This is a genomic window from Anditalea andensis, assembly GCF_000714815.1.
Taxonomy (GTDB): Bacteria; Bacteroidota; Bacteroidia; order Cytophagales; family Cyclobacteriaceae; genus Anditalea; species Anditalea andensis.
Genome location: NZ_JMIH01000034.1, coordinates 115,344 through 173,014, shown reverse-complemented (window position 1 = coordinate 173,014; position 57,671 = coordinate 115,344). Strand labels below are relative to the sequence as shown.

36 protein-coding genes, 1 pseudogene and 1 riboswitch (2 of these 38 cut by a window edge) are annotated in these 57,671 nt (G+C 38.5%); of the genes and pseudogenes, 21 read left to right on the top strand and 16 right to left on the bottom strand.

Going from position 1 to position 57,671, the window contains the following annotated elements; all coding sequences use genetic code 11:
- A protein-coding gene (treS, locus tag EL17_RS20880) for a maltose alpha-D-glucosyltransferase (protein ID WP_035079007.1) crosses the window boundary here: on the bottom strand, positions 1-1,172 show its start. Its footprint begins 2,143 nt before the window's first position; the window shows 1,172 of its 3,315 coding nt (coding positions 1-1,172); the start codon lies at positions 1,170-1,172; its stop codon lies beyond the left edge, outside the window.
- A 27-nt stretch (positions 1,173-1,199) separates the two neighbouring features.
- Positions 1,200-3,170: an alpha-1,4-glucan--maltose-1-phosphate maltosyltransferase gene (locus EL17_RS20875; RefSeq protein WP_035079135.1), complete on the bottom strand. Its 1,971-nt coding sequence runs from the start codon at positions 3,168-3,170 to the stop codon at positions 1,200-1,202.
- A 301-nt stretch (positions 3,171-3,471) separates the two neighbouring features.
- On the opposite strand from EL17_RS20875, the gene treZ reads away from it, so the two are divergent.
- The 7 genes from treZ (at position 3,472) to EL17_RS20835 (ending at position 14,790) form a co-directional block, all read left to right on the top strand.
- Positions 3,472-5,298: a malto-oligosyltrehalose trehalohydrolase gene (gene treZ / locus EL17_RS20870; protein ID WP_035079004.1), complete on the top strand. Its 1,827-nt coding sequence runs from the start codon at positions 3,472-3,474 to the stop codon at positions 5,296-5,298.
- Between the two features lie 16 nt (positions 5,299-5,314).
- Positions 5,315-7,741 carry a DUF3536 domain-containing protein gene (locus tag EL17_RS20865; RefSeq protein ID WP_035079001.1) on the top strand — a complete coding sequence of 809 codons (2,427 nt, stop codon included), beginning with the start codon at positions 5,315-5,317 and terminating at the stop codon, positions 7,739-7,741.
- 1 nt (position 7,742) lies between these two features.
- The gene (treY, locus tag EL17_RS20860; protein ID WP_035078998.1) at positions 7,743-10,400 is read left to right on the top strand and encodes a malto-oligosyltrehalose synthase; all 2,658 of its coding nucleotides are present in this window, start codon (positions 7,743-7,745) and stop codon (positions 10,398-10,400) included.
- A gap of 3 nt (positions 10,401-10,403) precedes the next feature.
- Complete coding sequence (gene malQ / locus EL17_RS20855; RefSeq protein ID WP_084166298.1) at positions 10,404-11,996, top strand: 4-alpha-glucanotransferase; 1,593 nt, start codon at positions 10,404-10,406, stop codon at positions 11,994-11,996.
- Between the two features lie 72 nt (positions 11,997-12,068).
- Positions 12,069-13,040 carry an aldo/keto reductase gene (locus tag EL17_RS20850; protein ID WP_035078995.1) on the top strand — a complete coding sequence of 324 codons (972 nt, stop codon included), beginning with the start codon at positions 12,069-12,071 and terminating at the stop codon, positions 13,038-13,040.
- A gap of 591 nt (positions 13,041-13,631) precedes the next feature.
- Positions 13,632-14,237, top strand: coding sequence for a hypothetical protein (locus tag EL17_RS20840; protein WP_051720273.1), 606 nt, complete (start codon positions 13,632-13,634; stop codon positions 14,235-14,237).
- Positions 14,238-14,259: 22 nt separating this feature from the next.
- Positions 14,260-14,790: a PRC-barrel domain-containing protein gene (locus EL17_RS20835; protein ID WP_035078991.1), complete on the top strand. Its 531-nt coding sequence runs from the start codon at positions 14,260-14,262 to the stop codon at positions 14,788-14,790.
- Positions 14,791-14,881: 91 nt separating this feature from the next.
- Here the strand turns inward: EL17_RS20835 and EL17_RS20830 are convergent, their stop codons facing one another.
- Entirely contained in the window at positions 14,882-15,628 is a 747-nt protein-coding gene (locus EL17_RS20830; protein WP_035078988.1) for an SDR family NAD(P)-dependent oxidoreductase, read from the bottom strand.
- Between the two features lie 173 nt (positions 15,629-15,801).
- Positions 15,802-18,225 carry an outer membrane beta-barrel family protein gene (locus EL17_RS20825; RefSeq protein ID WP_035078986.1) on the bottom strand — a complete coding sequence of 808 codons (2,424 nt, stop codon included), beginning with the start codon at positions 18,223-18,225 and terminating at the stop codon, positions 15,802-15,804.
- Positions 18,226-18,734: 509 nt separating this feature from the next.
- On the opposite strand from EL17_RS20825, the gene EL17_RS20820 reads away from it, so the two are divergent.
- From EL17_RS20820 to trhA, 3 genes are all read left to right on the top strand, one after another.
- Positions 18,735-20,873 (top strand): glycoside hydrolase family 97 protein, encoded by a 2,139-nt coding sequence (locus EL17_RS20820; protein ID WP_035079126.1) that lies wholly within the window; start codon positions 18,735-18,737, stop codon positions 20,871-20,873.
- A gap of 351 nt (positions 20,874-21,224) precedes the next feature.
- Positions 21,225-22,784 carry a protein adenylyltransferase SelO gene (locus EL17_RS20810; RefSeq protein WP_051720272.1) on the top strand — a complete coding sequence of 520 codons (1,560 nt, stop codon included), beginning with the start codon at positions 21,225-21,227 and terminating at the stop codon, positions 22,782-22,784.
- A gap of 290 nt (positions 22,785-23,074) precedes the next feature.
- Positions 23,075-23,719: a PAQR family membrane homeostasis protein TrhA gene (gene trhA / locus EL17_RS20805; protein WP_035078980.1), complete on the top strand. Its 645-nt coding sequence runs from the start codon at positions 23,075-23,077 to the stop codon at positions 23,717-23,719.
- Here the strand turns inward: trhA and EL17_RS20800 are convergent.
- From EL17_RS20800 to EL17_RS20780, 5 genes are all read right to left on the bottom strand, one after another.
- Positions 23,716-24,840, bottom strand: coding sequence for an AI-2E family transporter (locus EL17_RS20800; RefSeq protein WP_035078976.1), 1,125 nt, complete (start codon positions 24,838-24,840; stop codon positions 23,716-23,718). The two genes, trhA and EL17_RS20800, sit on opposite strands and share 4 nt — an antisense overlap.
- A gap of 482 nt (positions 24,841-25,322) precedes the next feature.
- Complete coding sequence (locus EL17_RS20795; protein ID WP_035078974.1) at positions 25,323-26,762, bottom strand: efflux transporter outer membrane subunit; 1,440 nt, start codon at positions 26,760-26,762, stop codon at positions 25,323-25,325.
- A 6-nt stretch (positions 26,763-26,768) separates the two neighbouring features.
- On the bottom strand, positions 26,769-29,909 hold the full coding sequence (locus tag EL17_RS20790; protein WP_035078971.1) for an efflux RND transporter permease subunit: 3,141 nt from the start codon (positions 29,907-29,909) through the stop codon (positions 26,769-26,771).
- Between the two features lie 6 nt (positions 29,910-29,915).
- Complete coding sequence (locus EL17_RS20785; RefSeq protein WP_316932680.1) at positions 29,916-31,124, bottom strand: efflux RND transporter periplasmic adaptor subunit; 1,209 nt, start codon at positions 31,122-31,124, stop codon at positions 29,916-29,918.
- Between the two features lie 101 nt (positions 31,125-31,225).
- A complete protein-coding gene (locus EL17_RS20780) occupies positions 31,226-31,567 on the bottom strand; it encodes a hypothetical protein (RefSeq protein WP_164675197.1) in 342 nt (113 codons plus the stop codon).
- A gap of 370 nt (positions 31,568-31,937) precedes the next feature.
- Between EL17_RS20780 and EL17_RS20775 the strand changes: the two genes are divergently transcribed.
- Positions 31,938-33,290 (top strand): hypothetical protein, encoded by a 1,353-nt coding sequence (locus EL17_RS20775; protein WP_051720270.1) that lies wholly within the window; start codon positions 31,938-31,940, stop codon positions 33,288-33,290.
- A gap of 158 nt (positions 33,291-33,448) precedes the next feature.
- On the opposite strand, the gene EL17_RS20770 is transcribed toward EL17_RS20775, so the two are convergent.
- The 6 genes and pseudogenes from EL17_RS20770 to EL17_RS20750 all read right to left on the bottom strand — a co-directional run bounded on the left by EL17_RS20770 (position 33,449) and on the right by EL17_RS20750 (position 37,893).
- Entirely contained in the window at positions 33,449-34,282 is an 834-nt protein-coding gene (locus EL17_RS20770) for a penicillin-binding transpeptidase domain-containing protein (protein ID WP_035079114.1), read from the bottom strand.
- A gap of 271 nt (positions 34,283-34,553) precedes the next feature.
- Positions 34,554-34,934, bottom strand: a complete 381-nt coding sequence (locus tag EL17_RS20765) for an acyl-CoA thioesterase (protein WP_035078964.1) — start codon at positions 34,932-34,934, stop codon at positions 34,554-34,556.
- A 471-nt stretch (positions 34,935-35,405) separates the two neighbouring features.
- Positions 35,406-35,627, bottom strand: a pseudogene (locus tag EL17_RS24435) (hypothetical protein); the annotation flags it as partial.
- A 20-nt stretch (positions 35,628-35,647) separates the two neighbouring features.
- Positions 35,648-35,995 (bottom strand): hypothetical protein, encoded by a 348-nt coding sequence (locus EL17_RS24225; protein ID WP_035078961.1) that lies wholly within the window; start codon positions 35,993-35,995, stop codon positions 35,648-35,650.
- A gap of 196 nt (positions 35,996-36,191) precedes the next feature.
- A riboswitch (cobalamin riboswitch) is annotated at positions 36,192-36,374 on the bottom strand.
- 200 nt (positions 36,375-36,574) lie between these two features.
- Positions 36,575-37,582 carry a PAS domain S-box protein gene (locus EL17_RS20755; protein WP_035078958.1) on the bottom strand — a complete coding sequence of 336 codons (1,008 nt, stop codon included), beginning with the start codon at positions 37,580-37,582 and terminating at the stop codon, positions 36,575-36,577.
- Between the two features lie 2 nt (positions 37,583-37,584).
- A complete protein-coding gene (locus EL17_RS20750) occupies positions 37,585-37,893 on the bottom strand; it encodes a hypothetical protein (protein ID WP_205623595.1) in 309 nt (102 codons plus the stop codon).
- A gap of 533 nt (positions 37,894-38,426) precedes the next feature.
- Between EL17_RS20750 and EL17_RS20745 the strand changes: the two genes are divergently transcribed.
- The 9 genes from EL17_RS20745 to EL17_RS20705 all read left to right on the top strand — a co-directional run bounded on the left by EL17_RS20745 (position 38,427) and on the right by EL17_RS20705 (position 52,014).
- A complete protein-coding gene (locus EL17_RS20745) occupies positions 38,427-38,984 on the top strand; it encodes an RNA polymerase sigma-70 factor (protein ID WP_035079111.1) in 558 nt (185 codons plus the stop codon).
- A gap of 118 nt (positions 38,985-39,102) precedes the next feature.
- Positions 39,103-40,065, top strand: a complete 963-nt coding sequence (locus tag EL17_RS20740) for a FecR family protein (protein ID WP_035078953.1) — start codon at positions 39,103-39,105, stop codon at positions 40,063-40,065.
- A gap of 64 nt (positions 40,066-40,129) precedes the next feature.
- Complete coding sequence (locus EL17_RS20735; protein ID WP_084166296.1) at positions 40,130-43,378, top strand: SusC/RagA family TonB-linked outer membrane protein; 3,249 nt, start codon at positions 40,130-40,132, stop codon at positions 43,376-43,378.
- 22 nt (positions 43,379-43,400) lie between these two features.
- Positions 43,401-45,011 carry a RagB/SusD family nutrient uptake outer membrane protein gene (locus EL17_RS22880; protein ID WP_084166295.1) on the top strand — a complete coding sequence of 537 codons (1,611 nt, stop codon included), beginning with the start codon at positions 43,401-43,403 and terminating at the stop codon, positions 45,009-45,011.
- Positions 45,012-45,226: 215 nt separating this feature from the next.
- Complete coding sequence (locus tag EL17_RS20725) at positions 45,227-46,015, top strand: SDR family NAD(P)-dependent oxidoreductase (RefSeq protein WP_035078950.1); 789 nt, start codon at positions 45,227-45,229, stop codon at positions 46,013-46,015.
- 623 nt (positions 46,016-46,638) lie between these two features.
- Positions 46,639-46,941 (top strand): nucleotidyltransferase domain-containing protein, encoded by a 303-nt coding sequence (locus EL17_RS20720; protein WP_035078948.1) that lies wholly within the window; start codon positions 46,639-46,641, stop codon positions 46,939-46,941.
- Between the two features lie 367 nt (positions 46,942-47,308).
- A complete protein-coding gene (locus EL17_RS20715) occupies positions 47,309-49,729 on the top strand; it encodes a TonB-dependent receptor (RefSeq protein WP_084166294.1) in 2,421 nt (806 codons plus the stop codon).
- Positions 49,730-49,740: 11 nt separating this feature from the next.
- A complete protein-coding gene (locus tag EL17_RS20710; RefSeq protein WP_035078942.1) occupies positions 49,741-51,060 on the top strand; it encodes a hypothetical protein in 1,320 nt (439 codons plus the stop codon).
- Between the two features lie 153 nt (positions 51,061-51,213).
- Entirely contained in the window at positions 51,214-52,014 is an 801-nt protein-coding gene (locus EL17_RS20705) for a phytanoyl-CoA dioxygenase family protein (RefSeq protein WP_035078939.1), read from the top strand.
- A gap of 24 nt (positions 52,015-52,038) precedes the next feature.
- On the opposite strand, the gene EL17_RS20700 is transcribed toward EL17_RS20705, so the two are convergent.
- Positions 52,039-56,112, bottom strand: a complete 4,074-nt coding sequence (locus tag EL17_RS20700) for a hybrid sensor histidine kinase/response regulator transcription factor (RefSeq protein ID WP_051720259.1) — start codon at positions 56,110-56,112, stop codon at positions 52,039-52,041.
- Positions 56,113-56,370: 258 nt separating this feature from the next.
- On the opposite strand from EL17_RS20700, the gene EL17_RS20695 reads away from it, so the two are divergent.
- On the top strand, positions 56,371-57,671 hold the start of the coding sequence (locus EL17_RS20695) for a SusC/RagA family TonB-linked outer membrane protein (protein WP_035078936.1). The gene runs 1,759 nt beyond the window's last position; the window shows 1,301 of its 3,060 coding nt (coding positions 1-1,301); it begins with the start codon at positions 56,371-56,373; the stop codon falls past the right edge of the window.

The window sequence follows — 57,671 nt, the reverse complement described above, 5'->3', positions numbered from 1 at the left end:
AAATTATCTCCCATTCCTATTTCATCTCCATAATAAATTACAGGAGTACCAGGAAGAGAAAATAAAAGGAAATTCATCAACTCAATCTTACTCCTGCTATTTTCCAAAAGCGGGGCCAGCCTATGTCGGATACCGACGTTTATCTTAGCCTGTGTATCCTTCGTGTACATCTTGTACATATAATCCCTTTCTTCATCAGTAACCATTTCAAGGGTGAGTTCATCATGGTTTCTGAGGAATATAGCCCATTGGCATGTATCGGGGATCTCAGGAGTCTGGTCAATTATATCCGTAATCGGATAGCGATCTTCCATTTTTACTGCCATAAACATTCGCGGCATGATGGGGAAGTGGTAATTCATATGACAGGCATCACCATCACCAAAATAGGCAGCAGAATCTTCAGGCCACATATTAGCCTCTGCCAGCAGAAGTTTGTTTTCAAACTTTTGATCCACTTTAGCCCTAAGCTCTTTTAGGAATTTATGTGTTTCCGGGAGGTTTTCACAGTTGGTGCCTTCCCTTTCAAAAAGATAGGGGACAGCATCGAGGCGGAAACCATCTACACCCATCTTCAGCCAGTATTCCATAATCTTGAAAACTTCTTTCTGTACTTGGGGATTATCGAAGTTAAGGTCTGGTTGATGGGAGAAAAACCTGTGCCAATAGTATTGCTTGGCTACAGGATCCCAGGTCCAATTGGATGTTTCCGTATCTGTAAAGATGATCCTTACATCTTTATATTTATTGGGATCATCACTCCATACATAATAGTCCCGGTAAGCTGATCCCGGTTTTGCATTACGGGCTCTTTGGAACCATGGGTGCTGATCAGATGTATGGTTAATGACCAGTTCAGTGATTACCTTTAGACCCCTTCTGTGAGCTTCTTTTACAAATTGTTTGAAAATAGGAATATCACCATAGGTAGGATTAATGGTATAATAGTCGGCTATGTCATATCCATCATCACGTAGAGGAGAAGGGTAAAAAGGCAAAAGCCATATAGCGGTAATACCTAAATCTTCCAGATAATCCAGCTTTTCTAAAAGCCCTTTAAAATCACCGACACCATCCCCGTTACTATCAAAAAAAGCTTTAATGTGCAATTCATAAATGATGGCATCTTTGTACCAATGTATATTTTCGTCGATCTCTGATTTTTCAGTCATATAAAATACTTTATTTAAGGTCTATTATTAAAATGTATTCGATTCAATACGGAAAATATGGGCCGGCATATGGTGTGGGTTCAACTGCACGTAATTCCATTCCTTATTCCAGGTATACTGTTCTCCAGTAAGCAAATCATGTGCTGTATAAGGCTGGTCCTGCTGAATACCCAGATAATTAAGTGGTACTTTGATCCATCCGGACTGTGTGTGGTTAGGGTCTAAATTCACCACAATCAAAAGTTTGTTGGATTTTTCCTGATCTATTTTGCAGTAGCTTATGATTTGTGAATTATCACCTTCTGTAAATTCGATATGCCAGGTGCTTTGTAGCGCTTCATTGGCCTGTCGGATTTGGTTGATTTTGGTGATGAGGTCTTTTGTTTTGGTTTTTTTGGACCAGTCCCAGGTTTTTATTTCATATTTTTCCGAATCTATATATTCCTCTTTTCCTGGATATGCTTTGTTCAGCCCAAATTCAAATACCGGTCCATATAAACCATAATTGGATGATAGCGTAGCAGCCATGATCAGCCTGATCAAAAATGATGGCTCACCCTTTTCTTCTAAAGATATAGGTAGAATGTCCGGGGTATTTGGCCAAAAGTTTGGCCTGAAATAATCCCTTCTCTCTGTTTTGGTCAGTTCAGTTACATATTCTTGGAGTTCCTCTTTACTGTTTCTCCAAGTATAATAGGTATAGGATTGGTTAAAACCTACTTTGGCTAGTTGTTCCATGATCCTTGGTCTGGTAAAAGCTTCAGCCAAAAAGATAATATCGGGGTTTTTGGAATGTACCTCTCTGATCATCCACTCCCAAAATTTAAATGGTTTAGTATGGGGATTGTCCACCCTGAAAATCCGGACGCCTTTACTGATCCAAAAGTCAACAATACTTTTAAGCTCCTTCCAAAGGTTCTCCCAGTCCTTCGTTTCAAAATTTACTGGAAGGACATCCTGATATTTTTTGGGTGGGTTCTCAGCATATTGGACGGTGCCATCTGGGCGCCAGGTAAACCAATCGGGATGTTCGGTTACATATGGGTGATCAGGAGCACATTGTATCGCAAAATCGAGTGCTATCTGTATATCTAGCTGCTTTGCCTTATTCACCAGACTTTCAAAATCTTCCATGGTACCCAATTCTGGATGGATAGCCTTATGGCCCCCATGTCTGCTCCCTATGGCCCAAGGCGACCCTGGATCTCCTTCATTTGCTGTTGTGGCATTATTAAGCCCTTTTCTATTTTTTTCACCGATCGGATGAATGGGTGGTAGATAGACCACATCAAAACCCATTTGTGCTACCTCCTCTAATACCCGTTCACAATCTCTGAAAGTGCCGTGTTTACCTTCCTCTGAAGAAGTGGATCTAGGGAAAAACTCATACCAGGCACTGAATAAGGCCTGCTTTGGCTCTACTTTAACAGTAAGAGTTCTAGAATACCTGCCTACTTTTTCTTTATCGTTTAAGGAAGCCATAAGCTCTGAAATGGTATCACTTAAGGCGTAAGAAACAGTTTTAGCTTCATTGCTGTTGGCTTGGATCATGTCTATCCCTACCTGAAGCTTCTTTATTTCGGCAGCAGATGCGTTGGCTTTGGCTTTTTCCAGATAGTCCAATCCTATTAATAATTCGGTATTAATATCCTGGTTATCCTCAAATTTTTTCCTTAAACCATATTGCCAGGTGGAAAAATGGTCTACCCAGGCTTCTATAGTATATTCATAATTACCTATATTATCTGCTCTGAAAGTAGCCTCCCAATGGTCATTGCCTATAAATTGCATGGGTGTTTCTTTCCATTTTCCCTGTCCCTTGGCTTGGGCTTTTCTATATAATAGGGAAGCTTTTACTTTGTCATGTCCATCTACAAAAATATCTGCCTGGACCAATATGTTCTCATTTATAATTCGCTTTATCGGATATTTTCCCCCGTCTATCTGAGGGGTTACATTTTCTATAGAAACTCGTTTTCTTCCTTCTAGTTCTTTCATATTATATAGGTTCATTATTGAAAAATATATCTTATATATCGTATAATGATTATGCCACAAATACCATGACGGGATTAATATATTATTAGGTCTGCATCTTATGGGTATTTTGGACCAAACAATTTAGCGAATAAATCATGTTTTCTCTTCACACTAAATAAGATAATTATTCCATTTTTTAATATAACCAATTTTTTTGGCATCATTCTGAATATAAATCTACAAATGTTAAATTCATGTTTTTGTATTTAATATAAATTAAAGTAAAAGGCATTTTGTTATTAATTTCGCGATTTTTCTTATGGATAAAAATATAACCAAACCAGTTGGCGCGCTTAAGGGCGCAGATAATAATTATCATTTCACTTTATGGTCGCCTCATGCAGATAATGTTCAAGTGATTATTAAAGGGGAAGAGGCTGCCAGAACAATGGAAAGGGATGCTTATGGGTATTGGCATTCGAATGATGGTAATGGGGTAACTGCAGGCTCAAAGTATAAATTTCTATTGAATGGGGAACATAAGCTACCTGATCCTGCATCCATGAGCCAGCCGGATGGTGTACATGAGTGGTCGGAAGTGGTAGACCATGATTTTGACTGGACAGATGAAAACTGGCAGCCTGCCCCACTTTCAGACCTTATAATATATGAACTGCATGTGGGCACTTTTACCGAAAAAGGAACATTTGAAGCCATAATCGACAGGATAGACCATCTTCAGGCTTTAGGTATCAATGCCATAGAGATCATGCCAATCGCCCAGTTTCCAGGATCTAGGAATTGGGGATATGACGGTGTATATCCCTTTGCGGCACAAAACAGTTACGGAGGAGTATCAAAACTCAAAATGCTCGTGGACAAATTTCACCAAGCGGGCATAGCGGTGATCCTGGACGTGGTGTACAACCATATGGGGCCTGAAGGAAATTATCTATCCCTATTTGGTCCATATTTTACCGAAAAATACAATACCCCTTGGGGTGCTGCTCTTAATTTTGATGACAGCTACAGTGACCATATCAGGAATTTCTTTCTTCAGAATGCCTTGATGTGGCTGAAAGAATTTCATATAGACGGACTTAGATTGGATGCCGTGCATGCGATCATGGATAATGGACCTGTACATTTATTGAAAGAACTTAGTTTAAAGGTAGATGGGCTAGAAAAAGAGACCGGGAAACCTTATATACTAATAGCAGAAAGTGATATGAACGATGTAAAGGTCATATCCGACTATTCAAAAGGAGGATACGGATTGGAAGCACAGTGGACTGATGATTTTCACCATGCCGTTCATACACTGATTACAGGGGAGTTGGATGGGTATTATTCAGACTATGGCCAAATAGCTCATCTCGCAAAATCATTTAAACAGGGATTTATATATGATGGCATATATTCAAATTTCAGAAATAAACTGGTAGGTACAGACCCTTCAAATAATGCTTCCCACCAATTTGTAGTCTGTATTCAAAATCATGATCAGGTAGGAAATAGAATGACAGGTGATAGGCTACCCTCCATCGTATCTTATGAAAAATTAAAATTAGCGGCAGGCACCATGTTAATATCTCCTTTCGTGCCCATGCTGTTTATGGGAGAAGAATATGGGGAAGATCAGCCTTTCCAATACTTTGTACACCATGGAGATCCAGCACTGGTTAAGGCCGTGCAGGAAGGTAGGAGCAAAGAATTTGACTCATTTAAGTGGCAGGGAGAAGTGCCGGATCCACAGTCTGAAAATACTTTTCGTAATTCTAAGTTAAACTGGGATTTTAAATCCCAGCAGGAAAAAGATACGCTATTCAAATTTTATAAGTATTTAATCCATCTTAGAAAAGAAGGTGCATTTGATCTTTTCAAATCACAAGAAATAATAACTGAGGTAATGGAGGATAAAAAGTTGCTAAAGATAGCAGCTACTGATAGCTCCCGTCATATCCTGGTATTATTGAATTTTAGTGATAGTATTCAGAATGTGACTATATCAGGTGAGCATCGGGTATGGCATAAATTGTTTGCCTCATCTGATCAGCAGTGGCAGGGCCCTGCTGAACTGCCTGAATCGGTAACGTCGGGAAATAAACTGCCCTTATCCCCAAATTCTATATCTGTCTATTATTAATCAGGTTTTATCCGATATGAGTAATAAGTATATATGCCTACATGGTCACTTCTACCAACCGCCGAGAGAAAATCCTTGGTTGAATATAGTGGAAATCCAAGATTCGGCCTATCCTTACCATGATTGGAACCATCGGATCAATGCTGAATGCTATGCACGAAACGGTGCCTCCAGGATCATGAACGGTGAAGGAAAAATAGTAGAAATCGTAAACAACTATTCCCGTATCAGCTTTAATATGGGGCCCACACTACTGGCATGGCTTCAAAATGAAGCTTCGGATACCTATAAGGATATTCTGGCTGCAGATAGAGAAAGTCAGGAGCGCTTTTCCGGTCATGGGTCAGCGCTCGCTCAGGCGTATAACCACATGATCATGCCTCTGGCCAATGCCAGGGACAAAGAGACTCAGGTCATTTGGGGGATTCAGGACTTTAAAGCTCGGTTTGGGCGTATGCCAGAGGGCATGTGGTGCGGTGAAACTGCTATGGATATAGAAACACTGGAAGTAATGGCCAAGTACGGCATTAAATTCACTATACTGTCTCCATTTCAGGCCAGAAAGTCAAGAAAAATAGGTGAAAAAGAATGGCAGGATGCTACCGATGCTAAAATAGATCCAAAAAAGGCTTATCTATGTAATCTTCCATCAGGGAATGTTATTTCAGTTTTTTTCTATGATGGCCCTGCGTCCCAAGGGGTAGCTTTTGAAGGGCTGCTGGATAACGGTGAAAAATTTGCCTCAAGGCTCGCCGATCTATTTACGGATGAAGATGAAGTTCAACTGGCCAATATTGCTACCGACGGCGAAAGTTATGGGCATCACCATCGGTATGGTGAGATGGCACTTTCCTATTGTTTGGAATCCCTGGAAACCAGGGGGGATATACAGCTTACCATTTATGGTGAATTTCTAGAAAATCACCCCCCCTTATATGAAGTCCAAATAATAGAAGCTTCTTCCTGGAGCTGTGCCCATGGGGTGGAGAGATGGAGGAGTAACTGTGGCTGCAATACAGGTGGACGTCCAGATTGGCACCAAAAATGGCGTGGCCCCCTTAGAGAAGCGTTTGATTGGGTGAGGGATCGGCTCATTGTGTTGTATGAAAAGGAGATGAGTGAATTTACCAGCGAACCGTGGGCCCTCCGTAATGCCTACATTGATATAGTATTGGATAGGTCAAAAGAGAACATTCATAATTTTTTTAAACAGCATATCAGGATCAAGAAGGATCTTTATGAAAATGATAAAATCAAAATTCTCAGACTGTTGGAAATGCAGTATCACTGTATGCTGATGTATACGAGCTGTGGATGGTTTTTCGATGAAGTAAGTGGCATAGAATCTATGCAGGACATTTTTTATGCTTCCCGTGCTTTGCAGCTTGCAGAAAAGATATCAGGGTCTGATTTGGAAAATGAATTTAGAAGCAGATTGGAAAAGGTGCCCAGTAATATCCAAGAAATCGGCAATGCGGCTATAGCATATGACAGATATGTAAAACCCATGCGGGTAAATATGGTGAGAGTAGGTGCCCACTATGCCATAGCCTCTTTGTTTAAGGAATTTCCGGAAGAATATTACCTGTTTAATTTTCAGGCGAGTACCAAGTCCAAAAATTATTACGAAGCCGGTAAGCATAAATTAATGATAGGCCATACTGTCTTCCAATCCGATATCACCCTTCAAAAAGTGGACATTTCCTACGCCGTTCTTCATCTAGGTGAACACCACCTTTATGGAGGTGTAAGAGAATATATGGGGGAAGATGCCCTAGAAGAACTTCATGCAAAAATAGTGGACAGCTTTTATCGAAGTGATATATATGAAATATTCAATATGATGGACCATTACTTTGGTACTCATAAATATTCTTTTTGGCACTTGTTCAAGGATGAACAACGGGCCATTATGGAAATGGTAATGGACACTACCCTTAAAAACACAGAAGGGCTAATCAATAAAATGTATGAGGACAATTTTCACTTACTGCAAGTCTTTAAGGAGATTAACATGAAGTTTCCACAGCAGATCAAATTGCCGGTGGATCTAGCCATTAATACTAAACTATCCAATCTGCTCAAGGCAGAAAACACAGATATTTCTGAAATGTCTTATGTATTGGAAGCTGCCAATAGAGTAGGAGTAGCGCTGGACCTGGTTTCTTTAAACTATCTTACCGATGAGCGGTTGGGTACTATGCTGAAGAGTCTTCGAGAAAATGTAAGAGATAATGGACTCAGAAAGTCGGTCATGCTATTACTTCAACTTATAGCCACTTGTAATATTACACCGGAGTATTGGGAAGCCCAAAACATTGCCTTTGACATTAAAACAGAATATTACGACTATTTCCTTTCGGAGGCTTCACAAGAAGAAGAAGCCCAGGACTGGATAAGAGATTTTGACCACATTTTAAAACAACTAAATATAACTATCTGATATGCAAACTCCCGTGTCAACCTATAGATTACAATTATCGCCTGAATATACTTTTAAGGACTTTAAGCATATTATTGATTATCTGCACAGATTTCAAATCAGCACGATCTATTCTGCACCGTTTTTTACTTCTATGGAAGGAAGTACTCATGGTTATGATGTGGTAGATCCTATGACCATTAATCCAGCCATTGGAGATTTAGTGCAATTCAGAGCTATTGGTAAAGAACTAAAAGAAAAAAATATAGGCTGGCTTCAGGATATAGTACCCAATCATATGGCCAATAGCCCCGTGAATCCCTGGCTTTTCAGCATATATGAACATGGTCCGTCATCCCCCTATTATAGATTCTTTGATATTGACTGGACCCATAAAGAGTGGGACGGTAAGGTAATGACTCCCTTCCTGGGCAACCCTCTGGAAAAAGTTCTTGAAGCTAATGAACTACAAGTAGTCATAAAAGAAGATGGGCTGTGGTTTCAGTACTACGACAATTATTACCCTTTGAGTGTTCCTTCTTATGCTTATATTTTAGCTATGGAAACCAGTGGAACTGAATGGAAAGAAAAGTTGAAGAATGATGATCCACGTAAATGGCCAGAACAGAAAAGTGCTTTCTTTAAAGAACTGCATGATCAGTCAGAAGCTAAAAAACGACTATTGCAAACTTTGGAATCCATCAATTCATCTCAGCAATTATTGATGGAGATTTTGGAATTACAATATTATAAGCCGGTCTACTGGAAGGAATCAGAAAGAAAGATAAATTTCAGAAGATTTTTTACTATCAATGATCTTATATGTCTTAGGATTGAGGACAAAGAAGTTTTTGATACCTACCATGTATTTATCCACCAACTTATAAAGGAAGGATTGATTACAGGATTGAGAATAGATCATATTGATGGGCTATATGACCCAAAGGGATATCTGGATAACCTTCATCAACTTATAGGCCAGGATTTTTATATTGTAATAGAAAAAATACTGGAAGCAGATGAAAAACTGCCTAAAGATTGGAAAACACAGGGGACCAGTGGTTATGATTTTTTAGCTTTTATCAATAATCTATATACTGACAGCAATAATAAAAGGATCTTTCAGCAGGAATATGAAAAGTTTAAACCAGAGTATGCAGATTATCCGGCTTTGGTATATGAAAAAAAACAGTATATCCTAAATGAAAACATGGGGGGTGAATTGAACAATCTTTGGTCCATGTTGGATAGTTTCGGTTTATTGCCTGCCGATATGAATAGAGAAAGCGGTTTTAATGCTTTCAGTACATATCTTTCCTCGTTTCCCATTTACAGGGTTTACCCGGATTCATTCCCTTTGACCGATAGTCAGAAGGAAGTCGTGCATGAAGCATTCGAATCGGCGGTAAGGGAGGAGCCATATAGAAAAAATGATTTAAAGTATTTCAGATCACTATTTTTAGGTGAGGCCGATGGAAATAAATCGCACATGATGGCCTTTCTCAAAAGGTGCCAGCAATTTACCGGACCACTGGCAGCTAAGGGAGTAGAGGATACTACTTTCTATCTCTATAATAAACTTATATCCCATAATGAGGTGGGGGATTCCCCTGAAGTATTTGGTATAGGCATAGAGGAATTTCATACTTTGATGGAACAAAGGTTAAAGGAATCACCGCTTACCATGAATGATACTTCCACCCATGATACCAAAAGGGGAGAGGATGCCAGAATGAGACTCAATGTCTTAAGTGAAATGCCGGACGAATGGTTTTCTAAAGTAAGTGAATGGCAGAAGATCAATCAAACGGTCAGGAAAAAATCCAATGTTCCGGATCAAAATGAAGAATATTTCATTTATCAGGCGCTGATCGGGGCCATGCCATTTGGCAGTAAGTTAGACAATGATTTTATACCGAGGACTAATGCATTTCTTCAAAAAGCTTTGAGAGAGGCTAAGGAACATACCAACTGGTCCGATCCTAATGCTGAGTTTGAAAAAGATGTGGCCCAGTTCGTGGAAGATATTTTGGAGCATAAAGCATTCAGAGATTCCTTTGATCCATTCTGTCACAAAACAGCATTTTTTGGTGTGGTGAATTCTCTGGGACAAAGTCTAATTAAAATGACAGTCCCAGGTATTCCAGATATCTATCAGGGTACAGAATTATGGGATTTAAGTTATGTAGATCCGGATAATAGAAGGGCAGTAGATTATGAATTAAGGAATCAATATCTCAAAGAGTTTGAAGACTACAGTCAAAATGCCGAGTCAGATTATCTCACAAACCTTATGTCAGACTATAGTAGTGGAAAAATAAAAATGTTTACTTTATTTCAAACTCTTAAAGCAAGAAATCAACACCCCCGATTTTTTACTGAGGCAGCATATGTTCCGCTTACCCTTTCTCCAGATTTTGCCAATAAAGTGATTAGTTTCGTCAGGCATTTTGAAGGTACGTGGTATTTGGTGGCTGCTCCTCTCAATGTAACCAGTTTATCTACTGTCGATCATTTTGCTTTGGGCGAATTTTGGGGCCAAGGTTATTTAAATTTACCGGACCATGCCCCGACGGAATGGGTCAATTTGTTTACAGGAGAAGAATTAGGATCCAATGGGCAATTAAAATTGAGCTCATTATTCAAGGGCTTTCCTGTGGCTTTGTTAAAATCAAAATAGGATATGAAGAATATAAAAAGAAGCAGTGCAGTTTTGCTCCATATAACCTCTTTACCCAGTGAATATGGTATAGGGGATATGGGGGATGCTGCCTATAAGTTTGTCGATTTTCTTCACCAAAGCGGTCATAGGTATTGGCAGTTATTGCCCTTAAATCCAACAGATGCAGCCTTTAATCATTCACCTTATAGCAGCTATTCCGCATTTGCAGGAAATCCGCTATTGATAAGTCCCTCACTTTTGGTAAAAGATGGTTATTTGTCTCAACATGATTTAAATTCCCATAATTTAGATTTTGAAGAAAATGAAGTGGATTATGAAAAAGTAAGCAGCTTTAAGTATGGTTTGTTTGAAATAGCATACACTTCGTTTAAAAAATCAGATAAAAAGGTTAGGAAAGCATTTAATAAGTTCCGTGAAGAAAACAGTACATGGCTGGAAGACTATGCTTTATACTTGACATTTAAGCGGCATTTGGGAGATAACTGGACCGAATGGCCAGAAGAGCTTAGGGACCGGGAACCAAAAGCGCTGGCTGCTAAGAAAAAACTATTAAAGGTTGAAATAGAGAAAGAGGAATTTGTACAGTTTTTATTTTACGCACAGTGGGAAAAACTGGTAGCATATACGCATGACCAAGCAATAGGTTTTATAGGGGACATTCCCTTTTATATCAATCATGATAGTGCCGACTGTTGGGCTAATTCAGCATATTTTAAACTTGATGGTAAAAGAAATCCTTCAAAAGTATCGGGAGTTCCCCCGGATTATTTCAGTGAAACAGGACAACTATGGGGAACGCCTGTATATGATTGGAAATCACTTCAAAAAAATGGATTTGACTGGTGGATTAAGAGATTGGGTCAGAATTTAAAATTATTCGATATCGTAAGGCTTGATCATTTTAGGGCATTTGCCAATTATTGGGAAGTACCTTATGGTGAGGAAACTGCTATCAACGGCAAATGGGCTAATTCTCCCGGGAAAGCCTTCTTTAAAATAGTGGAGAAAAATTTTCCGGATATGCCATTTATTGCCGAAGACCTGGGAGAAATAGATGAACCTGTTTATAAACTCATCAAGGATTTTGATTTCCCTATTATGAAGGTATTACAGTTTGCATTTGGTGAGCAAATGGGGGAGAATCCATATATTCTTCATAACCATGTGATAAACAGTGTCGCCTTTACCGGAACTCATGACAATAACACTACAGTAGGATGGTTCCAGGCTGCTGATAAAGCAGAAAAAAACCGCATCCAAGAATATGTTGGGAGGGGGGTAAATAAGAAAAATATACATGAAATCATGCATAGGATGGTACTGAGCTCTGTAGCACAACTTGCTGTGGTTCCTATGCAGGATATATTGGGATTGGATGAAAGTGCTATTATGAACAGGCCAGGCACCAGTGAGGGGAATTGGATGTGGCGATTAAAAAATGACCAGCTTCCCGTTCACCAAATAGCATTACTTAAGAAACTGAACATTTGCTATGGTAGATATGAACAGGAAAAAGATCGGAAGAGCATTAAAAAAGCCATCGGTTCGGATTCGAAGAAAAAGATAGCTGATGCAGGTGAGGTGAGATCATAATTCTATGTATCTTTCTTCGGAGCTTTAGGGAATCTATCTTGTAAATTTATATTATTAAATGAATAGACACAAATGAAATATAGAAGATTTGGCCAAACGGAATGGCAGGTAAGTGAAATTGGTTATGGAATGTGGGGTATGGCTGGCTGGACAGATTCAGATGATAAAGAATCAGATCATTCACTGGATTTAGCGGTAGAAGAAGGCTGTAATTTTTTTGATACGGCATGGGGATACGGCGCAGGGAAAAGCGAAAAGATACTGGGCAGGTTAGTCAAAAGGCATACTGATAAAAAATTGTATATGGCTACCAAAATACCACCAAAAAATATGACCTGGCCTTCTAGAAGAGGTTTTGACTTGTCAGATTGTTTTCCTACAGATCATATAATGGAATATACTGAAAAGAGTTTAAAAAACCTGGGTGTAGAAACTATAGATCTGATGCAGTTTCATGTATGGGAAGATGAATGGGCACATCAGGAAGAATGGCAGTTGGCTGTAGAAAAATTGAAAGCGACAGGAAAAATACAGCATATGGGCATCAGTGTCAACAGGTGGGAACCAAATAATGGGATCGAAACCTTAAAGACCGGGCTGATCAGCAGTGTACAAGCTATATATAATATATTTGATCAGGCGCCTGAAGATCTTTTGCTGCCTCTCTGTAAACAGTTGGATATAGGGGTGATAGCAAGGGTGCCGTTTGATGAAGGTACACTTACCGGAACATTTACAAAGGAAACCACCTTTCCAGAGGACGATTGGAGAAGCACCTATTTTGTGCCCGAAAATCTCTATGCCTCAGTAGAACATGCTGACCAATTAAAGCCACTGGTACCGCACAATATGACTATGCCCGAGATGGCGCTAAGATTTATTCTAAGCCATCCCGGCATCCATACTGCAATACCTGGTATGCGAAAATCCCAACACGTAAAAGCAAACATAAGCACCAGTGACGGAAATGGACTTCCACAAGATCTTTTGGAAAAATTGAAAAGCCATCGGTGGGATAGAAAACCAACAGACTGGTCCCAATAAAAAAGACAAAAATAATAAGTCCTGAGCATAATTGTTCAGGACTTATTTATATGGGTGATCTCCGCCTCCATGAATTTATTATTAAAATTTTATCATCCGAAAAACAGAATTTTATGACCTTATTTTATCTGATAGCTGCTGTATTTATCCTTATAGGTTTGATAGTTATTAAAGTGAAAATAAAAGTAATGAAAATGAAAATATTGCTTAACCTTATGTTAGTGATATTTGTGATTGTGATCATAGGCTTGCTGTGGTGGTTAGTATTTTAAATTGAATTGTCATGCTATTCAGTCATAAATTTTTGAGAGATGACCTCCTATGGATTACAATTTAATCCGACCAAAGATAAATTTTTTCATTATTTAAAAATATTTCTTATAAAATTCTGGGATATTATTGTACTAATATGCTCTAATGGCAGGAATTTTGTTATAATTTACTTATTACATACTTATTTGTCTGGAATAGTATTCTTGTTTTTAATATTATTCAGATATTATTTATAGGTATGTAAATGGATTTCATTTTGCAGTATTATTTTCTATACTTTAATTATTTATTTTAATCTTTAACTAAAAATCCAAAATTATGGCAGAAATCAGAGTAGAAAAAAAGAGCCCTATGTGGCCGTGGATATTGATCGGTATCATAATCCTTGGCATTATATTGTATTTTGTGGTTTTTCAAGATTCAGGTGATGATCCGGACAGGGATGGTACAGCGGTCACCGAGCAGACAGATGATGACCGCTTCCGAAGGGATGGTCCTGTTAATAATCAAACTGTAGCCTCATTTGTTACCTTTGTCCAAGAAGGTGACAGAGAGATGAGCTTAGATCATGAATACTCTAACGAAGCATTGAAAAGATTAACAGATGCTACTAAAGCTATGGCGGATGAAGTAAATGTGGATGTAGAAAGAGATCTTAGTGTGGTAAGAGAACATGCACGTGCTATCCAGGAAGATCCATTTGAAACTACCCATGCCGATAAGATCAAAGCTTCAGCAGAAAAAATTTCAGATGCCCTGATGAGTATTCAAAGGGAAGCATTTCCTAATTTAAGTAGTGAGGCAGGAGCTGTTAAAAATTCAGCTACGCAGATTAATTCAGAAGAACTGGCTTTGGAACAAAGAGAAGAGATTAAATCTTTCTATGATAGGGCTGCGGCACTTCTGAGACAAATGAACTCATAAACCAACTAAAATAAAAAATATTATGTCTGATAAATCGAATGAGAAGAACCTGTATTATTTGGATGATCTGTCCGGATATAAAGTAGCCTCGGATTACAGTGATGTAAGAGGCTGGGAAGTAATGGGATCTGATAATAGAGTAGTAGGTAAGGTAGATGGGCTCTTGGTTAATAAACGTGCTGAAAGAGTGGTTTACCTTGATATAGAAGTAGATAAAAACTTGATCGAGGAAGGTCATGAGCCTTATGAAAATCCAAATCATAAAGGTGCTCATGAGTATCTAAATAAAGATGGTGAAAACCATCTTGTCATCCCTATTGGAATGGTAGATATTGATGATGATAATAAGAAAGTGTTGACCAATGAAATCAGTTATGATACTTTTAAAAAAACCAAGCGACATACCAAAGGCACGGATATCAGTAGGGAACATGAAGAAAACGTCATAAAGGGTTATCTCCCAGAAGATACTTCAGCTGATGATTATAGAGATGATAACTTTTATAATAGAAAGGCTTTTGAAGATCGAAGAAACAGAAAAAATGATTTTTAATCAGTGACAAATATTACCGGAAAAGCCTCTGAATGAATTCAGAGGCTTTTTTTCATATAGTGAATAGAGTAACCTGTTCATCAATATAAAATTATCTAGCCAAGTAACCCCCATCTATAGGATAATAGGCGCCGATAGCAAAAGATGCCTTTTCGCTCGCCAACCAAAGCAGGAGTTGGGCAACTTCATCTGCTTCACCCAGCCTACCTATGGGATGCAACGTTACCAAATGGTCCAAAAGGTCTGTATCTAAACCTTCCAATAAAGGAGTTTTGATAAATGCTGGTCCTATAGCATTTATCCTAATACCTCTGGAGGCATATTCGATAGCAGCGGATTTGGTCAATCCCAGTACCCCATGTTTGGCAGCCACATATGCTGAACTCTGTGCAAAACCGACTTTTCCTAAAATGGATGCGACATTAATAATAGATCCACTTCCATTTTTAAGCATAGCAGGGATCTGGTATCTCATGCCATAAAAAACACCAGATAGATTTACTCCGATCACCTTATTCCAATCCTCAATATCATAATCTCCCACTGCCTGTTGGGGACCTCCTATACCCGCATTATTGATGGCAATGTCTAATTTACCGAATTTTTCTATAGCCATCCTGACACTATTATCTGCATCTTCAGGTTTGGCAGCATCTGCTTTTATAAAAATAGCATCAATTCCCAATGCTTCTAATTTTTTTACTACACTATTTCCTTTGTCTTCATTAAGGTCTGTTATAATTAGTTTGGCACCTTCTTTACCAAACATAATAGCTGTGCTTTCGCCTATTCCTGATGCAGCACCTGTGATTAAAGCCACTTTTCCCTGTAATTCCATAGTATATCAGTATTTAAGGTTATCAATTATCACTATTTCAAAATTAAGCAATAATCCTTATGGGAAATATGACCTATCTCATGTATCCTACTGATAATGTGTGGTAATAGCTTTTAAAATTAAAGAGAATAGGGATCAATCCCATTGGAAATGATCCCTTTTTAAACCCAAACTTAATCTAGTCTGTCTCTTTCCTCACTGCTGCCGGATCTATTGGAAACCCTAAAACTTTCTCCCTGGCTGAATCTATATCGTAGGGTAAGCCTTACACCCTGGTTACCATTATATTGTCTGATACTGGTATCTATCTGATCAAACAGTACATTCACTCTGAAAACCTGTGTCCTAAAGACATCCGTAGCGTTTAAAGTAAGACTTAATTTGTCTTTGTTGAATGATTTGGTCATACCGGCATCTACCCAGCCTACTCCCTGAATCTTTACCTGTCCTTCTAAAAAGGGAGTAAGGTACATTCCCATTACTTCCATTTTAAATCCTTTAGGCAGTTTGATGTTGTGCTGGCTTCTGAACATGCCAGATACCTGTTCCATATCGAGTAGTTCATTCCCTAGTGGTGACTGGAATCTGTTATAGTAAACCTGAACCATATTGCTGGTATTCCACCATTCTGCGATTTCAAATGGCACCATCATTCTTAAACTGAAATTATCCGCTCTGTCCAGATTCTGAATCTGAATGACTGTTTCACGGGTTTCATCATTTTGCTCCATCACCTGGTTGAATGAATCATACATCCTGCTATAGGACAATGTAAATTGGTATGACCCTTTGATGATATGGTTCATTTCAAAATTGTTGGCATATTGAGGGGTTAACTGTGGGTTTCCTCTTTCAGTGGTCAGGGGATCGATATAGAAAACAAAAGGATTTAATAGCCTGTAGTTAGGTCGGGTAATTCTCCTATTGGCATTGTATACGATCTGATATTGATCACTGACTTTGTGCTGCAGATAGATGCTTGGAAAAAGGTCAAAATACTGCTGTGTATTTATTTGCTGCATGGTTAACGAATTGCCGATGATATCTGAATATTCACCACGGAGGCCTGCCTGGTAATCAAGTTTTGAACTGATATTTCCTTTTAATGAAACATATGCTGCCCATACATTTTCATGATAAAGAAATTCGTTACTGCTCGGATCTTGTTGAAGGGGTGCTTCGGCTATTGCTCGTTGGATATCTAGTACATTATCAGACCTTACCCAACTTCCTTTTAAACCTGTTTCCAGTACTTTTCCTTTTTTCAAAGGTTTGGTGAAATCAACTTTGGCCGTAAAGATGGTATATTGCATTTCATTGGCTGTAAGGATCCTGTCTGTAGTAAGATTTTGGCGTTCATCTACCCAATAGCTGTTATTCAGTAAACTGGTGCTTTCAGTGTCCATAATGGTGAAGTCTATATCTGCAGAAAGTTTAGTGCCAAGCGTATCCAGATTTCCCATATAATGTAGATTGGTAAAAAAGCGTTGGCTCCCTGAATTCTCATCGTTAAGCGCCTGGAGAAAATTGGTTTCTTCATTTAAGGGATTACTGATATTGGTCAGGGAATTTCCGTCTTCCTGGGCTCTTGATCCAGATGCCTGTATGCTCATTCCTACACTATGTTTTTCATTGATCTGATAGTCAGTACCTCCACTAAAGAAAACATTCCTTCTTCGCATACCGATGGTCGCGTTCTGATCAAAGTCCGAAATACCTTCTGGTAACTGGAACCTTCTGAAAATTTCAAGTTCCATGGGTCTTGCATATTCATTATAATTCAAACTTGCATTGGAAGTCCATTTTCCGCTTCTTACATTAACTGTGGCTCCTGTAAACGGGGCATGTTTACCATTATATTGATGGCCTATCTGAACATTGCCATTTACCCCGTTCATACTGTTTTTCTTAAGTTTTATGTTCAATACGCCCGCAGAACCTTCTGCATCAAATCTAGCCGATGGGTTTGAGATAACTTCTAGGCTCTTGATGTTATCAGCAGGCATAGACCGGAGAAAGTTAGCCAGATCAGTTGCGCTCATGTATGTCTGCCGGTCATCTATAAGCACAGTAATCCCAGACCTTCCATTTAGGTTGATATTGCCATCAGCGTCCACATATATTCCGGGAGACCTACCGATTACGTCCAAAGCAGTGCTGCCCTCTGCCATTACTGTGCCTTCTACATTCACTATTGTCTTGTCGGCTTGTATTACGATATTGGGACGGGTGGAGCTGACCGTAACCTCCCCAAGTGCTGCTACTTCAGCTTCCATGGTCAGCACATTAAAATTTTTTTTCTCTCCAGATTTAAGATCAAATTCAGTCGATAGATGTGTTTCAAATCCTATCATAGAAAGTTGTAGTTTAAATCGCCCTGTACGGGATGTACTGATTTGAAAATTGCCATTTTCATCAGACACAGATCCTGTGACCAATTTTAGAGTGCCTTCTTCCAGAAGGGAGACATTGACAAAAGGCAATGTTTCTCCTTCTACACTTTTTATTTGCCCGGAGAGTGACTGCTGGGCCACTACTTGGCTGCTACCCATTAGAAAAATCAATACGATAGGGAAGAGATAGTTAGATAGTTTCATCTGTTTATAATTATTTTTTAAAGGTCATAAATTTTCCTGTGATGAAAGAAGCGGGGTGGAATCTCGCTTGGGCTGATAATCATGACCTCTATGTGAGATTTTGCTCATGCCCAATTTCTTCTGTTATCGCAGTTTGTTTTTAAAGACTCGATGGGATCTTTTGATGATACCACCCTTTTGATAGCAATTAGGGTTACCAGGACTATCCGCGGTATGAAGGTATTCTTCATGCCCGATTCTATCATTAATTTTATACTGCAAAGGAAAAACTTATGCCATATAATTTAAATAACTGAAAATAAGAATGTTATAATAATTATGTAGAATTGAACCGTTCATTATCGGACAAAATATTAGAGAGTGCCGTACAGTATGTTGGAAATGGATTTCGTAATATAGTTTTTTGATAAATGGATTCAGCTTGTAATCTTAGGGTTAATAAATATCTTTGTTCATGTTTTTATGGCTTTTAGACCATAAAAATTGAATATAAACCTAACCCTATGAAAATGAGTAAAATATTATGCTTATCTATTATGATCGGTTTTTGGTCCGCTATTGCTTCTGGCCAGACCATCCATTCACCAGACGGTAAGCTCTCGATGTCTTTTGGTATTGATGAAGGAAAACCGCATTATAAATTGACTTATAAAGACAGAGAAGTTATCAAAACCAGTACAATGGGTCTGGAACTGAAAGATCAGCCTTCATTTTTAGATGGTTTTCAGCTTTCTGAAACTGAGGAAAGTACCTTTGATGAAAACTGGGAACCCCATTGGGGCCAATATAAAAATATTAGAAATCATTATAATGAATTAGTGATTACACTAAGCCAGGAGTCTCAGATGGGCCGGGTGCTAAGGATCCGTTTTAGGCTGTTCAATGACGGTTTGGGATTCAGATATGAGTTTCCAAGACAGGAAGGGCTCTCTTATTTTATTATAAAGGAAGAGCATACCGAATTCCATTTGGCTGGTGACCATAAGGCTTTTTGGATACCCGGTGATTATGACACCAATGAGTATGCCTTCACTACTTCCCCTTTGTCTTCTATACCAGATTTAATGGAGGAGGCTACTATAGATGTCCATGCACAGACACCGATCCAGTCTCTGGCTGTACAGACGCCACTAATGCTGAAAAGTAAGGACGGTTTATATATTAATATACATGAAGCTGCTCTGATAGATTACCCGGCTATGCAATTAAATCTAGATGTTCAAAAATTCAGGCTAAGTGCTCATCTGGTACCAGATGCTGTCGGTAATAAAGGCTATATCCAGACAGGCACCCACAGTCCGTGGAGAACCATTATCGTCAGCGATAAAGCTACAGAAATTCTCGCATCTACGCTTATTCTTAATCTCAATGAGCCTACCGCTTATGAAGATGTTTCTTGGATCAAGCCTATCAAATATATAGGAGTGTGGTGGGAACTGTTTTTACCAGGCAGAAGTACTTGGGCATATTCGGATGCCACTAACGTAAGTTTGGATCAGGATTATTCTGAACTGGAGCCTAGCCCAAGGCATGGTGCCACAGTAGAAAATGTGAAAAAACACCTTGATTTTGCGGCAGAACATGGATTCGATGCTGTTTTGGTAGAAGGCTGGAATATTGGGTGGGAAGATTGGTTTGGCCAATGGAAAGAGGATGTCTTCGATTTCGTAACCCCATACCCTGACTTCGATGTGGAAGCTTTACAGGAATATGCAGAATCCAAAGGTGTAAAACTGATGATGCACCATGAAACATCCGGATCAGTAAGTAACTATGAAAGAAGATTGGACCGTGCATTTGAATTTATGAATGACCATGGGTACAATTCTGTTAAATCAGGATATGTGGGCAAAATCATTCCAAGAGGCGAGCATCATGACGGGCAGTGGATGGTCAACCATTATATCCATGTAGCAAGACGTGCTGCAGACTATAAGATTATGATCAATAGCCATGAAGCGGTACGGCCGACTGGCCTTCACCGTACTTTTCCCAACTGGCTGGCTCAGGAATCTGCCAGAGGTACTGAATTTGAAGCGATGGGTGGTTTGGCTCCTGAGCACACCACGATATTGCCATTTACCCGCTTGATGGGCGGGCCCATGGATTACACGCCGGGCATTTTTCAGACCGATTTTTCTTATTATGACGAAAATAGTACCAATAGAGTGAAAACAACTCTGGTCAAACAGTTAGCTTATTACGTCACTATTTATAGTCCACTGCAGATGGCGGCAGATTTACCTGAAAACTATATGAGGTTTCCTGATGCCTTTCAGTTTATAAAAGATGTGGCTGTGGATTGGGATGATACTCATCATTTGGAAGCTGAGCCAGGAGATTTCGTAACTACAGCTAGAAAAGCAAAAGGGAAAAATGAATGGTTTATTGGCAGTGTGACGGATGAAAATGCCAGACAAGCCAGTATCAATTTTGATTTTTTACCTTCAGGCAATACCTACATCGCCACTGTTTATGCAGATGGCAAAGATGCCAGTTGGGATAAGAATCCCCAAAGTTATACCGTCAATAAATTCTTGGTAAATGCTACATCTAAATTGAAACAACATATTGCTCCTGGTGGTGGTTTGGCCATCAGTATCAAAGAGGCGTCTAAGGAAGAAAAGAAAGGCCTTAGAAAATTGTAAATCAAAAAAAAGGATCTGAATTTTCAGATCCTTTTTTTTTGATTATAAACAGACTTGCCTGGGTATAATGATAAATTAATATTCTTTATCAGACCATATATAGAAGAAAGCGGCATTGTAGATGTAGGACGAACCATTTTCCAGCAATTTTCATTTATACATACGCCCGTACATTTGTATTTAAATATTAAATATTTTGATGTCGGAAACACTTGGTTTACCCAGATTAGCCTGAGCTCAAGTTAGGGGAAAGGCATTTGGACAGCATGCTGTTAAAAAGCTATCCTTACGGGATGTTAAAGCTTAAGGGATTCAAGGATAATGAAAAGGTATTAATCTGATAAAGAATATATGGAGAGGATTATAGATAAAATATTTGACAATAAATTTATAGGTAATTTCCCAGGAGATGAAAGTGGTGAACTTACGCCAAGGCAGACCCCGGGTGTAATGTATGCCAAGGTTTTACCTTCCAAAGTCAAGTCACCTCAGCTGATAGCATGGTCTGATGAACTGGCTCAGGAAATAGGGATAGAAAAACCTATGGATAACCTGGAAATTGCCATGCTAGCAGGGAATCATTTGAATCCTACGATGCAGCCTTATGCAGCAAATTATGCTGGGCATCAGTTTGGCAATTGGGCTGGTCAGCTAGGGGACGGCAGGGCCATTACACTGGGAGAATGGAAAGCACCAAACAGTAAAAGCTGGGAATTACAATTAAAAGGAGCGGGACTGACGCCCTATTCAAGGGGTGCTGATGGACGGGCAGTATTAAGGTCATCTGTGCGTGAATATTTGATGAGCGAAGCCATGCACCATCTGGGTATACCTACTACGAGAGCACTTAGTTTGGTCACTACAGGGGACAATGTTTTAAGGGACATGTTTTATAACGGTAATGCAGCTTATGAACCCGGAGCTATAGTTCTGCGAGCGGCCCCGAGCTTTCTTCGGTTTGGAAGTTTTGAAATGCCGGCTTCAAGAAAAGAAGTGGAGAACCTAAAAAATCTGGTGGAATGGACCATACAGCAGCATTACCCTCATATTAAAGGTGATGATAGCATCATCCGCTGGTTTATGGAAATCCAGGAACGTACAGCTGATATGATCGTGGAATGGATGCGGGTAGGCTTTGTGCACGGGGTAATGAATACTGATAACATGTCGATATTGGGTTTGACTATAGATTATGGACCATATTCATTTCTGGATGATTATGACAATAATTTCACTCCCAATACCACTGATCTTCCTGGCAGGAGATATGCATTTGGCAACCAGCCCGCCGTAGCCCACTGGAACCTAGGCTGCCTGGCAAATGCACTGGTACCGCTGTTTGAAAAAACAGATGAACTAGAAAAGGCACTAAGAGCGTACAAACCTCTTTATCTTAAAAAATATTTCGAGATGATGGCAGATAAATTAGGACTGGATGAAGTAAGAGAAGGAGATAAAAAGTTAATTCTAGAGATAGAAGAAATGTTGAATGAGCTAAGTCCCGATATGACTATTTTCTATCAGCTATTGATAGACCTCGATGTTGAGTTGGCCTCCGAGGAAGAAGCTTATGTCCATTTTTCTGACAGCTTTTACGATAAGCCTTCCAAAGCTGGGGTTAGCAAGTTATTTGAAACTTTGCAAAAATACATACAACGACTAAAAACCAACCAATGTGACAGAGCAGTTTCTATAAAGAAAATGAAGGCTGCCAATCCTAGGTTTATTCTCAGGAATTACCTTTTGCATCAAGCCATAGAAGAACTAGAACAGGGAACAAATACCCTTTTTAAAGAACTTCAAGCAGCCTTAAAAGAACCTTATACTGACAGATTTGATAAATTCTTTGCCAAAAGGCCGGACTGGGCCGGCAAGAAAGCCGGCTGTTCCATGCTTTCCTGTAGTTCATAACTCCTAAAAGGCTATAGTGAAATCAAAAAAACACTATAGCCCAATAAGGGGATGCCTGATGATAAATGCACCATTTTCAGGAGGATGTAAATGGTAGCGAAGTCCTATTTGTTATTATAAAAAAGTATATAACGAATTTTTTCAGTAGATATAAATGCAATTATTTTTTTAACTATGGTTTATTAATATTAAGAATCCATAATAAATTTTATGGACATAAACCAATCATACATCAAAAATGAATTTTTATTAAAAGGGGAGGTTTTAAGTTAAAAAAAATAACTTTGTACATGGCTGGAAAAGTGGAAAGAAAACAGACGCTACAGGAAGAATTTGCTAATAGCATTACGCATGGTTTTGGTATTCTGTTCAGTGTAGTGGCCATTGCATTGCTGGTTACTTTTTCGGTATTGAATGGGACTGCAGTATATGTTTTTAGCTCTTGTGTTTTTGGCAGTTCAATAATGCTTCTGTATACTTTTTCCACCTTATACCATGCTGTCCAATCCCCTGTAGTCAAACCGTTATTGAGGACTTTTGATCATATAAGCATTTATTTTTTGATAGCTGGCACATATACTCCATTTTTATTAATAGCGCTGGGAGGGACTTTAGGTTGGATATATTTTGGGGTAATATGGTGCCTTACACTTATTGGGGTAGTGTATAAAGTATTTTATACCCATAAATTTTCCCGACTTTCTCTTATATTATATTTGAGTATGGGCTGGTTGGCTGTATTTTTTATTCAGCCATTGGTACAGAGACTTGGATTGATAGAAATGGTGCTCATAGTAGCAGGAGGTATTTTTTATACTGTTGGCATAGTATTCTATATCAATAAGAAAATGAAATTTGCTCACACCATATGGCATTTATTTGTATTGTTAGGTACTATCACACATTTTATAGCTATTATGTGGATGATCACTTAGGATTTCTTTTTCTTTTTGCTGAACAAGGCCTTTATTTTTTTCCAGGATATGCTATATTGTTCTGTACCTTTATCACTCAATAAATATCCTACAGGATGTAGAAAACTGATATGTTGACAGGCAATTTTTACCATGGCCATAAATGGCATAATGATCAGCATCCCGGCCACACCCCAGATCATGCTCCCAAAAATAAGGGTTAAAATGGTGATAAACGGATTTAAGCTTATGTAACCTCCAGTGATGTTTGGGGTAAGGATATTGTTTTCTACAAATTGGATGATGACAAAATAAATAAGTACCCAAACTACATAATCAGTGCCATCCATGGCCAAAAAAGCATATAATAGTGGCAATACAGCGCCAATCAGTGTTCCAAAATAAGGAATAAAATTAAAGAGGGCAGCAGTAACCCCAAAGAAAATAGGATAATCCAAGCCGATTATCATGAAAACTACTGAATGTACGATAGATAATATAAAAACCACTATAAATACGCCGGTCATATATTTTTGGGTTACTAGGTTGATTTCCCCAAGCATATGCTCTGTTTTATCTTCGGAGCCTTTGGGGACCATCTGAATGATAAAATCGTGGAATTTATTTCTGTAATAAAGCAGGCAGAAGATAAATACAGGCATAAGTCCTATATTGACAGCTGTATTAGTAGTAGCAGCAAATATGGTTTGCATCTCTTCAGATGCCTGAAATAGCCCACTGGTAATATCCTCTTCCCACGTTCTAAACCTATCTTGGGAGACTCCAATAGAAGAAGAAATGTTATCTCGCATTCTTTCCAGATTGGTAGCAGCCTGTTCTCTGATTTCAGGAATGTTTTCTACAAAAACGGCTATTTGGTTTGAAAAAAAATTTATTGCTAAAATAAGTATCCCCACAGCTACCAATATACCTATAAGAATAGAAAGGATCCGTGGAAATCGATGTTTTTCAAGAAAACCAACGATAGGAAACAATAAATACGAAAAAAGAACACCCAGAAGTAGGGGGACTATAAAATCCCTGGCCTGTATCAGTCCAAATATAAATAATATGAAAAATAATAATGTAAAGGTGAGTTTCTTAATAAAAATGTAACGCTTGTCTAATTCTCCTTTTAACATGTTCTGTACTGGTGTAATTGAAATTGTTGGTAAATAATTTGATAAGTACGCTTATTATGAGAGGTTTGCTATGTCTCAAAAACAATAGGTGAAATATTTCTTAGAATGCTTTCAGTAGCTACTTATCAATATTAACTGATTTTTCAGTTATTTTTTTAAATCGATCGTAAAATATTTAACTCCTATAGATCAGAAGTGTTATTAAAAAGTTAAGCTTCCAAATATGCTAAATCTTTATCTAGATCTATCCATTAGTTTAAAATTGTTTATTTTAACGGTGAAGTTCATTAATAGTTATATGAAATCGAGCATGAGGAAAACCCACATACCGGAATGATTATAACCATGCGAGATTCCATCTGACCTTTAAAAAACAAAATATAAACAGATGAAATACTAAATAAAATGAATGTATATTCTTATCGATATAAAAATAAAGCCACCGGACCCTCATTTCCGGTGGCTACTTTGCGTGGCGGCAACTAAAGCCAACCCCCGCCAAGTGATCTATACAAAGAAACAACTGATTGAAGTTGGTCCCGCTTAAGTTCTATGTATTCCAGTTCCGCCATCAATGCCCTGCTCTGGCTATTGATGACTTCTAAATAATTGGCATAACCAACAGAAAACATCGTGTTGGAGTTTTCGACAGATCTTTTTTGGACAGCTACTTCCTGTTCTTTAAGTACCAGCTGCTCTTCTAAGGTGGTATAAACATTTACCATATCCAGTACTTCCAGATAGCTTTGTAATACAGTCTGTTCGTAATCCAAATAAGCAATGCGCTGAGAAGCTCCTGCAGACTCATAGGCAGCTCTTATCTGGCCACGGTTGAACAAAGGAGCCGTCAAGCCAGCGCCTAACTGATAAACTGAAGATGCCGGATTGAGAAACAGCCTGGCAAAATTAAAAGCATTGAAGCCTGCCATACCCGATAATCTAAAGGAAGGGAAGAATGCTGCGCGTGCTGCTTCTACATCTGCTTTGTTAACTATCAGTTCTTTTTCTGCATTTCGTATATCAGGGCGGTACCTGAGCAGGTCCGCCGGTACACCTATTTCCATAATTTCAGGCAATCTATCCGCCTTGGCTATATTCCCCCGTTCTATTTTATCAGGGTATACTCCCATCAGTTCACTGATATTTAATTCTACAGTCCTTATCTCCCGCTTTTTAAATATTAATAGGGCTTTTGAATTTAGTAGCTGCGCTTCAAACTGGTCTACAGCCAATTGGTTCTCCTTACCTGAATTTTTCAGGTCTTTAGATAATTCAAAGGCCATTGACTGGTATTTTATGTTGTTTTCCAGTACTTCAATTTCCCTGTCTAGACTGATGAGTTCATAATACTGAAAGGCAACTTCTGCCAATAGCCAGGAACGTATATGGTTGGCCATCTCTTGGGAGGCCATAAATCTGGCGGCCGCAGCCCTTCTTTGATTGGCGTACCTGCCCCAAATATCAATTTCCCAGTTGAATTCTGCTCCTATTATGATATCGGTATAGGGATTTGGGAGCCGTTTATCTACAGGGAGTGTTTCAGATAGATTGGTGTCTGTATTGCCTATACCGTCCATGGTATAGTCTCCAAACCTCCTTACACCTGCCCCAGCCACGGCGCTTATATCTGGCAGCTGACCCAGTTTGGCTGCTTTGAGCCTGGCCCTGGAAATATTGATGTTTTCCAGTGTTTTCTGCAAATCCTGGTTATGCACAAAAGCGGTGTCAATTAACCTGTGCAAAAATGGATCATCAAAAAACATTCTCCAATCCTTTCCTGCTATGCTAGGCAGAGTATCTGCCGTTTCATAGTATTCAGGTAAGGTCAATACTTTATTATCGGTCAATTCCCTGCTAGATTTACACCCAGCCAAGATAAAGATAGCGACCGTGAGAGGAAATATATATTTAATTAGGCGCATGTTAAATTAGCTTATGGCGTGTTCAGAAGTATTTTTCTTTTTTCGGAGCTTAGTGGCCAATGTTTCAAAAACCACATAGAGGCCGGGGATAAGAAAAATCCCTACCAATGTACCTATGAGCATACCTCCGGCTGCTGCGGTCCCTATGGTCCTGTTCCCTATAGCGCCTGCACCGGATGCTAGCGTTAGCGGGATCAATCCACAAATGAATGCAAAGGATGTCATCAATATAGGTCTTAACCTTTCCACCCCGCCTGTGATGGCCGATTGCATGATGCTCAAGCCTTTGGCCCTGCTTTGTATGGCTATTTCTATGATGAGTATCGCGTTTTTTCCGAGTAGGCCTATGAGCATGATGAGTGATACCTGCGCATAAATATTATTTTCTAACCCCATAATTTTTAGAAATAAAAACGAACCGAATATACCTGCCGGAAGAGAAAGGATCACCGGTAGTGGCAATAGGTAACTTTCGTACTGGGCGGCTAATAATAAATAGACGAAAACCAGACATATGATAAAAATATATATCGCCTGGTTGCCCGATTCTATCTGCTCTCGCGTCATACCTGACCAATCTATAGCATAGCCCCTCGGTAAAACTTCAAGAGCAGTCTCCTCTACAGCGCGAATGGCATCTCCTGAACTAAATCCTGTGCCCGCATCTCCATTAATCATGGCGGAGGTAAACATGTTGTACCTAGTAAGCTGTTCCGGTCCGTAGACCCGTTCCATAGATACAAAGGAAGAGTAGGGGACCATTTGTCCCGTTTCGCTTTTTGCATACATCTGAAGAATGGCTTCTGGATTAGTCCTGTATTCAGGAGCGGCCTGTATCATGACCTTATACATCATCCCAAAGCGTATAAAATTGGAAGCATAAAAGCTACCTACCAAACTTTGTAAGGTTTCCATGGCTCCATCTACTGATACTCCAAGTCTCGCTGCCTTATCATGATCTACATGTAATACATATTGCGGAAAAGTAGGATCAAAGTTGGTGAATACTTCCCGCAATTCAGTCCTTTCATTTAGGGCAGTTACAAATTCCTCCGTTGTTCTGGCAGTCTGATCCAATCCGCCCCCGGTTTTATCCTGAAGCCTTAGTTCGAATCCACTGGCATTTCCGAAACCAGGTACGGTAGGAGGGGAGAAAAACTGGATATCAGCTCCACTGATATGAGCTGTCCTTTCTTTGTATTTTTCTATCAGTGCTGGAACATTGGCTTCGCGATCACCCCAGCCTACTAAGTTGATCATGCCCATGCCATAGGAAGCACCCGCTGTTTCGGTCATCAGGCTATAGCCTGCCAAGGTAGATATAGTCTCTACTTCTTCTAATGGAAGCAATGCAGCCTGAACCTCATCCAGTACAGTTTTGGTTCTTTCCACAGTGGCACCTGGTGGAGTAGTGACATTGACATAGATCATACCCTGGTCCTCTGTGGGGATAAACCCCGAAGGCAGTATACTGCTGATACCATAGGTAGCTAAGAAAAATACACCTAAAATTCCAAATGTAACCACCTGTCTTCCCGATATAAGTTTCAGAGCTCTGGCATATTTTCGGGATAGTTTATCGTATCGGTTATTAAATCCCGTGAAAAACCTCTGGAGCAATGATTTCTTTCTATCTCCATGAGCTGGTTTAAGCAGTATACTACAAAGGGCCGGTGATAAAGTGAGTGCATTTACCCCCGATATGACGATCGCTATGGCCAGTGTCAGTGAAAACTGCCTGTAAAATATCCCTACAGGTCCAGAGAGAAAACCCACAGGAATAAATACGGCAGACATGACCATGGTAATAGCGATGATGGCCCCCCCGATTTCTTTCATAGCCGCTACTGTGGCATCATAGGCTGACATTTTTAATTCATGCATTTTTACGTGTACTGCCTCCACCACTACTATAGCATTATCTACTACTATACCTATGGCCAGCACCAATGCAAACAGTGTCAACAAGTTTATGGAAAAGCCAAACATCTGCATAAAGAACAGCGTACCGATCAAAGATACTGGTACCGCTATAGCCGGTATCAAAGTAGATCTAAAGTCCTGAAGGAAGATAAACACTACCAAAGACACTAATATAAATGCTTCCAATAAAGTTTTTAAAACTTCTGATATAGAGGCATCCAAAAATCGGGATACATCATAGGAAACATTAAAGGTCATGCCTGGGGGAAAAGAAGCTTCTTCGAGTTCAGACATTTTGGCTTTGATATTGGCTATTACTTCACGGGCATTGGAACCTGGTCGCTGTTTGATCATGATTGAGGCTGATGGCCTTCCATCTGTCATAGATACCATATTATAATCCTGAGAGCCAAATTCCACTTCTGCTACATCTTTAATTTTAAGTAGTGATCCATCAGGTAGTGCTTTAAGGGTAATGTTTTCATACTCTTCAGGCTGATTGAATTTTCCTGTGTATTTAAGAACGTACTGTAACATTTGGGGGGATTGGTCTGAACTGATCCCTGATTTGCCGGGTGCGGCCTCTACATTTTGTCTTCTTATGGCTTCGGTTATATCCTGTGGGGATAGGTTATAGGATACCATTCTACCTGGGTTGAGCCATATTCTCATCGAATAATCTCTTGAACCCATTATCTCTGCGAAACCTACCCCATCTATTCTTTTAAGTTCTGGCAGGATATTGATATCAGCAAAATTATAGATAAAACGTTCATCCTGCACAGAGTCACTACTGTAAAGGTTAAGGTATAAAAGCATACTGTTCACCTCTTTTTCAGTCTGAACCCCTGCCCGGATCACTTCTTCCGGAAGTTCATCCAGTACAGAAGCTACCCTGTTTTGGACGTTTACCGCCGCTAGATCAGGATCTGTACCCACATTGAATACTACTGTCACGACGGTAATACCGTCATTGGTATTGACAGAGGACATATAAGCCATACCTGGTACGCCATTAATGGCCCGCTCCAGTGGGGTGGCCACAGCTTTGGAAAGTACTTCAGCATTGGCACCGGTATAGCGTGCTGTTACAGTAACCGATGGAGGGACGATTTCCGGGAACTGGGTAATGGGCAAAGATGTCAATGCCAAAATACCCAGAAGTGTGATAAATATAGATATGACCGTGGATAAGATCGGTCTTTTGATAAAGAGCTCTAACATAAAAATTTAATTATTTGTTAAAGAGGCTACTTCCATCAGATCACCATAAGCTTCTTTATTATCCACAGTTTTTGGCTGAATTTTCATACCATCTTTTACCTGCTGAATACCTTCATAGATGATTTTATCTCCGGATTGGAATCCTTCTGCGGCATAATACACATCATGTCGCCTTAATGGTTTGAAACTTCTCACCTTCACCGTGTTTTCTTTATCCACCACATAAACATAATTAAAATCCTGGATCTCAAAAGTTGATTTTTGAGGGATCAAAAAGATACTATCTAACTGAGTGGACATCTGGATTTTACCGCTGGCTCCGTGTTTGAGCAGACCATGGGGATTAGGGAATCGTACCCTAAAGGCAATGGATCCTGTACCTCTTTCAAAGTCAGCTTCCATGGTTTCCAATGTGCCTACATGTTGATATATTTCACCATCTGAAAGGATTAGCTTCATATCCTCTGCTAATGCTTCCTCTCCTTGGGATTCTATTTTATTCCTCATATAGGTGAGGTATTCATTTTCATTTATCCTATAATAAGCAAAAACCTCAGAGACATCGGTAATATTAGTCAGCAGATCACCTGCGGTCACCAGACTTCCGGTTTTAAAGGGTATTCGGTCTACAATGCCATCAAATGGAGCTCTTATCGTAGTATAGGATAATCCGGTCTGAGCATTTTTTAACGTAGATTCGGCTTCGGCTATAGCTGACTCTGCCACTGCTCTTTTTGATTTTGCCAAGTCTAATTCTGATGACGTGATGATGTTTTTATCTACCAGTATTTTCAGCCGTTCTACTTCCAGTTTTGCTGCATTGGCTTCAGCTTTGGCCTGCATTAATCTGGCATTGGCACCATTTACCATTTCATTAAACTCCATTGAAGTCAGTTGAAAAAGTGGTTTTCCTTTCTGGACGAATTCTCCTTCATCCACGTAGATTTTGTCCACAAATCCCTCGACTTTGGCCCTGACCTCTACAAATTGGATGGCTTGAATCTCACATATATAAGACTGTGGTACTTCGATGGATTGTGCGGAAAGCTGAAGCACAGGTATGTTGAGTAAGGTGTTTTTGTCATCATTTTTACTATGTCCGGTATTGCATCCGGTACACAGCATTATCATAATGAGAAATCCCATAGTCAGGAAAAGAGAGTTTGCAAAAGTAAAAACAGGTGCTTTTACCTTAAGCATGCTTAAGAATATCATAATTTGTTACTTAAAAACTGAAATATATAAATACAGGGTACTTTTGCTGTCAAACAGACAGCATTGAAGGCTCAATTATTGGGTACTGAGCATTTAAAAAATTAAGGCGCGTTGGAACACACAATGAGTTCCAGCACTGTCAGTATAGTAAGAGGTATACCGTATAATTGTATAGGTAATTTTAAGGTAGGGATGATATTGCTGATTTCCAGCTTAAATACCACGGCCAAAGGCAAAATAGCTTCTCTTTGAACTTTTGAAAAAGCCGGCATATTATGCCTGGAAACCGAGGTAGGAAAATCTACAAAATCATAATCCAGCGCTTCTACCGCCGCAGATTGATAATCTTTTCCTACAAAAACCTTTTCATCATGATCCGCTAAAGAAAGGGCAAGCAAAAACACAGCAAGAAGATGTGTAAACACATTCTTGACTGATAACATAATTTTATGTTGCTTTCCCTGCATGTGGCAAATTTACATTCCTATTTTCCATACATCCAAATTTGTGCCATCAAAAATGCATTTTTTATTAAAATAACATTTTGTATTAACAGATCTATAATTAAACCATCCCATTATAAAGTTCAACTAGCTTATATTTATGAATAATCAATAATAGGACGTATAAAATTCATTACCATTACGGGATCCTGAAATATACCCCTTTGGGGGTATTGCCAAGGGTTAAGAAAAATTTTAATATTGTATCAAATCACTGTTTATTTTGTCTTCTATTTAAAAGATAACATGGCTTATATAACGTTAAAAATTACTTTAACATAGATTTATACTTTCTCCTAACCTGTAAATAATGAAACCTAAAGCACATAAAAACAGCGTTATTATATCTTTAATGTTGATTAGCTTTTTCAGTTATTCCGTCCCTGTTTCAGCACAGAATAAAATCAAATTGACTAGCAACCACTCTGACGCGGTGTTTTCTAAGATGGAAGATGGTGATAGGGGTAAAAATACTCCATTGGGTATAGGTGAAATAAGCTTAAAACTTGAGAAGAATTCAGATAATAAAATAATAGTTGCCAAAGCAGGTTATGAACCGGTGGTCCTGGAGTTTCCGAAAACTGAAAAATATGAGAAGGAAATGAAAGTCCTTTTAGTCAATAGGATGGTGGAAGTAGAGTCTAATTATGATGATGCCGTTTTTTTAAACGGTGAAGAGATACTGGGACGAGGTAAATCCAGCGTCATCATTCCCGAAGGGCAAATGGCCGAAATAACGGTCAATAAAACTGGATACGTATCTAAGAAAACTACTTACTATAATGTCTCTGATAAAGAATTACCTCCTGTAAAAGAAATTTTTGAATTAAAAGACCGTTATGTTCAGCTCGATATCCAACCCCAGGCTGATGCCTATCTTATCAACGGAAAAGAAATGGCAGAAGGAACTACTGGCATAGTGGTGCCATATGGTGAGTGCGTAGAGTTGAAAGTGATTAAAAAAGGCTATGCGGATGTAGTCCAAAAATTCTGCAACCAGGATAGCGGAGAAAATATCCCACCCATAATATACGGTGTTAAACTGGAAGATAGGGTGGTCAGATTAGAGTCTTTACCTGCGGATGCCTCTATACAGGTAAACGGTAATTCCCTGGCATTTGGTCAGTATGATCTTTTATTGCCAAAAGGTACTTGCTTTAAAGTAGAAGTAGTTAAAGAAGGGTATATTAGCTTTGTAAGGACTTATTGTAATCAAGATACCTCATCAGAGGATATCCCTGTAGTCGAAAATGTAAAACTAATGGATGACGAGGCCTATCGTGTTTCTATCTACTCGGATAAAATCAACCATCGTATACCTATTAAAGTCAGGAAATCATTATCTAATTCAGAAGCATGGAAAATTTTGATTTCGATTATCACTAAGGAATATGATGTTTTGGAAACGATTGATTTTAATGCAGGGTATCTTATTACGGCATGGCGCTATGACGCATTTAATAATGGAGGCAAGACTATCCGTAGTAGGATTATAATCACTAATTCCGGCAGTTTGAATGAGAGCAATTATTCCGTGAAATTTGTCAGCCAAACCGCAGACGGGGATGTATCCCATCTTGAAGAGGCGCATTTTACAGATTGGGACAGGATTATTAGAAAATATTATGAGTTGTTGGAAGACATGGAAATTAGATTGCAATAAAAGATTTTTTTAATATATGGGGAGGTTAGCCTTTTTCACCCAAATTTTTTTTCACCTCCCATCTTTTATTTTATTATAAAAGACTAATTTATGGATTGAATACTTTTCCTATAAAATACCAGATTTGCCACCAAAGGGAAATTATATTTACTAATACATCAATCCAATAGTCGAAGATCTTCAAAAATTCGTTCTGTGATCAATATTCTACATCTTCCAAAGTCTTTAGATAAGTTATTTTTATCCTGCATTATTCGGGTGGCAAAGATATAGACATTGTTTTTGGTTTCTACATATCCTACCCACCAGCCTATATTCATTTCTTTTTCCGTGGTCCAGCCTGTTTTACCATGAATTCTATAATTTTTACCTATTTCTGTCAACATAACATCTTTTACGATAGCAATGTCAGACTTAGAAAAAGGGAGGTTATAGTTATAAAGTTTAGCAATAAACTTACATTGATCCACAGGACTAATCAGCAATTTGCCGTAATTCCAAAAATCAATTTCTTCATCATCCACGATTCCATTTCCATACTGTATCTTATCCAGGTATTGCGTATAAGTGTCTTTTTTAATTTTATTAGCCAAATCTAGAAATACCCAGACAGCTGATGCTTCAAATGCTTCACTTACTGTCATATCCCGGTATGTACCCGGACGGTAACCATATCTGGAAGTATCAATACCACCTTTATAATGTATAACTTCTTCCTCATCATCGATGACTTTTTCTGCTAATGCTATGAGTAGATTTGCAATTTTAAAAGTTGAAGCAGGTAAGGTAGGCACATAAATATTTACTGTATCACTCACCAACCACTCCGAATTTCCCATATCATAAATGACCAGACTTCCTTCTACACCACAGGATTCAAAATATTTCTGGCTGTGCGCCATAAAAGTAGGCTGTGTAATTTTATCAATTTGCTGGGCTATAGCACCATTAAGGCTCATAGATAATAAATAGAAAAGGAGGAAAGCTTTCATATAAAAGTGAGCATGAAGCCACATTCAATGGGTTAATATATTTATATCATTCAAATTAATACTCGATCATTAAAGTAAAGCTTAAACACAAGAACTTATGGTCCTATAAATATGATATAGATCCGTATTTTCATTATTAAATATTTTATTTTTCTATTTTGCTACCTAATGCTAAGGGGAAGTTTTTTTATAATTGAGTAAGTTACTTATTTGTGATTTAAATATATATAATAGGGGCTGGAAAGTATTTTTCTTTGGCTAGCTCGATGGTTTATTTTATTCTTACAGGTTTCTTCTGATCATCTATGGCCACAAAAGTAAATGTGCCACTGATAGCTTTTTCACGGTTTTGTGAATACATCTCTTCTATATATATTTCTACGGATACTTTCAGGCTGGTGTTACCTATATGGATCACCTTACCAATCAGTTCAATAATTGTTCCTGATGGAATTGGCCTTGTGAAATCGATTCTGTCTGATGAGACTGTTACCACCTTTTTTCTGGTATACCGGGTGGCCGTAATAAAGGCTACTTCATCCATCAGGTGCATGGCCGTACCACCAAACAAGGTATCATAATGGTTGGTGCTATTGGGAAATACGGCTTTAAAGATTCGTGTAATGGATCTTTCAATCCTATCGTTCTCCATAATATTGATTTTAATGTATTGATTTATAACTAGTTATTGTGTTGTATTTAATCTTTTTATTTATGGAATAATTTGATTCATCTTCTCCAAATCGATTTAACACGGTCTGTGCTTGTTAGTTTATGGGTAAGGTTGGTTTTACGCATTTGATATTCCCTGGTTAATTATAATACCATAGGGATATATTAGGCCATGACCTGAGATCATTAAATATTAAATAGCTTTATATTTTAGGTAAGAATAAATAGGCAATTGCCAGAAGAATTGCCTGTTAAAGTTTTAAACACTAGGTTTAGAGGTCGATGCCCACAAGACTTTTGCCGCGGCCCACATTTGGAAAAGGGCTATTTTTGTTTTCGCGCAATTGCGGTTTTTTTAAACCACAATCCGTATTTATCCAAAGCTGGCATGGCAATGATTACAGATACTTCTTTTTCCATCCATTGAACCATTTCTGTATGCTTCCGACAAAGCTTCCAATACCTCAAGATAAACTGGTAATAGCCGAGTGTTCAGTTCCAGCCTATGGAAATCTTTTTCCTTTCCTTTGCCCAGAAGCAAATATGAAACCGGACCAATAAGACGCGTTTTGTATGGATGCCATTATTTGGCTTCCCAAAACTCATTTACCTCTTTATTTAAATAATAGCTAAACTTTTGACTTGCGTTAAATTCCGGGACTATATAATGATAATTGGTATCAAACTATTTTGTCATTTCCATAGCGGTAACGTCCTGCCCTTTTTTTGGTAACCCCTGGCCATGGCAAATAAGAGGTTAATTTCTGAAAGTTGGCTGTTTTTAATTAACTGGTAATGCCTGTTTGGAATGGCACTGACCATCAGGCTGGCATCAAGGACCAGGTCATAGAAAAAATAATCGTTACTTGGAATAAAGTTTATTACAGCTTTTTTCTGTAGTGACCAATTTTGCCGTCGAATGTTTTTTCCGGTATCCAATAATTGATCAACTGTAATGCTACCGGACCAGTAAAGTTCGGAAGCTTTCCTGAGCTCATATTGGCTGCCAATCCTCGGGTAGCCTAGGTTTTGTGTTTGCATTTTGTTAGTTTTTAAATGATTAAATCACATAAAAGCCTTTATGCTAAACTTCAAAATGCTATGTGTAACTAAGTAAGTGTGTAAAATTTTGATACTGTAAAATATAGGGAGGCATAATTATGCCTCGAAAATAAGGCAAAATGTTCCTATTGAAATTTTATGTGTACATCACCTGACTACTTCATTCCACGAAAGCACTGTCAATACAGATAAGGCAGGTCTCCTGACTTGTAACATTTTTACCGCCCTTCCCGCTTTAGGCAGTGGACAAAATGGGTAAAAACTTTTGTGCGTTACTTACAGTTGCGGGACAGCTTGTGATTTGCACACAATTCCCTATTAATCTACGTTAAGTAAAACCTTTCCGCTAGAAGAAATAATATAAAGAACTTATCGGTGGCAATGTAACAAAATATCATCAAAAACAGCTGGGTAAAATAATGATTTGGTTTTCAGTGTATAAAAAAACGGTAAACTATTGATACTTTTAGCTGCCACAAATAAGTTGGTATTATTGAGGTTAAGATTGTTTCACCTCATTAAATTGTTAAGAATAAGTATGGAATATATTTGGCCAGATTATTTGGAAAGATCGTTATCCGTCCAATAATGAGCTGTATCTACTATTTGCTTAATGATGCTGTCGAATTCAACCGTAGCTTTAGATATCAAATCAATAGCTTCCTTATTAGCTTCGCTTAATTCTGAAGTATCTATTAGCTGTAAACTGCCCATGATGTTAGCAATGGGCCGTCTGACTTTATGTGATTGAAAAAATATTAAATCCTTCAGAATTTTATTCTGCTTTTTAATGAAGATTTCCCTGTTTTTTCGCTCAGTGATGTCATGAATGGTAAGAGATATACCAATTAAAGTATTATTATCAAAAACAGGTAAATATTCTGATTTGATCCATACAGTTTTAGGAATGTCTGACACCCTGCTTTCCCTAACCACATGTTTGCCTTTAATGGCTTTATAAAAATCGTTTTTGAAATGTTGGTCTTTCTGCATCAAATCTTCAAAAACATGGGTAAAATTATCACCAATTTTCAGTTTCTTATTGTTATAGGTAAAAGTTTTTTCCTCTGCAGTTTTGTTGAAAAATATTATTGAATAATCAGGTGCAATCAAATATCGGATAGATTGCGTACTTTGATAGATGGCGTATAAAATATTTTTCGTGTTTTTGAGACTGTCATTTCCCTGTAAGATGTATTTATGCTGTTTGATGTTTTGCTTTGAGAGGTAGTCGATGAGGTCGTTCTTATAAACCAGGCCTTCGAATTTATTTTGATTTTCTATAGGTAACACTTCCTCATGATGCTTAAACATCGTAGCCAAAGCATGAGTTATAGGTGTTTGATAGGAAAGCATTGGTTTTTCGGTTAAACAGTCGATTACCAGATTATGGGGCCTTAGGATAAGATCTAGGGGCGTAAGAAGTCCTAAATAATTATTGGTATTCTCATCTAATACCACAATTGCAGAATGAGAAATAAGATCACTTTTGATAGCAGTAACCCCGGAATAAGGAGATGTAGATATAAAATTTTTATTTACAAAATCACCAGCCAGCGTTTTCATTATTAACTGATTTCTATATTAGTATATGAAATGGTAATTTTGAAATCCACCATTAATAATTCTCCTTCCGAAATATATTGAAACACTTTTGCTTTTAGAATTTCTATTATTTTGGAAACAGAAATTTTATTGAGTATTTTTTTGTTTACAAATATAGCTTCAACTTTATCATCATTAATTTCTATGAGGTGAAAACCATTAGGGACAAGCAGTTCAAAAGATTTACTAAGTCCTAGTTTTCCTTGGGGTGAATTTTTGGCCAGTACTAAAATATCTTGAAAAGGAGGTAATTTAATCTCTTCAAAGCTCAAGCTAATGGAGTAATTAATATGCGAGTGGTCTCTGATGTGCATAATAGTAGAATACAGTTTGTTTTAGTCATATTAATTTAATTATTAGGTATTGTAGGGTCCAATGGCAACGGTTGTATGCAGTGAAAAATGCAAAAAGATTATTTTTTTAAACGCAATTTACCTAAAAATGTAAACAAATCAATTAAAAAATACCGAAGGCAGATTTCATTAAAGAGGATGTTTTTGCTTTCAAGCTAAGGTTCAAAATGGTATGCTAATAAACAAAATTTAATTTGGTAAAAAACACAGTGTATTTTTTACATTAGGTTGTCGCCAAAGCTTCATGAATTTGAAACAGGGATTTATGTATATATTTTGTTGATTAGTGTCTTTAAGCATTTCCTTAATCCTGTATAGGAATTGTTTTAGTAGATGAATTTTAGTTGCTGGTTAGGGCTTTTTAAATTTTTTTTCTTAATGATTTCATAAAGTCATTTTTCTAGAATAGGTTTTAAATGGCTTTAGCTTCGTATTTTATAATGTTTGATTTCATGAAAACATCCGAGAATAACCTGTTGAATGTTTTTAAGAACGGAGACAGAAAATCTTTTGAGTTGATTTTCGAAAGATATTGGGATCCCTTGTTTCTTCATGCCCTGAAGAAAACCGGCCATCCCCAAGAGGCTGAAGATATCGTACAGGACATATTCGTAGACCTTTGGAATAACCGGACCAGAATATCCATTCACACCAATATAGAATCTTACCTTTTTACTGCCGTCAAATATAAGTTTTACAAATCCGTGCGGGACCAAAAAATATCCATCCGATCAATAGATGGGCTGGACCTTCAGATAGAGAATATGGAAGGTGATTTTGAATTGGAAGAAGCATATGAGAAAATTTATCATTCGATCGAAATGTTGCCAGCAAAGTGTAGGGAAGTATTTAAACTGAGCAGGTATGATCGATTATCATCAAAAGAAATAGCCGAAAAACTTGGGCTTTCGCCGCAGACGGTAAATAACAGGATCTCCATGTCTTTATCCATTATCAAAGATGAATTGAAAGACTTTCCTCTGCTAGTATGCGTTTTTTTCTTTTCGTAAAATTTTTAGTGTTAATTTTTAAATAATAAGTGCAGCATTTAATAATAATTACACAATCCAAATTTTAGGTATATCCGAGTGAAATCAGGGACATGTAAGTGTAAATACAATACATGTGATGAATTCAGCATATTACAGGAAACTTATCTATAAACAGTTAAATGGTACAATCAACAGGGAGGAACAGGAGATCCTGGACCACTGGTATGAGCTATATGAAACCGAGACTCCGTATTTATCACCCGGTCAGATAAAATCAATAAAAGTTAGACAAAGAATTTTTTTCAACCGCTATTTAAAGAAAAAAGTTACTTCAGACATGTCTTTCTTATGGAAATATGCTGCAGTCATTGGTCTATTATTTACAGTCTCTTTTTTACTTTTCCAGATAAAATACCAGCAGAAGCCGATTTTAAATTCTTTAGAAGAAATAGATTGGCAGGAAATCATTACTGTGAACAAAATAAGGAAACGAATTATCCTACCGGATAAATCCACAGTATATCTTCAAGGCAATTCATCTTTAAAATTTGCTGCCAATTTTCAAACCAACCGTACCGTACATCTTAAAGGTCAAGCTTTTTTTGACATCGTGCCTCATGTAGCATCTCCTTTTGTAGTAATGGCAGATGGAGTGGCTGTGACCGTACTGGGAACATCATTTACTGTAAATGCCAAAAAGGAGGCATTTACGACTGTAGCGATATTAACCGGAAAAGTCAGTGTAAACGATTCACATTCGTCCCACTACCTAATACCAAAGGAAAAGATAAGTATTGATCATTTGAAAGGGACCTTTACCAAGGACCTGATAGATATAGATAAAGAATTTGCCTGGACCAAAGGTGAGATCATATTTGACCATACTCCTATAAAGCTCGCTATAGATGAATTGGTGGAATGGTATGACATAGAGCAGGTTGAATGGCAAATGGATCCACACCAGTATGCTTGTACCGTGACAGGAAAATACCAATATAATTCCCTGGTGGAAATATTGGAGTCCATTTCATATGCTATATCACTGGAATATAAAATCGATCATAAGAAGCTTATCATATCAGCTATGGACTGCTCCTGATAGAATCTACCAATAATGCAACAATTAAAAGAACACCTTATAAACCAAATACACACTATAAATTATGAAAACACCCTTACTTCTCAAGTCTATGGGGGTCTTTGCCCGGATATTACTGGTAGGAATGCTACTGCATATAGCGACCAGTATGGTATTGGCCTCCAGTTCAGATGCTCAACAGCTAAAGAATACGATCATTAATTTTTCGCTAAAGGACTATCGAGTCGATCAAATATTGAAATTGGTAGAACGGCAGAGCGATTTTGTATTTACTTACGAGGGAAAATTGGGATTAAACCAAAAAATTACCCTATCAAAAAAATCGATTGATTTAGAATCCCTTTTAGTGGAAATCACTAAGGTAACCCAGTTACGGTTCAAGCAGATCAATACCAATATAGCTGTCAGGGAGCAAATGGATAATCTCCCACTTACACCTGCCATTCGTATCCAGATAAGCGGTAGGGTGAGGGATCAGGAAAGTGACGAACCTTTGCCAGGGGTTAATATTATAGTGAAAGGCACCTCCAAAGGAACAGTTACTGATTTAGCTGGAGATTTCAGCCTGGACGCGGAAGCCGGACAAACGTTGATTTTCTCCTATATCGGATATGATTCACAAGAAGTAACTTTGACAGAAGCGCAAACTTTATCCATAAAACTCATACCATCTGATAATAATATAGATGAATTTGTGGTGGTGGGATATGGTACAGTACAGAGAAGGGAAATGACAGGATCTATAGCTTCTATAGGGAGGCAAGATATCATAAGCGAACCTATTTATTCCTTCGAAAATTTACTGCAGGGAAAAGCTGCAGGAGTAGATGTAGTAGCGGACAGCTATAGACCTGGCGCTGGATCCACAGTAAGAATAAGAGGTTCTAGATCACTTGTAGCGGGGAATGATCCATTGATCGTGATGGATGGAATTCCCATTGAAGGCAATTTGATGGATATAAACCCGTCCGATATAGCGTCCATAGAAATATTGAAAGATGCCTCCGCTACAGCTATATATGGGTCTAGGGGTTCTAATGGTGTCATTTTGATCACTACCCGGGGTGGTTTTTCTGGGCAGACCCAGATAGAATATAGTGCATTCGCAGGTATTCAGCGGATCGCGAATAGGGTGGATTTAATGAACGCACAGCAATATACAGAAATGCAGAGGCAGGCAGCCAGACAGGATGGCTCTTATACCACAGATGAGGCCCTGTTTATGGACTGGGAACGGGAAGCTATTCAAAATGGTGTTGATACAGACTGGCAAAAGGAGGTCTTCGAAACCGGGTTGCAACAAAACCACCAATTGAGCGTGCGCGGAGGAACGGAGGATACGAAATATGCTATTTCCGGAACATTCCTTGATCATAAATCCATATTGGACAACAATGATTTTTCCCGTTTCGTAGGCAGGGTTAACCTAGATCAAAAAGTAAATCGACGCCTCAGAGCAGGGGTGACTTCTCAGGTTACTTACAGTAATGAGCATAGAGGAGGCAATATTAGGGATCTGCTTTTGGGAAGCCCGTTAGATTGGCCTGAAAGGGGGTTAGGGGCACTGACCAGCGAATTTGCTGTGGGTGAAAGCTTTCCTGTATTGGCACTGAACAGAGACTTGGTAATAGACAGAAGAGACAGGACCCGTATTATAGCCAATCTTTATGCGGAACTTGAGTTACTGGAAGGGTTGAGTTATAGGTTTAATTTTGCACCTGACTTGACCTACTATGAAAGAGGCACCCACACTTGGCAGACTTCTACAGCTGCTATAGAAAACAGCAGAACGAGTAATGTTTTGTTTGAAAACATTATCAATTACAGCAAGAATTTTGGTGAAAACCATAATATAAAAGCAACAGGCTTATATAGTGTACAGACCATGCGGGCCCTTGGTATGGCCACTTCGGTAAGAGGACTCCCCTTCGAGCAGCAGCGATATCACAACATAGGGACTGCTGAAGAAACGACCGGTAGAAATTCCTTTTTGAATGAATGGGCGTTGGAATCCTATATGTTGCGTGTAAATTATGGGCTGATGGACAGGTACATGTTTACCATAACAGGCAGGGTAGATGGCTCCTCCAGGCTTGCTGAAGGTAATAAATACGGTTTATTCCCCTCTGCTGCTTTTGCCTGGCTGATAGATCAGGAAAGGTTCTTTGGTAGGCAGCAATTTTTTGATGAAGTTAAATTCCGGGCTAGCTATGGAGATGTGGGCAATACGGGTATCAATCCCTATCAGACACAGGGAAGGGTAGGCCGTGTTGGCTATTCATTTGGTGACCAATCTGTTTTCGGTTTTCAAAATTTAGAGCTGGCCAATTCGGAATTGAGATGGGAGAGGACAAGGCAGCTGGATTTGGGTATTGATTTCGGCATTTTGAATAATAGGGTTTCAGGTACTGTAGGTATTTATCAACAAAACACCATCGATTTGCTGATGAATAGGCAATTACCTCCCACTTCAGGGTTTGCTAGTGTACTTGAAAACATTGGTTCTACCAGAAACCGGGGATTTGAGTTTAACTTATCCATAATAAACTTTGATTCCAGAAAACCGGGAGGGTTCAAATGGGTGACTGATGTGGTGTTCCACACTAATAAAAACGAGATCATAGAGCTGTATGGAGGCAAAGAAGATGACCCTGGAAACGGCTGGTTTATAGGACAGCCCATTAATGTATATTATGACTGGAGATTTGAAGGCATCTGGCAGGAATATGAAAGAGAAGCGGCTGTAAGTTATGGACAGCGTCCAGGTGATATGAAATTAAGTGATATCAACCAGGATGGAAAAATAGATGCAAATGACCGTATTATACTAGGTTCTGATATACCCAGTTGGTCGGGAAGTATAAACAATAGGTTTAATTACAAAAATTTCGATCTTGCAGTTTTTATATATACCACCCAGGGAGTAAATATTTACAGTGAGGCAGGAGGAACTTCTTTGGGCGGAATGATCAATCTGAGAAGAGGGTATAACCTGAACTCCAGAAATGTAGACTACTGGACACCTGATAATCCCAGCAATGAATTTCCTCAGCCCAGGGTGAGAGGCCATGCCTATTCTACTCCTATGGCCTATTTTGATGCGAGCTTCATCAGGGTCAGGAATATCACTTTAGGCTATTCACTTCCTAATCCTTTAACGGAGAAATTAAATATTAACAGAATCAGGACATATGCAGGTGTCCAGAATCCATTTACTTTTACCGATTTTCCTGGATTAGATCCAGAGGGGGCAAGAAATCACGATATGCCAAATTACCGAACATTCTTACTAGGTATAGAAGTAGGCTTCTAATACACATCTAAATCAAAACGAAATGAAAAAAACAAAATACATCATACTGTGCGGGATCATTAACCTGTGCTTTGCCAGCTGTGTGGACCTTACTGAAAATATGATAACGGATACAGTGGCTGATACTCAATTTTCTACTGCTGAAGGATTGGATGAGGCACTGATCGGCGCATATGTTCCCTTACGAGGGTTTTATGGCAGAGAACCTGGGATGTTGATGAATTTGTATGGTACAGATTTGTTTCAGGAAGGCCAAAGTTATAACTCAGAGTGGGACACTTATGGGGCTGGATTAAATTCCTCTACCGTACTGTCTCCTTCTGGGGATGAGCTGGTGTGGGAGCCGTTTTACAAAGGAATAAATTACGTCAATACGGTAATCAGTCGTGCAGAGGATATACCTAATTTAGACCAAAGCTTAAAAGTTCAGAAAATTGCTGAAGCGAAGTTTTTGAGAGCGCATTATTATTTTGTATTGGTGCAGCACTTTGGACCTTTGCACCTTACTTTGGAAGAAACTCGGAAAGTAGAGCTTGAAGCTTACCGGGTGCCGGAGGCCGAAGTATATGAAGCTATCATTGCTGACTTAACATATGCTATAGAACATTTACCATCACAGCAGCCCCAATATGGCAGGCCTACCCAAATAGCGGCCGTAAATCATCTTGCTAAGGTATATCTCACCATAGGTAATTGGGAAAAAGCAGCTTCGCTTGCCATCCAGGTAATAACCTCAGGTAGGCATAGGTTATTGGACCAATATAAAGATGTATTTGATCCATTTAACCAGAGACATGAAGAGGTAATTTGGGCAGTTCAGTGGGGGGATAACCCCGAAGTCAATAATCCTGGAAATGAGCTTCAGCGCTATTTTGCCCCTCGGCAATGGTTATTGGCAGGATTGATAGGGGACGATATGTATCATACAGGTATTGCCAGGTTTTGGCCTACAGATTATGCCCTGACCACCTTGTTTGGTAATGATTACAGAAAGGAAGGGTTACATATCCGCAATGATACCAGATACAGTGTGACCTTTAAAGAAGTCTGGGAATATAACGATGCTCCCAATCTGCCTCAGGGCAAGAGCATAGGGGATACAGCTGCATGGTTTACCAATGACCCTATCATACAGGAAGTTCCGGATGCAGACGTGGCTAAATATCCTTATAGACTTGTCAGAATAAAAGACAGAAATACCGTCAATTCACCGACTGTCCAAAAGCACCGGTATCCATACACCAGAAACAATGGGCGGGATTACATGTATATGCGCTTAGCAGAAACTTATCTTATCGCCTCTGAGGCTTTGATGATGCAGGGTAAACTGGATGAAGCCGCCTTTTACTTCAATGAAGTCAGAAAACGGGCCGCGTTTCCTGGCATGGCTATTCCTCTAATCAGGCCTGAACAATTAAGTATAGACGAAATTCTGGATGAAAGAGGCCGGGAGCTTTGTGGAGAATTGCATAGATGGACGGATTTAAAACGAACAGGGAAGTTGATAGAAAGGGTGCGGAAATATAATCCATATGGTGGTCCCAATATCCAAGAACATCACCTGCTAAGGCCTATCCCCCAAACCCAAATAGACAGAACCAAAAATGACTTCGCTCAAAATCCCGGGTATTGATCAATTTGAAGTGTTTTGAATAGAATGGATTCAAAACCCCTGAGGTACTTGTCCAATGATGCATTATTAGCTTCTACGCTGCTTCACTTATGGAGATAAAATCATGTGATCAATAAATTGACTGAAATTCCAAGCTTTATTAAAGCTAAACATAAGGTCCATATACCTGTTGTAAATATATAAATCAAACTTATAACCTAATTTATCAAATTAATATGGATTTACAATTGAAAAACAAAACTGCCCTGGTAACAGCTTCTTCCGGAGGAATAGGATTTGCCATTGCTGATACACTCGCTAAAGAAGGGGCCACGGTAATCGTTAATGGCCGCTCAGAGGAATCAGTGAGCAAAGCTATCAAATCGCTAAAAGAAAGCACTGGCAGCGAAAATTTCAAAAGTGCTGTAGGTGATTTGGGTAAGAAGGAAAACTGCGATAAAATTATTGAACAATATCCTGATGTAGATATTTTGATCAATAATGTAGGCTATTACGAAGCGATTCCGTTTTTTGAATCCACTGAGGAGGACTGGCAAAATATCTTTAATGTCAATATCATGAGCGCGGTTCGGATGAGTCAGTATTATACTAAGAAAATGATCGACAAAGGAGAAGGAAGGGTAATTCTTATATCTTCTGAAACAGCGGTTAACCCTGATCCAAATATGGGGCACTATGGCGCCACCAAAACAATGATGCTTTCAATTTCGCGAAATTTAGCAGAATTAACCTCAGGAACCAACGTAACTGTAAACACTGTGATGCCAGGATCTACGGAAACCGAAAGTGTCAGAAAACTTATTAAAGAACAATTTTCTGATGTAGACATAGAAGAAGGCATGAAAAAATTCATGGAAGAAAACCGACCTACTTCCATTTTGGGCAGACTGCTCCAACCAGAGGAGATCGCCAATCTGGTAGCTTTCGTATGTAGTCCCAAGGCCTCCGGTATCAATGGAGCTGCCCTCAGGGTGGATGGTGGAATAGTTAAAAGCGTCTTCTAAGCAGTTATAAATATTACTTTTTTTGAGTGGATCTAATAGTTCTAGGATCCCTTATTAAAATTCATATAAAGTCTCCGTAGCTAATGTTTATCAGTTGCGGAGGCTTTTTTGTTTTCAATGGAATGTTTGATCCGCGTTTTATACCATAAACTGGTGGATCCCCGGATTACGCAAATGTGTGGATTAACTATAATAAATGATATCTAAACCCCAAATGTAATCGGAATCTTTCGCTTTACACCACATTGGAGTGGAATAATAATGAGTTTTGGCTTTATACCACGCTGACTATATAAACTCTTCCATTATAACCCACACTGCCAAAAGAGCTCATTCCATTATCATTTACTTTTTAAAGATCAAGCCATTGTGCTAAATGGAGTTAACAGGCCTGATATAAAGGGGCATACAGGATACCGTTCCAGTTTAGCTCAAGTCTCATCTTTTAACAACCGAAAGTATAGAATATACCTGCTACCTTATAATTTACTTTATAAAAGATATCTAATATTGTCATATGGATGTGTAATCTGTGATTATTATTCTAATTCTGATAAATTATTAGTAAATTTTAACAAAAAATATGGTTTGTTGGTTATATTAGAATATTAAATACTTTTAATATGCATAATTTAATAAAACATATTAAGCAGATAGCTCAGATTTGCGAAGAAAATAAGGTAGCTTATCTTTTTGCAGTGGGGTCGGTTACGACAGGCAACAACACCCCCAATGATTATGTAGATCTTATGGTGGAAATTGATGAAAAAGATCCTCTTTTGTATGTTGAAACCTATCGGCATCTGAAATTAGGTTTGGAAACATTGCTCAGTAGACCCGTAAACTTGCTCGAACCTACCAAAATTAAAAATGCCTATTTAAAAAAAAGAATAAACAGCACAAAGGTCAAACTGTACCATAAATAAAAATAGAAGGGACGCTGTTTATTGCATATCGTTAGATGTGATACGAACCTGAATAAAATCAATTTATACAGTATAACTCTCCCTTTTCATAACAAGTCTCATTGATTTACTTACATATACTCACATAAAGCTTATATGGCCCATATGCGTTATTTGTAATAATGCTATGGGTAATATGTTTAATTGCCTGATTGTTAAATCAAGTTCCTTATTGGGAGATCGCTTTAATATAGCTATGAATATTAAATTGAAGATACCTAATAGAAATCATTTTTCGATAGTTATTTATTATTAAGATTTAATCTAAATAGTTTTAATTAATAAAATCTTTACTCCATCTTTGCATTGTTTAAAATTGATCTAAATAATGTCTAGATACTTTTTGTTACTCCTATTTATGATCTGCTTTAGCGCTTCGGTAAAGGCACAAGGGCAGAAATGTAGTATATCAGGTGTGGCTTATAACAGTCAGGGTGAAACCTTACCTGGCATCATGGTGCTATTACAGGATTCATCTTTGGGAGCGGTCACTGATATGAATGGTTTTTTTTCTATCAATGGGCTCTCGGCTGGGACTCATTCCATCTACCTTTCAGGCCTGGGATACCAAAGAAAAGATGTGCCGGTAAAGGTAGCGCCCCAGGACAAAATGGAAATAATCGTAATACTGGAGGAGTCCGAAGAAGAGCTGGGTGAAGTAGTAGTGGAAGGCAAAACTTTTGAAAAGGAAATAGAAGAATCTGGCTTTGCTGTTAATGTAATTGAAACCAAAAAGGCATCATTGCAATCCTTACAAACCAATGATCTATTAAACAGAACCGCCGGCATACGTGTCCGCCAAAATGGAGGTTTGGGTTCAGCGGTAAATTATAATCTTAACGGCATGTCTGGGAATTCTGTCCGGATATTTATAGATGGTATTCCCATTTCTACTTATGGGGCATCCTTTAGCCTTAACAGCATCCCTCCGGCTTTGATCGAACGGATAGAAGTCTATAAAGGCGTAATACCGGCCCATCTATCAGACGATGCACTAGGCGGGGCTATCAATGTCATATTGAAGCAAGATATGAGCAATAACCTGACTGCTTCGGTTTCTTATGGGTCTTTCAATACCCTGCAGGCTAATTTTAGCAGCATGTACCGTAATGAAAAAAATGGATTTACCGTCAGAGCATCTGGATTTCATAATTACTCTGACAATAACTATGAGGTGTGGGGTAAGTTTGTCAGAAATATTCTTCCAAACGGACGATACGAGTATGTCAGGACCAGGCGATTTAACGATGCATACCGGTCTACAGGTGGACAGATTCAGTTGGGGTTTACTAACGTAAAGTGGGCTGACCAGTTTCTAATAGGATTCAATGGTTCCAATGACTACAATGAAATCCAGCATGGTAACTATATGACTATTCCCTATAAAGGTAGATTTACTACTTCTCAATCTAATGTACTTAACCTTAATTACAATAAAAAAGACTTTATGGTTAAAGGGCTTGAAGTCACTTTTACGGGCATGCACAGTGATAGACATGAAGTAGTAAATGATACCGTGCGATGGAATTATAACTGGTTTGGTGAGAAAAGTATAGGTTTGAACGGTACGCCCATATTAAGATCAGGAGGTGCACAGCAGGGGGCACCGACCATTAACCATATAGACCGGAAAGTGACTACATTTAGATCAGGTTTGAATTATGATATCAATGATAATCACAGGGTGGTTTTTAACCATATGTATTATACGATCGACCGAAGGGAGCAGGATCTGATGAAAACGGAACTTGAGCGGTCATTTATAGGTACCAGAGACCTTACCAAGAATATCTCCGCGGTAGCATATGAAATGAATGCATTTAATTCCCGTTTAAAGACAAACCTTTTTACTAAATTTTATCAGCAGCAAATCGAGAGAATGAACCCTATTCTGCTAAGACAGAACGGTGAACAGATAAGAGGAGAAGATACTGCTAAAAGTAAAAGAAACACTACGGGATATGGTTTAGCTACATCATTGAATGTTTTACCAAAACTCATGCTAATTGTCTCTGCAGAGAAAGCCGTAAGAATGCCCTCAGAAAATGAAATTTTTGGGAGCCCAGGGGATAACATCATCGAAAATATAAGCTTAAGACCGGAGATCAGTAATAACCTCAATGTAGGCTTCAGGGGGGGATTTTTGTATAACAGCGATCACAAATTTGATTTTTATGTATCTGGATTTTTAAGAGATACCAAAGATAAAATCGTACAAAGAATCAATCCAAGAATGAATGATGCCATACAAACAGACCCTTTTGAAAATCTTGGACTGGTAAAATCAAAAGGCTTTGAAGCTGAACTGAAATATGAGATGGGCAGAAATCTGAATGTTTTTCTTAATTTTTCAAGATTCAATACTGTATTCAACCAGCAGTATGATCCAAATGGAAAAGAATACACTTACTATAATCAACAATTGCCAAATGAACCATTTTTCACTGTAAATAATATGGTTCAATATACCCTAAATGATTTTATACAAACCCAATCTACCGTTATTCTAAATTATAATTTTGGTTTTGTGGATCGTTTTTACACATCATGGATGGAGATAGATGAGTTCAGGACCCCAAGGCAGTTTATTCAGGATATAGGGATTAGTTATATGTTTCCCAATAAGAAGTTTGTGATAAGCGCAGATGCAAGAAATATTTTTGACAGACAGGCTTATGATAACTTTGCTGTGCAGAAACCTGGCCGGGCCTTTTATTTAAAATTGAATTACACAATAAATAATTTCTAATCAATAATTATATGAAAAAATTATTATTAAACGGGCTTCTTATCGGAGCAATGCTAGGCAGTGCAGCTTTAACAGGCTGTTCAAATGACGACCCTATGCCGGATAATCCCGGTAATGCGGACCGTTGGGTTACTGTATCAGGAGCACTGATGGGCTCTACTCCAGGCGATGGCAATGGAGGAACTATGGTTTATGCAGTTTCTAAAGATGATGCCCGAAATCCAGAAGTATCTATAGATGTATTTGAGAACGGCTATGGAGTAAGATCAAACAGAACAGCCCGTCTGCAAGCATCAGAAGATGGGTCTACACTTTTCAATATAGCTTATACCGGCGATAATGGAGGAGAGTTTACTAAATACGCTGTAAACGGCGGACGGAATTTTAATCCTATTGATGGAGGAGTCAATATTTCTCAGTATGCAGGTACATCTCCGAGATGGGTAAAATTATTTGATGGAGACCGAACAGGTATAGCTGTAAATGTCACCCTACCAGTACCTAATAATGCTCCACCGGCAGGAGGTACGTTTGCTTATTACAGAGGAGTGGCTACCGTCTTGGCACTTGACTTCCAGGAGACTTTGATTTCAGGATACCGTCAATACGAAATACCATTAACTGCTGAAGAAGAACTTCAGGGCCACACCATCTTCAGACTAGATGCCCCAGTTCTAAATAAATTAGGAAATAAACTGATCATAGGTACATGGATGCGAAAATATGATGTAGCTTCCAATACAGTAGCAAACAATTTCGAAAGGTTAGGTACCAAGTCAGTAGTAGTGGATTATCCTTCTCTTGAAAATCCCACCATCATTACCTCTTCAGTAGGTCATGGGGACTGCAGTGGTTACAGAAGTTTTAATAGTTTTGTGGCCTCAGACGGTAACATTTACCAAGCTACTCAGCGTGATCCAAAAGGATCTCATATCTTAAGAATTAACCAAAACAATGAATATGATAACAGCTATATATTTAGTTTGGATGCAGCTTTGGGCGTAAAGGGGGTTTATGTAGATGCTTGGAGATATGTAAATGATAATATTGCTTACGTGTTGTACACTCATGGCGGTACAGACCAAGGATATGTGGCGCAAGTAGATCTATCTGCCAGAACAGCCACTAAAGTAGAAGGCATACCTTATGATGCTGATCTTGATTTTAGTCAGTATCAGGGATTTATGGTAGATGGGGATGAGGTGTACATAGCGGTTACCCCTACAGGGAAAAATGGTAATATTTACATTCTGAACAGCAAAACCAATGAAGTCATCAAAGGTGCCACATTAATCAATAAACCAGGCAATCATTATATAGGTGTTTTTTAATTTTGGATGAAGGTTCATTGAAAATAATATAATCAGGTATTTCCTTTTAGGGGATACCTGATTTTTTTTGTTTAGGAAAATACTTTCATATAGAATATAGGAGCTTATCAATTAACTTTCTTAAATTAACAGGATTTATCCATCAATAATATTATGGCAAATGTATCAGGTTCAAACGGTTATGGAAATCCAATAGATTTACTTACTAAGTCTACTATAGATGAGCTTATAGCTAACTGTGATACTTATCCAGATAAATTTTTACCATGGATTAAAGGAAGGCATACCTTGGTTCCAGGCATGTATGATCTGGGGAGCCATCCCGTAATTGTCAAAGAAGTGTCCAAAACTTTGGGAAATGATGTAATACTTTGGAGCAGTCAGATCATTAGGCAGTCCCCATCTGTCATTCACCGTTGGCATATAGATGTAGAAATGGCCCGATGGCCAGGACTTACCGTATGGGTTGGGATGAAAAATGTAACAAGTAACTCATTAAAATTAATTTCAGGCTCTCATAATTTTGGGATATCTCCACAAGAATTAGCTGAAAGAGACCGGATAGATCTTAAGAACGATGCTCAGGTACTCGCAGCAGCGCAAAAGATCGATCCTAGTAGTAAATTGATAGAAGTTGACATTAAAGATGGGCAGTTTATTATATTCAGTGGACTCGTATGGCATGCTACCCAAAATGTGTCTGATGCTGTCCGTACAGCTATGATATTTCAGTACACCACCCCTGAACATAAACTGTTCATACCGCAAAACAATCATTATCCCAATACTAAATATTCATCCTTACAGCCAGATTGCATCCTTGTGAAGGGGAAAGATGACTTTAAATACAATAATCTTATCAAGAGATCCTATTCAGGTAGCTGGAAAGCCATATTAAAAACCTTCCTTGTACATTTACCCCATAATATTTACAGAAAACTATTCATCAGGTAGGCTTATATAGGTAATTGTAACCTATCATGTATGTGAAGGATCTGCTTTATGATAATCTTTTGGCAATTCTCCGAATTGTTTGAAAAAACATTTGCTAAAGTAGCTGGGGGAATTAAATCCTACCAGACTGCAGACCTCTGTGATGGTATGGTTTCCTTCATTAAGTATTTCAGCTGCTTTTTTCAACCTTACCAATCGGATGTATTCATTGGGTGTAAGCTTGGAGATACCTTTGATTTTTCTCAACAAACTGGATTGGCTCATGCTTACTGCCTCTGCCAGATCACTTACACCAAATAGCTCATTGGATAGTTGATTTAGGATGATTAGATTGATTTTATTGAGAAAAAGTTCATCTGCCTGGGTGTGGGCGATCGTTTCTGCCAGTACCAATGGTGAGTTGGCAAAGGAATGCCTTACCTGATCCCTGTAATGAAGTAGGTTTTTAATCTGTAATGTCAGATAATCAATGGAAAATGGTTTTTCTATGTATACATCAGCACCCATCTCCAATCCTTCGATCTTGGATTGCAAATTTTGTTTAGCTGTCAGCAGAATGACAGGAATATGGCTATATTCGATTTTACCCTTTACTTCCTTACATAATTCATATCCATTGATGACGGGCATCATAACATCACTTATGATAAGGTCAATGGGTTTCTCATCAAGCAGCGCCAGGGCTTCCTGTCCATTTTCTACTTTATAGATATGGAAATCATATTTTAGATGGTTTGCTATAAAAGATAGCAGTTCTTTGTTATCTTCTGCTATCAATAAACTGGCTTTGTTTTCTAAAGCGGTATCACTTTTTGTGGAAGTAGGTAAGGATGATGTATTTTCGATGATGTCGGCTAAATAGGTCCCGTCCTCCAGCGCAAGTGAATGTTCCTGTTTTATAGGCAACGATAGAACAAATGAATTACCTGGATGCTGAGGGCATTGTCTCAATATGAGCTTGCCTCTATGTAACTCAGCTAATGAGCGGGCCAATGGCAGACCTAAACCTGTACCTTCTTTCGAAGTATGATTATGAGTATCGTGGATCTGGTAAAAAGGTTCAAATATTTTTTCGCTTTGGTCAGGATCTATTGATTTTCCATCATTGTACACGGTGATTTCCATCCATTGGTTAGCTAATGGTTTAAAATTGATATCTATCACCTTTTGGGCATTTTTGAAGGCGTTGGAAAGCAGATTGCTAAGGATTTTTGTAAAAGCTTCCCGATCTACATCAGCATAAAATTTATGTTCTTCTACATGAAATCCGAAATTTATCTTTTTCTGAATAGCAGTAGCTTTAAACCTGAAATGCAGATCTTTTAACAGGGTAACCATATCCGTCTTTATGTAATTGAGACTGAAATTTCGCTGTTCAGTTTTTCTAAAATCCAATAATTGGTTGCTTAAGTTGATGAGGCGGGTAGAATTTCTATCCATAATCAATAAATTTTCCTGAATGTCTTCAGAAAATGCTTCCTTCTTTTTGATGATTTCCTCCAGTGGCCCTTTTATTAAGGTGAGCGGAGTCCTTATCTCATGGGTTATATTAGTGAAAAATTCTACCTTGGCATGATAAATCTCCCTTTCCTTTTCAGTTTCCAGCTGGAAAAGTTTTTCTTTGTGCCGAGCGGATACCCTATTTTTATACATGGTAATCAGGATATAGATTAAACCTATGGACAGTAAAAAATAAAGCAAAAATGCTACATAGGTAAGATAAAATGGGGGGGTGATCGTTACTTCTAGACTGGTAGCGGCGGTAGCGATCTGATCCGATTCTTGTGTGGTTTTCACCTTAAATACATATTGGCCTGGAGGTAAATTGGAATAAGTTACTGCCTGGTTTTTGTCTAAGGTATGCCATTCCTTATCAAATCCCTCTAAGATATAGGTATAGGACCAGGAATCCATAGCCGTAAAGCCCAGCGCAGCAAATGAAAAACCAATAGAATTTTCATCATGTTTCAAAGTAATTTTTTCGGTGTTGGTCACTGATTTTTTTAAAGGAGAGCTGGCTTTTCCTATTTCTACTTCTCTATTGAATACTTTTATGCCTGTCATTACCACAGGCGGGATAAAAGGATTTTCGGTGAAAGTCTTCGGGTCAAACGATATGAATCCTTGTAAGGTGCCAAAATACAGCCTCCCATCTTTAGCTTTAAGTCCTGATTTATAGTTAAACTGGTCTGTAAGTAATCCGGTGGATTTATGAAAAACTTTAATATGACCATTTAAAGGTTGGTATTGAACCAGCCCATTACTGGTGCTCAGCCATAGATGATGAAGATCGTCTTCCAATATTTTATAAACAACATTACTAGGTAGGCCCCCGCTAGTGGTCAAAATAGAAAATCCATCTATCTGTGGATCAAAGGCAGCCAACCCGCCACCCTCGGTACCGATCCATAACTTACCCTGGTGGTCCAGGCTCAGACAAATAATGGCATGATCAGGCAAACTGTTAGGATCATTTATTTGGTGCCTATAGTTTACACTTTCACCTGTTGTTGGATTATATTTATACAATCCATTATTAGTAGTAGCAAACCACATCCATCCTTCTTGATCTTCTATGATATCATATGTAAAGGGTATCCCTAGGCTTTCTACCTTTTGAAATTTATAAGTTATAGGGTCAGCTTTATAGATACCACTAATGGTTCCTATCCATATGAGTCCCTTACTGTCTTTATAAAGCGAGAAAATATCACTGTCGTATAAAGGATTGTGAAGATCTGTAGGATTTAATTTTGTAATGGATAATTCCGGTAACCCCAAAACGTCAATCTTAAAATTCATGCTATGACTGCTTACCCATAGTTTATTCCCGTCTCTTACAAGACCATGAATATTGTGATAGTTGATATCATTCTTTCCCTTTCCTGAGGGAATGCTTAAAAAAGTTTTGGATATGGGGTTAAACCTGTTTAGACCTGCATCTTCGGTACCTATCCATATATTCCCTTCATGATCTTCTACCATTTCTCTGACACGTCTTCCACTGATCGCGTTACTACCGCTTATTGGGTAATATTTATCAAACTGCATGGTTTGGTTGGGCAGATAATTGATCCCTCCAAAATAAGTGCCTACCCAGATTCCACCTTCCCTGTCCTGATAGCTGGTATAGGTGGCATTATCTGAAAGGGAATACGGATCATTGGGGTTTTGTTGAATATGCTGGTATTTCCCGGATAGAGGATCATACAGGTATAGTCCCCTTTCTGTGCAGATCCATATCTGATTATGGAGATCTTTGTTGATATTTCTGATAAATAAAGGATTGTGTTTTTCGTCTTGAGTAAGGATATCTTCTATTTGGCCCGTAGCTTTATTGAGTCGCTTAAGCCCGCCGCTTTTTGTTCCTATGAGAAGTTCTTGTCCATGATCAAATAAATGCAAAATAAGGTTTTTCTTTAGAATTTCGCGTTCATCTTTATATTCTATAAAGGACTCGGTAGCAGCTATAAATTTTTGCACTCCACTGCCTAGTATTCCCACCCAGACTGTTCCTTGTCTGTCTATAGTCAAAGAAGATACAGATCCGTGTGCGAGGGTACCGACTACATGCTGATTGTGCCTATAATTGGTTAATTTTTTAGAGTGAATATGATATTTATATAAGCCTTCTGTATTAGAAGCCATCCAGATGTTTCCACTATTGTCCTGCCTGATTTCTAAGATTGACCCTTTTACTTTTACTGCTTCATTGGCTGAAGGGAAAGCGGAAAAGGATTCTTTTTCCGGATCATATACGTATACGCCATCATTTGTCCCGATCCAGATATGATGCTGTTCATCTTCATATAAAGAAAGTACAGTACTGCTGCCTAAAGCATTTGGCTGAGACCTGTCCTGTTTAAATACTTTAAACTGGTTACCGTCAAACCTGTTTAGTCCATCTTTGGTACCAAACCACATAAATCCCTGCCTGTCCTGAAGTATAGCATATACAGTCTGGTGAGAAAGACCATCTTCTACGTTGAAATTTCTGAAATAAAACCGGCCATCGAAGCTGTGTACAGACTGAAACGGACCAATATATAGGATTAAGAACAGAGGTAAAATATAGGCTTTAGCAATTCTTGAATGCATGTAAATGATATTAGGTATTAAGGGTTAAATCAGAAGGTCAAAATTTTCAATTAAGATGAGCAAAAAAAACAAGAATTCCATCTCTAATTGAACTAAAACCGTCAATCATATCCAAAAGATGGATTTGTGTTATAGATTGGTGAATTTGTTATAAGCAATCGTTTGCAATATCTCTACATTTCCAGTCGAAAAGCAGTGGGCATTACTTTATTAATGCTACTGCTATACTATAAATCAATATTCCCAAAATAAATTCTTATGAAGACAAAATTACTATTAAGGGCATGTATGTCATTTCTTCTCTCCTTAGGAATGGCCATGTCTCTTATGGCACAGACTCCCAGAGTAGTGACCGGCACCGTGGTAGACCAGGAGAACGGGGAGCCCATACCGGGTATTTCCATTTTAGAAAAAGGTACTAATAATGGTACTGTAACAGATCTTGAAGGTAATTATAGAATACAAGTAGCTTCTGAAAGCGCTATTCTGGTATTCTCCTTTTTACAGATGGAGACCCAGGAAATATTAGTGGGAAACCGGAACCCTATAGATGTAGTAATGGCAGAAAACATAGGCGATTTGGACGAATTTGTCGTAATCGGCTACCAGTCAGTGCGAAAGCGTGACCTAACCGGTGCTACAGCAGTAGTAAGTACAGAAAATACCCGCTCTGTCACGGCCAATTCCATAGGGGAATCATTGCAAGGACTGGCTCCCGGTGTAACGGTAAGAAATGCCGGTGGCCCCGGTCAGGGAGCTTCTGTAGAAATCAGAGGTGTATCCAGCTTTATCAATGCAAGTCCCCTATATGTAATTGATGGAATGATAGCAGATGCTAATGTCACGATCAATCCAAATGACGTAGAATCCATCCAAATATTAAAAGATGCATCTGCTGCTGCCATATATGGTTCCAGGGCTGCTAATGGTGTCATCATCGTGACCACGAAACAAGGCCAAGAAGGACCTGCCCGTATTACTCTTTCTGCCAAATATGGTATACAGCAGCTGCCAAGAGGTCCAGAAATGATGAACAATGTGGAGTTTGCGGCCATGCAAAGAAGACAATTTGAAAATTCAGGTCTGACGCCTCCTGCAAGTGTGACGAGTAACTTTGACCCTACTATCAATACCAACTGGTATGATGAAAGCACCCGATTGGGTAATGTACAGGATTATAATGTCACCATATCCGGTGGGTCTAAAACAAGTACTTATCTAGTTTCTGGAAGTTATTTTAAAAACAAAGGTGAGCTCATCGGAACTGACTTTGAAAGAGCAGCATTCAGGATTAATTCCAGGTCAACGAAAGGAAGGGTGACATTTGGAGAAAACATAGTATTAACGAATTCAGTGCGCAACACTCCGCCATTTGGAAACCCCTTTTATGATGTATATACGCAACTTCCCATTATACCAGTTCAGCACCCACGCTACATTACGAATGCTAATCCAGATGGGTGGGGTATAGGTACCCCTGATGCAGTGACCTACGCCAATAACCCAATTGCACTAAGTGCCATCAATACTCAACGAAGTAATTTTGCCAAAATAGTGGG

Coding starts and splice junctions, on each gene's coding strand:
- EL17_RS20875 (WP_035079135.1), bottom strand. CDS start 3,170: ATGAAAGAACTAGAAGGAAGAAAACGAGTTTCTATAGAAAATGTAACC.
- treZ (WP_035079004.1), top strand. CDS start 3,472: ATGGATAAAAATATAACCAAACCAGTTGGCGCGCTTAAGGGCGCAGAT.
- EL17_RS20865 (WP_035079001.1), top strand. CDS start 5,315: ATGAGTAATAAGTATATATGCCTACATGGTCACTTCTACCAACCGCCG.
- treY (WP_035078998.1), top strand. CDS start 7,743: ATGCAAACTCCCGTGTCAACCTATAGATTACAATTATCGCCTGAATAT.
- malQ (WP_084166298.1), top strand. CDS start 10,404: ATGAAGAATATAAAAAGAAGCAGTGCAGTTTTGCTCCATATAACCTCT.
- EL17_RS20850 (WP_035078995.1), top strand. CDS start 12,069: ATGAAATATAGAAGATTTGGCCAAACGGAATGGCAGGTAAGTGAAATT.
- EL17_RS20840 (WP_051720273.1), top strand. CDS start 13,632: ATGGCAGAAATCAGAGTAGAAAAAAAGAGCCCTATGTGGCCGTGGATA.
- EL17_RS20835 (WP_035078991.1), top strand. CDS start 14,260: ATGTCTGATAAATCGAATGAGAAGAACCTGTATTATTTGGATGATCTG.
- EL17_RS20830 (WP_035078988.1), bottom strand. CDS start 15,628: ATGGAATTACAGGGAAAAGTGGCTTTAATCACAGGTGCTGCATCAGGA.
- EL17_RS20825 (WP_035078986.1), bottom strand. CDS start 18,225: ATGAAACTATCTAACTATCTCTTCCCTATCGTATTGATTTTTCTAATG.
- EL17_RS20820 (WP_035079126.1), top strand. CDS start 18,735: ATGAGTAAAATATTATGCTTATCTATTATGATCGGTTTTTGGTCCGCT.
- EL17_RS20810 (WP_051720272.1), top strand. CDS start 21,225: ATGGAGAGGATTATAGATAAAATATTTGACAATAAATTTATAGGTAAT.
- trhA (WP_035078980.1), top strand. CDS start 23,075: ATGGCTGGAAAAGTGGAAAGAAAACAGACGCTACAGGAAGAATTTGCT.
- EL17_RS20800 (WP_035078976.1), bottom strand. CDS start 24,840: ATGTTAAAAGGAGAATTAGACAAGCGTTACATTTTTATTAAGAAACTC.
- EL17_RS20795 (WP_035078974.1), bottom strand. CDS start 26,762: ATGCGCCTAATTAAATATATATTTCCTCTCACGGTCGCTATCTTTATC.
- EL17_RS20790 (WP_035078971.1), bottom strand. CDS start 29,909: ATGTTAGAGCTCTTTATCAAAAGACCGATCTTATCCACGGTCATATCT.
- EL17_RS20785 (WP_316932680.1), bottom strand. CDS start 31,124: ATGATATTCTTAAGCATGCTTAAGGTAAAAGCACCTGTTTTTACTTTT.
- EL17_RS20780 (WP_164675197.1), bottom strand. CDS start 31,567: ATGTTATCAGTCAAGAATGTGTTTACACATCTTCTTGCTGTGTTTTTG.
- EL17_RS20775 (WP_051720270.1), top strand. CDS start 31,938: ATGAAACCTAAAGCACATAAAAACAGCGTTATTATATCTTTAATGTTG.
- EL17_RS20770 (WP_035079114.1), bottom strand. CDS start 34,282: ATGAAAGCTTTCCTCCTTTTCTATTTATTATCTATGAGCCTTAATGGT.
- EL17_RS20765 (WP_035078964.1), bottom strand. CDS start 34,934: ATGGAGAACGATAGGATTGAAAGATCCATTACACGAATCTTTAAAGCC.
- EL17_RS24225 (WP_035078961.1), bottom strand. CDS start 35,995: ATGCAAACACAAAACCTAGGCTACCCGAGGATTGGCAGCCAATATGAG.
- EL17_RS20755 (WP_035078958.1), bottom strand. CDS start 37,582: ATGAAAACGCTGGCTGGTGATTTTGTAAATAAAAATTTTATATCTACA.
- EL17_RS20745 (WP_035079111.1), top strand. CDS start 38,427: ATGAAAACATCCGAGAATAACCTGTTGAATGTTTTTAAGAACGGAGAC.
- EL17_RS20740 (WP_035078953.1), top strand. CDS start 39,103: ATGAATTCAGCATATTACAGGAAACTTATCTATAAACAGTTAAATGGT.
- EL17_RS20735 (WP_084166296.1), top strand. CDS start 40,130: ATGAAAACACCCTTACTTCTCAAGTCTATGGGGGTCTTTGCCCGGATA.
- EL17_RS22880 (WP_084166295.1), top strand. CDS start 43,401: ATGAAAAAAACAAAATACATCATACTGTGCGGGATCATTAACCTGTGC.
- EL17_RS20725 (WP_035078950.1), top strand. CDS start 45,227: ATGGATTTACAATTGAAAAACAAAACTGCCCTGGTAACAGCTTCTTCC.
- EL17_RS20720 (WP_035078948.1), top strand. CDS start 46,639: ATGCATAATTTAATAAAACATATTAAGCAGATAGCTCAGATTTGCGAA.
- EL17_RS20715 (WP_084166294.1), top strand. CDS start 47,309: ATGTCTAGATACTTTTTGTTACTCCTATTTATGATCTGCTTTAGCGCT.
- EL17_RS20710 (WP_035078942.1), top strand. CDS start 49,741: ATGAAAAAATTATTATTAAACGGGCTTCTTATCGGAGCAATGCTAGGC.
- EL17_RS20705 (WP_035078939.1), top strand. CDS start 51,214: ATGGCAAATGTATCAGGTTCAAACGGTTATGGAAATCCAATAGATTTA.
- EL17_RS20700 (WP_051720259.1), bottom strand. CDS start 56,112: ATGCATTCAAGAATTGCTAAAGCCTATATTTTACCTCTGTTCTTAATC.